The following is a 57,433-nucleotide window of genomic DNA, read 5'->3' as shown; positions in this document are numbered from 1 at the left end:
GGGGCTGACTTGGTCGTCTATTCCACGGCACTGTCCAAAGATAATGTGGAGAGGAAAGCTGCTGAAGAACGGAATATTCCGATCATTCATCGGGCTCAAATGCTTGCCAGGCTTATGAATGCGGGCAAAGGAATCGCTGTAGCGGGCGCGCATGGAAAAACAACAACATCTTCCATGATCGCTCTGGTCATGGAAACGTGCAGGCTGGATCCGACCTATATTATCGGCGGCGAGATTGTCAATGTCGGGACGAATGCGAAAGCGGGCAAAGGAGAATATGTTGTCGCCGAGGCGGATGAAAGCGATGGCTCTTTCCTGCAGTATCATCCGACTTTGGCGATCGTCACCAATATCGAAGCCGATCATCTGGAAAACTATGATAGTGATTTTGGTAAATTAAAAGCCGCTTATGTTCAATTTCTCGGACAAGTAAAGGAAGGCGGCCACGCGATTCTATGCGCGGACGACGAAAATATCAGGGAATTGCTGCCTGATCTGCGCATGCAGGGAAGCTTGTCCGGCGATGAAGGCATTATGACCTATGGAATCGATCACGACGCGGACTTTAAAGCGGAAGAGATCGTGCTGGGAGACCGTAAAGTATCGTTTAATGTAACCAAGCAAGGTCAATTGCTGGGCCGGATTGAACTGTCGGTTCCTGGACAGCACAACGTATATAATGCATTGGCAACGGTCATCACCTGCTTGAAGGCGGGTATTCCGTTTGCGGACGTCGCTGAAGCGATTCGGGAGTTTAGAGGCGCCAAGAGGCGTTTTCAAGTATTGGGTGAAACCAATGACATCCTCGTAATCGACGACTACGCCCACCATCCGACAGAGATCCAAGCGACGATCAGCGCAGCCAAGGCAACAGGAAAACGGATCATTGCCGTCTTTCAGCCCCAGCGGTACACACGTACCTTTTTTCTGCTGGAGCAGTTCAGCCGCGCTTTCGGAGAAGCGGATGAAGTGATTATTACAGACATCTATTCACCTGCAGGAGAACAGCAGATAGAAGGGGTAAGCTCGAGCAAGCTCGTTGAAATGATTAAAAGCAACAGCAATCCAAATGCAGCCTATATTCCGACAAAAGAGGAAGTGCAGGTGCATCTTGCGCGGCATGTGCGTCCAGGTGATCTGGTTATCACGATGGGAGCAGGAGATATTTGGAAAGCGGCTGATCATTTGGCCAAATGGCTGCGAAGCCAGCATTAGTCAGGTCCATCCCATCCCTTGAGTCGAATTCCGAGGCCAAGGGATTTTTATTTGAGTGTTAAGCTGCCTTGCAAATTGATTCATATCCTATCCCCGTCTTTCATAGAATCATAGTAGACGATACCGGATAAGGAGAGAGTGAAATGAATCAAAAAGCACGTATCACTTATCGTTTTGATGGAAGCTCTAGCCAACGGGCAGCCAAATCAATCGCTAATCATACAACAGATCAACCCGAGCGGCCCGAAGAGGACAAGCCGAAGGTCGTACCTTTGTTTCAAGAGGAGCTCAAGTTTGCTGAGGATATCGCGCCCTGGAACAGTCCGTTTCAAGACGACCCTTTTGCGCTGGAGAAGCTGATCAGAGAAACGGAGCAGGCGAGAGCTTCGCAAAACGTGGAGAAAGCGCAGCAACCAGACGAAGTTCACAGAATGCCAGTGATTGACTTGGGGGATGATAAACAATATTCCAGTTGGTATGATAACATTCGTACAGACGGAAAAACGCCTTATAAAGCAAGAACTGTTTTTCCTGAAGAACGGATTCACCGTTATAAAGCTGGACCTTCATGGTACAAGGTGTTTGCCTCTGTTGCCGGCGCTATAGCAACCGGAGCATTGTTCGGCTATATGGTGCTTTCTTTGTTTGCAGGACAATCTGTATGGCCCGCTGGAGAAGCCTCAGAGGAGTCTGTGCCGGCCGCTGCCGAGCAGTCGAGCCAGACCTCGACGGATACGATAACGCCGGAACAAGGCGGAGCGGCGGCGGTTGAGGCGGAGAATCCTGTTAATGGAGCTTTCGTCCAGCTGCAATTGCCTTCACAGACCTATTATATGCTGCAATTCGGCGTATTCAGCAATGAAGAAGGGATGGAAGCAGCGGTATCCGGCCTGAAACAGCAAGGATTGGCTGCAGCAGCGGAATCCGTATCGGATAATCGGGTCTTTGCGGGGATCGCTAATGACCGGAATCAAGCGCTGGCATTAAGCAATGAATTGCGTGATATGGAAGTATATATCAAGCCCATAGAAATACAAGCTCCGTTGACCGTGCTATTTAACGGTGATGCTGCAACTTTCGCTGAATTCGCCGGGCATACCGACAGCCTCATACGAATGCTGAATGATTTGACGATCCTGCAGCTTGAGCAGGAAATGCCTGCCCGATTCGGCGAAGCCGCTGAAGCCGCTTGGAAGGAAACACATCAGCTGTGGACAACGTCAGCTTCAGTCATGCAGTCCTCGACAGCCGAGCAAGGAAAAGCGGAATTCGAGCAGTTAGTCAGAGCGGTTAATACGGCTGCCGTATCATTAGGAGAATTTAATAAAAACCCGTCAAGAGCCCATTTATGGACTGCCCAGAGCGCATTAATGGAAGCCGTTCTCGCTCAAAAAGCATGGCTTGAGCAAATCGTCGCATTGTAATACAGACCTATCCAACGTATAATAAAGGTTAGGTGTCAAAAAATGGCGAGGGACGTTGGTTCATGAAGAAAAATGCATGGATATTGCTTCTGTTCATTGTGCTTGGCCTTGTCGGAGGCGCCCTGGTATCCCGGTGGCTGCAGACGGTTCCAGGACTGTCTTTTCTTACGCAAACTGCAGATCTTAACTGGTCGCCATCAGCAGATCTGCTTGTGTTCAGCTATGATTTGTCGCTCGGCATCGAGATTAGCCTGTTAAGTATTATCGGTGCAGCGATAGCGATCTGGCTCTATCGGAAAATGTAATTTTTTTCTGAAAATGTATGTGAAGGGGACGGTTAGCGGGTGGACAGCGTTTCTGTAACAGACCGATCAACAATTCGCAAAGTGGTGCTTGCTTCCGCATCACCGCGGCGGCAGGCGCTTATGCAAACTTTGGCATTGCGGTTGCCACTTGAGATTGTCGCGCCTGATGTGGATGAAAGCACGCAGCCGGAATGGACGCCTTCAGAAGTGGTAGAGCAATTAGCGCTGAAGAAGGCGCGGGCTGCAAGGGAGCTTTTACAGGCTCAGGACGACAATGCTTGCGAAGCGGCAGTTATTATCGGTGCGGATACGATCGTTGTTCTTGACGGAGAAATAATGGGCAAGCCGAAGGACTCCGAGGATGCCATCCGAACGCTGCAGCGGCTTCAGGGCCGCATGCATGAGGTATACAGCGGCATTGCCTGTATACATACGGCAGATGATCGCGAGATCGTATCTTATCGGGTTACCCGTGTTCATATGAAACCGCTCGATTCCATCCGAATCGGGCGGTATGTCGCTTCTGGGGAGCCTCTTGATAAGGCAGGCAGCTACGCCATTCAAGGATTAGGCGCGGTCTTAGTCGATGGGATCGACGGGTGTTATTTCAATGTTGTCGGCCTATCCTTATCACTGCTTTCTGAATTGCTCTTAGAATTTGGCATTGAAGTGATCTAACCGTAACGGAAGAAAGTAGGACTGGACATGGAGACAAAACGACTTGTTTTGCGTGATGTCCCCCAAGAAGAACGACCTAGAGAACGTATGATGCTGCATGGGGCAGAGGCACTTAGTCACGCTGAATTGTTAGCCATACTATTGAGGACCGGCACACAGCAGGAATCTGCGGTTCATTTGGCTGGCCGAATTCTAAGCGAATGCGGCAGCCTGAGAAATTTAGTCGATATGAGTATGGAGGAATTAACCTCCATCCGCGGCATTGGAACGGCCAAAGCATTGCAGCTTCGGGCCGGTATTGAGCTGGGACGGCGGTTGTCGCGCAGCACCCGGGAAGAGCGATTGACGATACGAAGCCCCAAGGATGCTGCAGGGCATATGATGGAGCAGCTTCGTTATTTGCAAAAGGAACAATTCGTGTGCCTGTTTCTAAACACGAAAAATCAGGTTATAGCAGAAGAGACTTTATCTGTCGGAACTTTAAACGCATCGCTGGTACATCCGCGTGAAGTGTTTCGTGCTGCGATCAAATGCAGCAGCGCTTCCTTGATTTGCGTTCATAACCATCCAAGTGGCGACCCAACCCCAAGCCCTGAAGATATCGCACTAACCAAGCGGCTTGCAGAAGCCGGAGAATTAGTCGGAATCGACGTACTGGATCATATCATTATTGGAGATTCCAAGTATATCAGTTTGAAGGAACAGGGCTTGTTGTAATATAATAAGCAAGATTGCCGCTATTGAAAGAAAGGGAGATTAGATTATGTTTGGTGGTTTCACGAAGGATTTGGGGATCGACCTGGGAACGGCGAATACCCTCGTATATGTAAGAGGCAAAGGCATAGTCGTCAGAGAGCCGTCCGTGGTTGCTCTGCGTACCGATACAAAAACGATTGAAGCAGTCGGTGAGCAAGCTAAGAAGATGATTGGTAGAACGCCAGGCAACATTCGTGCGGTCAGACCGATGAAGGATGGCGTTATCGCCGATTTTGAAACGACGGCTACCATGATTAAATATTTCATCAGACAAGCCCAGAAGCAGCGCTCGTTGTTTCCGCGTCACCCGAATGTAATGGTATGCGTTCCATCCGGCATTACCGCAGTTGAGAAGCGTGCGGTTGAGGATGCAACGAAGCAAGCAGGCGCCCGTGAAGCATTTACGATCGAAGAGCCGTTTGCTGCTGCGATCGGCGCTGATCTGCCTGTATGGGAACCGACTGGCAGCATGGTCGTGGATATCGGCGGCGGAACGACAGAAGTAGCTGTTATTTCCTTGGGCGGAATCGTTACGAGCCGCTCGATCCGGATCGCCGGCGATGAGATGGACGAGGCTATCATTCAATACATTAAACGGATGTATAATTTGATGATTGGCGAACGGACGGCAGAACAGCTGAAGATGGAGGTTGGCTCAGCACTTCCTGCCAGCAAGCCGGAGACGATGGAGATCCGGGGTAGAGACCTTGTCACGGGATTGCCGAAGACACTGTCGATTACTTCCGACGAGATTACCGAAGCACTGGCCGATACGGTGAATTCCATTATCGATGCAGTTAAGGTGACACTAGAGAAATGTCCGCCTGAGCTGTCAGCAGATATTATGGATCGGGGCATCGTGTTAACCGGCGGAGGCGCTTTGCTGCGCAGCTTGGACAAGCTGTTGTCGCGTGAAACAGGGATGCCGGTTATCGTGGCAGAGAATCCTCTTGACTGCGTTGCTATTGGAACGGGACGCGCATTGGATAATATTCATCTGTTCAAAGCAAGAGGCAGCTCGTCATCCCGTTCCAAACGATAGATTAGAGGGGGAACGGATGATGATGCGGGCGGGTGATTGCTCTGTTTAGAATGATGCGTAATAAAAGGTTATTCTCGCTTATGATCGGATTGATTCTGTTTATTGCGGTCATGGGTTTCTCACTTGGCAACCGCAGTAACTTATCTTGGCCGGAGAAGTTCATTAACGATACCGTTTCGTATGTGCAACAATGGTTTTACAAGCCCGCTGGCTATATGGCGGGCTTGTTTGAGGATATTAGAATGATGCGCCAATTGTATGAAGAGAACGAGCAGCTCCGCACGACGGTGGCCCGTTACGCGAGAGACAGGAGTACCTACAACTTTCTGCAATCGGAGAACGAGCGGCTTAAAGATGCGCTTGGATTTACGCAGGAGCAGATGGAGTTATACAACTATAAATATTTAATTGCTCAGGTCATCTCCGTGAGTCCTGATCCTTATAACAAAACGATCAAGATTAATTTGGGCTCCAAGCATGGCGTGCGCACGAATATGGCGGTTACGACGGTGGATGGCCTGGTTGGCCTTGTCAGCCGGGTATCGCCATTCTCCTCGACGGTTACGCCAATTACGGAGCTCAACGGACAAACCAAGGGCATCGCTGCTACTGTTACAGGGAAAGAGAGCGAGTCTTTCGGTATTATTGAGAGCTTTAACAGCGAAACCGGTCAGCTGTTGATGACCAAAATCGAAGAAAATGATAAGCTTGCTGTAGGTGATGAGGTGATTACGTCAGGGCTGGGAAATGTGTTTCCGCGCGGCGTTGTGATCGGCAGCGTTGTATCCCGCCAGGTAGGCGACTTTGGACTCACACACACTGCTCATATCGAACCTGCTGCCAAGATGGATAAGCTGACGGAGGTATTTGTCGTACAGGTGCCGGGTTTTGAGGAGTTGGATCAATGAACCTCCGGTGGATTATCGCCCTGATGTTTCTGCTGTTCTTAATTGAGGGGACGATTATGCCGTGGCTGATTCCAGATGAATGGACCGGCAGAATCATCCCGCAGTTTATTTTTGTTTTTGTGCTCTATGCTTCTTTTTATGCCGGAAGGCACACTGCACTTCTGCTCGGAATCGGATTCGGTCTTTTGCAGGATGTCGTATTTTACGGTCACTTGATCGGCGTTCATTCGTTTGCAATGGGGCTGTGCGGTTATGTGATCGGACTGATGTTTGAGCATAAGCGGATTCCTATGCTGACCGCGCTTTCGTTAATCGGGATGGCTTGTCTGCTGTACGATACCGTCATTTATTTTATTTATCGTGTATTCCGGATGACAAATGAGTCGTATGTATGGGCACTTATGGATCACATCATGCCGAGTCTGTTTTTACAGTTGGCTTTTTCGCTTGTATTGTATGTCCCGGTCCGGCGATGGTTTGAAGGTTCCTACAAAAAAAAGAGTGCGGATGACGAAGAATAAGGCGGCTAAGCAGGATTCAGAGCGTCCCGGAAAGAATTGTTTAGGGTGGAGGTGGGACATTCGTGACCGAAAAACAGCATATTACGATCAAAGGCGTCAAGGAAGGGCTGCTCTTCCTGCTTGACGATCAATGCGAATTTTCGGCTATACTTGATGAATTGCAGTATAAGCTGGAAAAAACCCACCAACAAGTATTGACAGGCCCGCTTATTCACATCCATGTCAAGCTTGGTTCGCGGCAGGCGAGCGAGGAAGAGAAAGAACAGATTAGAGCAGTCATCAGGCAGCGGGGCAACTTGCTTGTGCAATCGATCGATTCAGATAAACAGGAGAACGCTGACAATAAGGGAGCGTCGCCTGAGTTGAAAATGTTGACTGGCGTCATACGTTCCGGCCAAACGCTGCAGCATGACGGGAACTTGCTGCTCATGGGGGATGTTAATCCCGGAGGAACGTTGTATTGCACCGGTGACATATATGTGCTCGGAACGCTTCGCGGAGTGGCTCATGCGGGCAGCGGAGGCCGGACGGACGTCATTATCGCGGCCTCCCTGATGCGGCCCACGCAGCTGCGGATTGCGGATGTGATCAGCCGGCCGCCGGATGAATGGATCACCGGTGATGCTGCTATGGAGTTCGCTTATTTGGCGGATGGTCAGATGCAAATTGATAAAATTTCGCAATTGTTCCGTTTACGCAAAGATCCGATCGTGTTCAAAGGAGTGTAGTACATGGGAGATGCAATTGTAGTTACATCAGGAAAAGGCGGAGTCGGCAAAACAACAACTTCGGCTAATATAGGGACGGCACTTGCTTTGCTCGGCAAAAAAGTATGTATGATCGATACCGATATCGGTCTGCGTAATTTGGATGTTGTTATGGGCCTGGAAAACCGGATTATCTATGATCTGGTCGATGTCGCGGAGGGACGCTGCCGTTTGAACCAAGCGCTTGTCAAGGATAAAAGGTTCGATGAGCTGTATATGCTTCCTGCAGCGCAGACGAAGGATAAGCACGATGTTTCTCCCGAACAGGTCAAGGACATGGTACTTGAGTTGAAAAAGGATTTTGATTATATTATTATCGATTGTCCCGCAGGCATTGAACAGGGCTTCCGTAATGCGATTGCCGGCGCTGATCGCGCAATTGTCGTCACGACCCCTGAGAATGCAGCCGTTCGCGACGCTGACCGTGTGATCGGTTTGCTGGAGCAATCTCAAATATCGGCAAAGCTTATCATTAACCGCATTCGGCCGAACATGGTTAAAACCGGGGAAATGCTCGATATCGATGAAATTTGCCAAGTGCTGGCGATAGATCTGCTCGGTATCGTACCTGATGATGAGAAGGTCATTAAAGCGGCCAACTCCGGTGAGCCAACGGTTATGGACCCGTCCTCGCGCGCGGCAATTGCCTACCGCAATATCGCAAGAAGAATACTGGGAGACATGGTGCCGTTGATGTCGCTTGAGGATAAAGCGGGTGTGTTCAAGCGCTTTAGAAAGTTCCTCGGGATAGGATGAATGGAACGTGATAAATAAATTAAAAAAACTGGATTGGGGCATTTTGCTCATTCTAGTCTTGCTGATGATCATCAGTACGTTAGTTGTGCGGAGCGCTACGCTGGGTTTTGGCCCGAACTATGAAAATTACGATATCAAGACGTTGATATTTTACGGATTAGGATTTGCGGTGGCGATTACGGCCGTTTTCTTCGATTACAGAATCCTTCTAAAGGGTTGGATCTTTCTGTACGGGATAGGAATCCTCTTGCTCATAGCGGTGTTTCTGTTCGCCCCTGAAATCAACAATGCCAGAAGCTGGTTCCGGCTTCCCGGCGGGCTGCTCTTCCAACCGGCCGAGTTTATGAAGATCCTGTTGATTATTACCTTAGCGGTTCTGATGGGGCGAAGACAAGGGGAGCCGCTATCGTTCACTAGTGATATCTTGCCGATTGCGGCAATCTCTTTCCTGCCGTTTATGCTTGTCATGATACAGCCGGATTTGGGCAATGCAATAATTTATCTTGTTATCGTGCTTGGTATGCTCTGGATTGGGAATGTCAAATATCTCCACGTGATGATCGGATTGACAGCTGTCGTAGCAGGACTCATCCTGTTTATCAGCTTGTTCAATACCTTTAACGAGGATATTAGGCAGTATCTATCCGAGCAGAATAAATATCATTGGTATCAACGGATCAATACATTTATTAATCCGGAGACGGCAACAAACGATGAGAAACACCAATCCGAGAAATCAAAAATTGCAATCGGCTCGGGCGGCTTAACTGGAGACGGGTATATGCAGGGGGATTCTAAAAACCGCAGATTTATCCCCTATCCTTATTCAGATTCCATATTCGTCGTTATCGGCGAGGAATTCGGCTTTCAAGGCGCGGCTATTCTGCTTCTTTTGTATTTCTTATTGATCTACCGAATGATTATCATATCCTTTCAATGTTATGACATTCGGGGGTCATTTATCATTATCGGGATTGTATCGATGTTTGTGTTTCAAATTTTTCAGAATGTCGGAATGATGATCGGGATTATGCCGATTACCGGCATTACGCTGCCCTTCATCAGTTACGGGGGGACTTCGTTGATACTCAATATGTTGAGTATAGGCATGGTGTTCAGCATTAAGGCCCATCAGGAGAAATATGAGCTTGTTTAATTAAGTCTTCACTCTTCAATCGCTCGCTTGCCATTTGTTTATGGCGGAGATACTCCATGCTTTGACGGCATCATTGATGACGCGGACGAGATGGTTTTCGGGGATATCTTCCTGCAGTTTCCATAGGCAAAGTAAGCTGTTCATGGTATTCGATGTATAAAAGAAGCCTCTCTTTTGTTCATGTTTGGTCGTACTTACATGTTAACAAGGAAAGGTTTCTTTTTTGTTTTTAGGAAAGAAACGGTTACGCCTAAACGAAGCGGATCGAATGATTCTGGAGAAGCGTCGGCGATCGGAAGAACATTCGACTGCGCAGTGAATGCGGTAAAACCAAAGCTTTTAAGAGAAAGGGGCTATCCATCATCATCATCGATGACTTATGGAACAGCACCTTTTTTGCTTGTGCAAAACATAATCGAGCCGTTCTCTTCATAGACATTAGTGAACAAGCTCTTCAGGCGTCGAGTGGAATTTGACGGCCTTGAGAGGGATGGGGGAAACGGCGATGGAGATTAAGGATAACATACGGCAGCGCCGGCATGAGCGCATAAAAAAAATAGCCCGGCAAACCTCAGGGCCGCTCTCTTCTTCTAATCAGGTCGAGAGCCTGCAGGAGAGAGTGCCTTCAAACAATCTAAGCCAGCATCTGGACCAGGATCCCGAATGGATGTGGAAACAGCAGTCCAAGCCATGGATGGGGTGGGGAAGGGCGGATGTACCGTTTGATGAGCCGCCTCGCCGAATGTTCGATGACGGACCGGATTGGCAGAAGGTACGGAGTGAATTAAGGCTCAAGCTGTTCATAGGCTTAATGATGTTCGCTTCGGTGTGGGGAATGTTCCAATTGGACATGCCTTGGGCAAAGAGCGGTCAACTATTTGTAGCGGATGCATTAACCAATGAGATGGACTTTGAAGCGGCCGCTGCCTGGTATCAGAACAGGTTTGCCGGTTCGCCGGCATTTATACCGATTTTCGGGAGTAAAGAGCAAACGGCGGAACGGGTGAACGGGATTATTAAACTGCCGATAGTCGTTCCGGTCCAAGATGGCGTGATTGTCAGAACTTTTGCAGAGCTGTTAAGCGGAGTTGAAGTCGCGGCGCCATCCGAAGCGGAGGTTAGCGCTGTCGAGACGGGCAGAGTGCTGCTTGTGTCCTATGATGAGGCTACCGGTGAAACGGTCGTCATTCAACATGCGAATAAACGGGTGACCGTATACAGCAGACTTGAACAAGCCGATGTGGCACAGAATGATTGGGTGGAAGCCGGCCAAGTAATTGGGAAGCTGATGCCGGCCACGGATGAAAGGCCAAGCTTATTGTTCTTTGCAGTCAAGGAAAACGATCGTTACGTGGATCCGACGGGCGTGGTTCCATTTGATTAGATGGAAAGGGATTATCTGGTCGATTCATCCATTATTCGTGCTTGTTATGCTCGCATCAGTGGTTACGGGGTATTTTATCGAGCTCATCACCTTGTTTGCGATTGTTATCGTCCATGAGCTTGGGCATGTCCTCGCAGCCAGAGGGCTCGGCTGGACCGTCAGGGAGGTAAAGCTGCTGCCCTTTGGCGGAGTAGCCGAGATTGAAGAAGCCGGCTATATTCCGGCAAAGGAAGAAATGTTCATCGCAGCTGCCGGACCGCTGCAAAACGGCTGGATGGCTGCTGCTGCATTCGCCCTTGGACAATGGGGGGGCTTGTCTTCCGAGTGGTCAGAGCATTTCGTGCAGGCCAATATGATGATCGGATTGTTTAATCTGCTTCCTGTATTGCCGCTTGACGGAGGGAAATTGCTGCAGGCGCTATTAAGCTACCGGATCCCTTTCCATATAACGCTTGTATGGGGCGCACGAATCAGCCTGCTGTTCAGTGCGTCTATGGTCATTTATGCACTGGTTATAGGATGGCCAACTGGCATTCAGATGAATGTGCTTACGATCGGCATCTTTTTATTTGTGTCCAATTGGACCTATCTTCGCAATGTACCCTATATCTTTGTTCGCTTTTTGATGCGGAGGGAGCAGGCGGCAGCCAACAGAGTGTGGCAGGGGGCATTGGCACAGCCAATTGTTGTGACCGGACATAACACGGTCCACGCGATACTGCGGCTTTTTATGAAGGAGAGATATCATCTAATTTATGTCATGGGCGAGAGGGGGGCGATTGTCGCCGTCCTGCCGGAGGAGAGAGTCGTTGATGGTTTTTTGATCCATGGCAAAGCCGGAAGTGCAGTTCATGAGCTTTTCAGGTAAAATAGACTCAACAAAGCCGATCTGGGCAGGTGATTCAAAGCGATGAAGCAAATGTTACTGCATGGTGAGCCGAATCTGACGCAAACCGCTGTGCTGGAAAACGGGAAGTTAATCGAGTTTTATATGGAACGGTCCTCTGACAGGAAGTGGGTCGGTAATGTTTATAAAGGGCGTGTCGTCAATGTGCTGCCCGGCATGCAGGCCGCATTCGTGGATATCGGACAAGGGAAGAACGCATTTTTATACATCGATGACGTATTGCACCCAAATCTGGAGAAACAGCCGCAAGCAAAACCATCCATCAGCGAGGTGCTGCATCCCGGGCAGGAATTAATTGTACAGGTGATGAAAGAACCGCTTGGCGGTAAAGGGGCCCGGGTAACGACCCACTATTCTCTGCCTGGACGGTACCTCGTCTATATGCCTCATGCTGACTATGTCGGCGTGTCCAAAAGAATCGGATCGGAACAGGAGCGCATGCGCCTGAGGGTGATCGGCGAGGAAATGTGCGAAAGCGGAGAAGGGGTTATTCTAAGAACGGCGGCTGAAAAGGTCGATGCCGATGCGCTGCGGCAGGATTGCCAGAGCAGGCGGGAATTGTGGAAACAGCTGATTGCCGCTGCGGAAGAAGCGGCTGCTCCGGCTGAGCTTCATAGTGAAGCGGGGCTGCTGCAGCGAATGTTCCGCGATATGCTGACACCGGAAACCGACGAAATTTGGATTAACGATGACGGGATTTTCGAAGAGTCGCTCAGGTGGATTCGGCAAATGGCGCCGCAGCTCGAAACGCGCGTCCGTTTATTTAAGGAGAGGGCGTCTGCTGATCTATTCGCGGTGTTTGGCGTACATGAGCAGCTTAATAAAGCATTTGATCATCGAATTACGCTTGCGAGCGGCGGGGATCTCGCATGGGATCAGACGGAAGCGTTAACTGTGATCGATGTAAATACCGGAAAATTTACCGGGCATCAAGATCTGGAGGATACCGTATTCCGCACGAATATGGAGGCAGCGGAGGAAATCGCGAGATTGCTGAGGCTTCGGGATATCGGCGGCATTATCATTATCGATTTTATCGATATGGAGCTGGAGCAGCACCGGGATGAGGTGAAGCGCCGGCTGGAGCAGCTTGTGCGCGTTGATCGCACGAAATGCCATGTGCTTGGCTGGACAAGGCTCGGGTTGCTTGAAATGACGCGCAAAAAAGCGCGGGAAAGCATTGTGGGCCAATGGGTTGAGCCCTGCAGCATATGTAAGGGAAAAGGGAAGATTTTCATTGGTTTGCAAGCCCGAACGCGATAAATGTGATCTTCTCCTTGAACTACTGTCGAAAATGTGTTAAAATCTTCGAGTGTGTGTCTAGTGCTTTTTTGCTATACATGCTACAACCGCTCCAATCGGGTAGCAAGCGCGTTTGCTCTGCATTCGCCACCTTGCATTAGGCGAGTCTTAGACATGAGGAGGTGCACCAACTATGTACGCAATTATTGAAACTGGCGGCAAGCAATACAAAGTTCAAGAAGGCGATGTATTGTTCATTGAGAAGCTCGACGTAAACGAAGGCGATTCCGTAACGTTTGATCGTGTTTTGGCCGTATCGAACAGCGAAGGTCTTGTGACTGGCACTCCGGTTGTTTCCGGCGCTAGCGTATCCGCTACAGTCGAGAAGCACGGTAAAGGCCAAAAAATCATCGTTTACAAATACAAAGCGAAAAAGAACTATCGTCGTAAGCAAGGACATCGTCAACCGTACACGAAAGTGACGATCGGCAAGATCCAAGCTTAAGAGGACAGCTCATGATATCGGTTAAGATTGTGCGGCGCCAGTCAGACCGGCGAATTGTATCGTTTTCGATTGAAGGACATGCCAAATATGCCAAACCGGGCAAAGATATTGTCTGTGCGGGAGTATCTGCTGTTTCAGTCGGTACGGTTAATTCCGTTGAGGCTCTGACCGGCATAGAGCTTCCAGCAACGATGAAGAACGGTTGGCTGCAATCCGAAGTGCCGGAAGCGGGAGATCCTGCCGTCGACGCTCAAGTTCAGCTGCTGTTGGAATCAATGATTGTCATGCTGGAGAGCATTCAACAATCGTACGGCAAATTTGTCGTCATTCAAGAACAATCGGTTTAGTAAAGGAGGGGACAACCATGTTGAAACTGAATCTTCAGCTTTTTGCTTCCAAAAAAGGGGTAGGTTCCACGAAGAACGGTCGTGACAGCCAATCGAAACGACTCGGCGCTAAACGTGCAGACGGTCAAGCCGTTACTGCAGGCAGCATCCTCGTGCGTCAACGCGGAACGAAGATCCACCCAGGCAACAACGTGGGCATCGGTAAAGATGACACATTGTTTGCGAAAGTGGAAGGCGTTGTGAAGTTTGAACGCTGGGGCCGCGATCGTAAGAAAGTAAGCGTGTATCCGGTTGATGTTGCACCGGTTGCCGCAGCTGTAGAAGTTTAATATGGAATAGGTACCCCAGCCCGAATCGGGCTGGGGTTGTTTTTTTGAATAGAGCGGGCATACGGTTGTCAATTTATGACGATTAATGTAAGTACGTGGCAGATGACCTTTCACTGCTTCCATGCTATACTGTTAAAGGTTGGGAATGCTCAGGAAACGGGGATTGTAGGATGGTTCGCTTACGTACGGTAAAAGCAGCTGCTGCAGTATCGGTCATCATCCCTGCAACGGCTCTATTCATATGGGGAGGAGCATTATGGACTCCTATTCTTTTTATAGTATGGATTGCTTCGGCAGCGGCATTGTGGATAAGCCTTGAGAAGAAGGAGCAGTCTATTCGATTGGAACGTTCGATCCATGCGCTGCAGCAGACGGCGATTCACACATTAAATCATCATCGCCATGACTGGATGAATGATTTACAGGTTCTGTATGGCTACATCCGAATGAACAAACCGGATAAAATCATTCAATACGTGGAGAAAATAAGGGAACGGATGGTAATGGAAAGCCGTATTTCAAAGCTGGGTATCCCTTCACTCGTATTATTCTTCCATTCCTTACGAACGGGCTCTCAAACGCTTCAATTAGAAGTTGTCGTGAATGGGGAATTGAATCTATCCGAGCTGCCGCTTCAAGCGGATAAAGTATCGGATACATTAATCGGACTGATTAATGCTTATCGCTTTGGGATCAAGCCAAAATGGGGAGATGCGCCCAAGCTGATTGTGACCATCAATGCGGATGAACGCGCATTGTCCGTTGATTTCGAGTTTCAAGGCGAGCTGAATGCAAGTGAAGAATTATATCGCCAATTCAAAGAAAAGCTTGCGGGGTCTCCCCTGCAGCCCATCAGCATGGATCCGCTGATGACGAGGGTTAAACTGCAGGCTGAATTGCGCAGGCTGAACGGAGGAACATCATGTTTGTAGACAAGGCAAAGATATTTGTAAAAGGCGGAAATGGCGGCGATGGCATCGTTTCCTTCCGGAGAGAACTGTACGTGCCGGAAGGCGGTCCGGCCGGCGGTGACGGCGGCAAGGGCGCGGACATCATCTTTCGCGTGGATGAAGGGCTCCGCACGCTGATGGATTTTCGTTACCAGAAGCACTTCAAAGCGCCGCGCGGAGAGAAGGGCAAGCCCAAGGGCATGCACGGCGCAGGCGCGGAAAATATGGTCGTGCGGATTCCGCCGGGCACCGTTATCATCGATGATGATTCACAGGAGATCATCGCAGATATGACAAGGCATGGCCAAGAGGTAGTTGTGGCCCGCGGCGGGCGCGGCGGAAGAGGCAATATCCGGTTTGCGACACCTAATAATCCGGCGCCCTATATTTCCGAGAATGGGGAAGAGGGCGAAGAGCGCTGGATCGTCCTGGAGCTGAAGGTGATGGCAGACGTCGGTTTGGTCGGCTTTCCCAGCGTGGGCAAATCAACGTTGCTTTCGGTCGTATCGGCGGCTAAGCCGAAGATTGGCGCTTATCATTTTACGACCATTACGCCTAATCTGGGCGTTGTCGATGTGGGTGATGGCCGAAGCTTTGTGATGGCAGATTTGCCGGGACTCATCGAAGGCGCTCACGAAGGGGTAGGGCTGGGACATGAATTTTTGCGTCACGTGGAACGGACACGCGTCATTATCCATGTCGTTGATATGGCAGGCTCGGAGGGCCGGGATCCATTCGATGATTGGATAAAAATTAATGAAGAGCTCGTACAATATAACGAGAAGCTGGCTGAGCGTCCGCAGATCATCGCGGCTAACAAGATGGACATGCCGGATGCGGCTGACCAACTGGCGTTTTTCAAGGAACAGCTGGAGCAGATGGACGGGGATAAGGCGTATGAGATTATTCCGATCTCATCTTTGACGAAGCAGGGCATTCAGGAGCTGCTGTATAAAGCGGCTGATCTGCTTGATACAGTACAGGAAATGCCGCTCGTTGAGGAAGTGAAGGATGTCGAAGAACGGAAAGTATACAAATTCGAGAAAAAAGACGATGATTCCTTTACCGTTCATTTTGATGAAGGGATCTACGTTGTTGAGAGCCCGAATATCGAAAAGTTCATCAAACGGACGAACCTGAACTCGTATGATGAGGTCATGCGTTTCGCGCGCATTATGCGTAAGATGGGTGTCGATGCAGCCCTTCGCAAGGCCGGCGCAAAGGATGGCGACCTGGTCCGCATCGGCGATTACGGCTTTGAATTCTTTGAAGGCAGTGACTATATCTACGAATAACAGAAATATTTAGCTTGAAGTGCACCCCTTAGAATGGACATTGGATTAAACCCCTGGTTTAACCGATGAAATTCTAGGGGGTGCTTTTTCATGGCAGTAAAGGGACAGAAGTTTATACGTTACACGCATGAGGTTAGAGTTGAGGCAATTAGATTGCACTTAGAGGAGGGTTGGACGTATCGCAAGATCATCGAACACTTAGGGATAGCAGACAAAGATCGTATGAAGATATGGATGAGGAAATATCGGAAGTTAGGCGAGTTTGGTCTGCTGGATCGTCGTGGCCGACAAGAAAAATATGTCGATGAGAACCGTCACATCCAAAGCCTTAAACGTGAGAACGATATGCTAAAAAAGTGTTTGAAAATCTGGATGCAGGAGGTGCGTGCCAAAAGTACAGGGCCATTGAACAGGCAACAGAATCTTACGGAGTAGCCGAACTATGCAAGTTGTTTAAGGTCTCACGTAGCGGTTATTACGCTTACTTAAAGCGTAAATCAGTGGATCGTGACAAAGAGCTTAAGGCACTGATTCAAGCCTTATATGCGAAGTATGACGGCAGATATGGATATAGACAGCTTCAACTCTTTCTTCTCCAAGAACATGGCTTGTGGATCAATCATAAGAAGGTTCTGCGGCTTATGCAGGAGCTCGGGATACGCTCTAAAATCCGGCGTAAGCACCGTTGTAACTACGAATCGACTACGGGTGAGCGCGTAGGAGAAAATCTGCTGAAAAGGGATTTTCAGGCGGAGAAACCCAATCAAAAATGGGTAACAGACATCACGCAGTATCGAGTCGCGGATTCCTGGTTGTACCTATCCGCCATTAAAGATTTATTCAATAACGAAATCGTTGCTTACCAGTTGGGTCTACGTAACGACAATCAACTCGTATTAAGGACATTCGAGAAGGCATTTGAAAAGCAAAAAGACGTGACTGGGTTGATCGTTCACAGCGATCAAGGATTCCAGTACACGTCTCACGCTTACCACGACATGCTGCCACAGGCTGGCACCCAAATCAGCATGTCACGCAGAGGCAATTGTCATGACAACGCCTCAATGGAGAGCTTCTTCTCGCATCTCAAAACGGAAGGGCTCTACCTCTATGATATACGAACTATTGAAGAGGCACAAAGACGAATCGAGTCGTACATCAAATTTTATAACGAGGCTAGACCACAAAGAAAACTAAAAAAGCTGACGCCGATAGAGTACCGGCGCCAGCTTGTAGCATAGGTGTTTTTTTCAATGTCCGCTAAATGGGGTCTTGACCAGCTCCCACGGGAGCTTTTTTTGTGCGGATTTTCAATAATTTACCTTAATTGGCTGCGATGGGGTGTAATAGAGTTTGAACTTTTTTCATGATGCCTATTGCTCAATGGGCTTGATTTCGATATAATGTCCACTATAGGAAAACATTTGTCTTTCATAGGAGGACGATTGATGACAGAACGTTATTATGTCGTCCGAGAGGACATTTTGCCTGAAGCGATAGTGAAAACCATTCAGGCAAAGGACATGCTGCAGCGCGGGGAGGCGGCTACGGTTCATGAAGCCGCAGAGCGCGTCGGTTTAAGCCGCAGCGCGTTCTATAAGTACAAGGACGGCATCTATGCGCTGAATCATTTAGAGCGTGAGCGAATTGTAACGATTTCGATGGATCTGGAGCACCGCTCCGGCGTATTATCCAAAGTGCTCGGATTAGTGGCCGGCACGGAGGGCAATGTGCTGACCATTCACCAGAGTATCCCGCTGCAAGGCTTGGCTAATGTAGTTATTTCGGTGGACACGTCGCTGATGGCCCAGCCGTTGTCCGCGCTGATCGATGCGATCAGGCAGCAGGATGGTGTCCGCAAAGCTTCGGTTATAGGGCAAGGATAGAAAATGTATCGTGGAGGAAAAACAATGAAACCGGTAAAAGTAGGCTTGCTCGGTCTCGGCACTGTCGGGACGGGCGTCGTTCGTATTGTGGAAGGACATCAGGAGGATTTGCAAAGTCAGGTCGGTTCGCCGATCGTCATCGAGAAAGTACTGGTCCAGAATCGGAGCAAGGACCGTAACATTCCTATCGATGTTTCCAAATTAACCGAAGATCCGTACGAGATCATACAGGATCCCGAAATAGATGTGATCGTGGAAGTAATGGGCGGCGTAAGCCAGACGAAGGAATATATCTTAGAGGCGCTCTCGCGCGGGAAACATGTCGTGACCGCGAACAAAGATTTGATGGCGCTGCATGGCCCGGAAATTCTCAGAACAGCAAAAGAGAATCAATGCGATGTGCTCTATGAAGCAAGCGTGGCCGGAGGCATCCCGATTATCAGAACGCTGATCGAAGGCTTCTCTTCGGACCGAATCACGAAAATTATGGGTATTGTAAACGGCACGACAAACTATATACTTACAAAAATGACCCAAGAGGGCGCGTCCTACAATGAAGTGCTGAAGGAAGCGCAGCAGCTCGGTTATGCGGAAGCAGACCCAACCTCCGACGTTGAAGGTTTGGACGCCGCGCGCAAAATGACGATCCTGTCTACACTTGGCTTCCGCGCCAATGTTGCGCTGGAGGATGTCACGACAAAGGGGATTTCCGGTGTAAGCAGCGAAGACATTCAATATGCGCAGCGTCTCGGTTACGTTGTAAAGCTGCTCGGGATCGCAGAACGCCAGGATGAATACATCAGCGTGACAGTACAGCCGACCATGGTGAAAAATACGCATCCGATTGCCTCTGTGAACGGCGTATTCAATGCAGTATATGTGTACGGTGAAGCTGTCGGCGAAACGATGTTCTACGGCGCCGGAGCAGGCGAACTGCCTACAGCCACTTCCATTGTGGCGGATTTGGTAGCCGTTGTGAAGAATCTGAAGCTTGGCGTGAACGGCCAGCAGGCCTCAACGGCCTATAAAGAGAAAAAGCTGAAGAGCGATGAGCAGATCGCTTCGAAATACTTCCTGCTGCTGCACGTCGATGATCGTGCCGGCGTGCTTGCGCAAATTACACAGGTTTTTGCCGAATACGAGGTCAGCTTGGAATCGGTGCTTCAACAGCCGAATCCGTCTAATCCGGAAGCGGAAATTATCGTCATCACGCATGATGCCAATAAAGCGGCTATGAATAAAGTTTTGCAAAAGTTTGAATCACTTGATGTCATCCGCAAAGTCAAAAGCGTCTACCGTGTTGAAGGCTAAGGCAGGCTACCCGTCATAGTTAAGCAAAAAGGAGTTATTATTTGTTATGAGATATATGGGTTTGCTTCAAACTTATAAACAATACTTGCCAATCAATGAAAATACACCGATGCTCACGCTTCATGAAGGCAACACACCGCTGGTGAGAGCGGAGAATCTATCCGCAGAGCTGGATTTGGATATTTATTTCAAATACGAGGGCTTGAACCCGACCGGATCGTTCAAGGATCGCGGCATGGTTATGGCTGTTGCCAAAGCAATAGAAGAAGGCAGCAAGACGATCATGTGCGCTTCAACCGGCAACACTTCAGCCGCTGCCGCTGCTTATGCGGCGCGGGCAGGCCTGAACTGCATCGTATTAATCCCGAACAACAATATCGCGCTGGGCAAATTGGCGCAATCGATCATTTACGGAGCGAAGGTTATTGCAATTGATGGCAACTTTGACCGCGCGCTAGAAATTGTTCGTGAGATTACGGCCAAACACCCGATCACGCTGGTAAACTCCGTGAATCCATATCGTATTGAAGGGCAGAAAACAGCGGCCTTCGAGGTAAGCGATCAGCTCGGCAAAGCCCCAGATTATCTGGCAATTCCGGTAGGCAATGCAGGCAACATCACAGCTTATTGGAAGGGTTTCAAGGAATATCATGTTATGGGCAAAATTTCGTCGCTTCCGAAAATGATCGGCTTCGAAGCTGAAGGCGCGATGGCGATTGTGAAGGGTGAACCAATTCTGAATCCGGAGACGATTGCGACCGCCATCCGGATCGGCAATCCGGCAAGCTGGGATACGGCCGTCGCTGCTGCCAAGGAGTCACAAGGCCAAATCAATTATGTAAACGATGAAGAAATTCTCCATGCTTACCGCACGATTGCTTCTCGGGAAGGCGTATTTGCCGAGCCTGCCTCAGCGGCATCGATAGCCGGTGTCATGAAGCTGAAGCGCGAGGGAGTTTTCCACGGCGGAGAAACCGTCGTGTGCGTGCTGACGGGCAACGGGTTGAAGGATCCGAACAATGCCATCAACGCGGTGACAGCTGGGCCGATAGTTGTACAGGATTCGGAGGCTGCTGTTATGGAGGCGATCCGTAAGTTGGAGGGTGAAGGATAATGGATAAGCGTCGGGTCATCGTGAAGGTACCCGCGAGCACGGCAAATCTGGGACCGGGTTTTGATACGCTGGGAATGGCGTTATCCCTGTATGCATGGATTGATATGTCGGTTGCCCGCGGCGAGACACGGATCGATTTATATGGCGGCAGGATGAATGGCGTCCCGCGAGACAAATCGAATTTGATATACAAAGTGGCGCAAATGGTTTTTAAAGAAGCGGGCATTGAGGCTCCTGAACTGAATATTGCGATGTACAGTGATATTCCGCTCACGCGAGGTCTTGGAAGCAGCGCTTCGGCCATTGTTGGTGCACTTACTGCGGCTAATGCTTTGGCAGGCTCCCCGTTATCGATGGAACGGTTATTTCATATGGCGACAGCATTAGAAGGACATCCCGATAATGTCGGGGCGTCGTTGTTTGGCGGTATCGTCGTTGCCTCATGGGATGGGAATGCGGCCAACCATATTCGTTTGGATCCGCATCCGGATCTGGATGTACTTGTGGCGATTCCGGAATTTCAGCTGTCGACGGAGAAAGCGCGGCATGCGCTGCCTGAACAATTCAGCATGAAAGATGCGGTATACAATATCAGTCATAGCTCGATGCTCGTGGCGGCTCTAGCCACAGGAAATCTGGAAATGATCCGTCATGCTATGAAGGACCGGATTCATCAGCCATACCGGGCATCGCTCATTCCCGGCATGTCGCTCATTCTGGAGGAAGCGTGCGATTACGGTGCGCTCGGAGCAGCATTAAGCGGCGCCGGACCGACGCTGCTGTCGCTTGTTGAATCGGGAAGCAGCCGGAAATCGGAGCTTGAACAATTTTTAATCGCAACACTTGAGAAGGAAGGTATTCGCGCGGAGGCCATTTGGTTAAAGCCATGCCTGATCGGTCCGGAAGTGGATCTGCTTGACCGATCCATCGAAGAGATTTCGCTCATGGAGTGGATTAAAGGAGAAGTTAGGGCATGATAAACGTAGCTTTGCTGCCCGAGGGCAGTACCTCCGATGAAGCCGCACGTTACTTGTTTGCAGGCACAGACGTATCATGGAGCTATTATAAACCGATCGCGGATGTGTTTTTGTCTACAACGGGCGGCAGGACGGATTACAGCATTATTCCGATCGAGAACACGATTGAGGGCTCAGTCAGCCTGCATATGGACTGGCTTGTACATGAGGTCGATTTGCCGATTCAAGCGGAATGGGTCTACCCATCCATCCAAAATTTAATCGGTCGCTCGTCGGAATGTTTAAACGAGAACGGCGTGCTCGAGTATGACCGCATCGTAAAGGTGCTTAGCCATCCGGTAGCGATGGCGCAGTGCACAAAGTTTCTACGCGGCAATCTCGCCCACGCAGAATGGGAGCATGTTAGCAGCACCGTGGAAGCGGTACGTTTAGTGAAGGAAAATCCGGGATCAGGCTGGGCTGCGATCGGGACAGAAGCCGGGGCAACCGTGCATGGCCTGGATGTTTTGCAGCGCGGCGTGACCGATCATGACAATAATTTCACGCGATTCTTGCTCGTCGGCAACCGCCCATTCACGGAGCGGAAATCGGACATTCAGAAAACGAGCATTCTGATTGAACTGCCGGAGGATTATCCGGGTGGGCTTCACCAAGTGCTGTCGGCATTTGCTTGGCGCCGGATCAATCTGTCCAAAATTGAGTCCAGGCCGACCAAAAAGATGCTTGGCAATTACTATTTTTACTTAGATATTCTCATGTCTTTAGATTCTGTGTTACTGCCCGCGGCCATACAAGAAATTGAGGCGATTGGCTGCCAGGTTCGCATTTTGGGGTCTTATCCCAGTTTCGTGTATCAACCCTGATTCTTCCCGTTAATCGGAATAAGGCCACGGGAGCTTCCTTGGAGGTGTATGCAGCATATGGCACAGCAGTGGATCTATATGAACGGCGATTTTGTAACAAAATCGATTATGCTGAATATTCCGCTCTCCTTGGAAGAACAATCGGATCCGGACATGCTGGCCCAATCACCACGCATTTACTTTCCGAATTCCGCAAAATCGTTGAGATTGACGGAGTGAAGATCGACTAGTCCTTAAATGATAATCAGCGGGATTACAGGTAGAAATTGACCTGTAATCCCGCTTTTTGTTTTGGAGCGCCCGAATTTTTTTTGCAATTGAGGGGACACCTGCCTATTTTCTGCATAGGATGTAATGATTAGCGGCTGACAGCGACATACTGCAGTCTGCTGTACATGAGAACGTGATAGGAGGTTTACGCCAGGTGAAAATCCATATTGTCAAAAAAGGAGAGTCCCTGTACAGTATTTCCCAGAAGTACGGTGTGGCGCTTGAGGAAGTGGTGAAGCTGAATCCGGGTATTGCAAACCCGGATGAAATCGATGTGGGAATGAAAATCAAGCTCCCATCCTCGCCCGTTCAGCCGGGTGATATGGAAATTATGCATCAGCATGCTGTTCAACAAGGGGATTCTCTCTGGAAGTTATCCAAGGCTTGGGGCATTCCGCTCAGCGATATGATCAAAGCGAATCCGCAGCTGAAAAATCCGAATGTATTATTGTTAGGGGAAGTGGTCAATATTCCTAAGGCCACCGGTGATGCGGGAGGAGCGGCCATTCCGCAGACAGAGCACGAAAGCATGCACTATCAGATGATGTCCCACCCTGAAAAAGTCCCGACACATCCGATTGCGCCGTCAAAACCAAACGAACCGGAAAAGGTTCCGACAGACGTGGTTTCGCCTGTTGCACAGCCGCCTGAAGCTAAGCCGGTACCGGAGCCGGCTCCACTCCCTGCTCCAATCGCTGAGGAAAAACATGCGAAACCGGCTTTTCCGATTCATTTTGAATATCAGCATCAGCATATTGATCTGTTCCAGCATTTCGGCAAGCCGGCAACTGAGGTAATGTCGTCTTACGAGCTGCCGAAAGCGCCTGAATATCCATCACATATCCACCATATGCCTTACGGTATCGGTCCTTCCGTAATGGGAGCTCAGGAGAACTGGCCTTCTCATCCGTTAGCGAACATGAACATGCCGGCAGGCGTAGACAATATGTATCTTGCACCGACAATGAACATGCCTGCAGGCGGAGATAATATGTATCATGCGCCGACAATGAACATGCCGGCAGGCGGAGATAATATGTATCCGGCATCCACCATGAACATACATGCAGGCGCCGAAAATCAGTATCCGATAATGCCCGGTCATGCCGGAATGATGACTGGACCACAAGCAGGAGCTTATGGGTACGGACCGATCGTTTTCCCCCCTTATGCTCCCATACCGCATGATTGTAATCCCGGCTTTAACGCGCCGGTGGCCGGCTTTGGAGGATGGGGTCCCAATCCGCAACTCATGGGATATCCTGCCATGCCGATGCCGTACGCGCATGGATACGGAGGCGGTAATTATCCGTGGGATATGACTCAACCGGCCGAAGCCAAGCCCTGCGGCTGCGACTGTCACGAGAAAAGAGAGCCGGAACAACCGGCTGTGGACACGAGCGGCGAAGCCGTGGTAAAGCAAGAGGCGGTTAAAAAGAGCGCGGTGCGCAAAAAAGAAAAAAAAGCATCCATTCGCACAAAGTCGGCAGCCCGCCAGCAGCCGGTATCCCGCAAAACAGGAAGCATCCCCTGGATTAATAATTAAAACGAAGAACCGCTGCGGTACATGGAGCTGAATGCTCCGGCGCAGCGGTTCTTTTCACAGCATTCCAGCCCTGCGCATAATCGCCCAATCTTCGGAGAGACTAGGAAGAAAAACAAAAGGGGATATCCGTATCATGGAATTCAGCCTTTGGAAACAGCTCAAAAGACGGCTGCGCAGAAGAAGACCGCTGTGGACGTTAGGCAGCTTCATGATTTGTCTATTTGCCGGAATTTTCATCGCTAATCAAACGGCAGCCAGCGCAGCTGTACTGGCTGAACCGCTCAAGTCAGATCTGATTGAAACATTGGCCGAGCAAACGAAGCCGCTTCCCGTTGTTTTGCAGCGGGTATATGTGTGCGGGGAAGAAATCCGTCCGCTTGGCACAATGGATACCCGCTCGATTATCGAGCTGCTGCGTACGCACCCGGAATGGTCGGCTAATATGGACAAGAACGGTGAAGTGAAGCTGGTTGAACAGGTAAATGATCTGTCCGAAGCTTGTAAGCAGAACTCGTTCTTCAGTTTGGACAAGCTTGGCAATCTATCGTTGTTCGAAGGGCCGCCAAAGAAGGAGAAGGTCATACGCACTTTTTTTCAATTGGATGTCCACTATATGGAAAGCAGCTTGCCGAAGAAGCAGCTGGAGGCTCTTACGCGAGGGATCCGTATTACCGATATCGCGGAGTACAATAGTGTTATATCGACATTCAGCGAGTTTGCGCTGGAACCTTCCAGCGAAAAAGTAATGCTGCCCAGCTACTATCAGGAGTGAAGCGCGTCCATATCCATGACCTGTTAGGCGGTAGCGGTGCTTTCCCCAGCAGTTTTCTTAACGTACAAAACCCATCTCTTTACTAACAGGATGAGGGAGTGGCTTGATAATGCCGCTCCCTTTGTTTTTGGTCACAGAGGATTCAGCTCTTGGATAATCCACCATACACAAGTACGAATGCAGCCGATTCGAGCTGCGCTTTTTTATGTCGGCCGTTGCCGTTTTATCCTTGGATGGCAAAACGCGTGTTCTCATTCGCGAGAACATTTGGTATAATGATAGGAAGCTTCATACATAGCGCTTTTTTTGGGGTAAGGAGAGGACATCTTGCGGGTTTTGGGCATTGATCCGGGCATAGCGATCGCCGGATTTGGATTTATCGACAAAATCGGGAACAAGCTGGTTCCTGTACAATATGGTTCCATTGAGACGGAAGCCCACACTCCGGCTGAGACAAGGCTGCTGCAGGTTTACGAATCGATGGGCACGCTTCTGGACAAATACAAGCCGGACGCCATTGCGGTGGAAAAGTTGTTCTTCAACCGTAACGTGACGACGGCTTTTGCTGTTGGACAAGCGCGCGGCGTCATTATATTGGCGGCGGCGCAGCGCGGCATTCAGGTGGCGGAATATACGCCGCTTCAAGTGAAGCAAGCGGTGGTCGGATACGGGAAAGCGGAGAAAAGGCAAGTGCAGGAAATGGTAAAGATGTTTCTCAAGCTTGCCGCTGTACCGAAGCCGGACGATGTGGCAGATGCGCTTGCGATCGCGATTTGCCATGCCCATTCTGCGGTGCTTCAGAATAAAATCAACGAGGTGTCGCGCAGATGATCGATTACATAACGGGCAAAGTTAAACACTGGGAGAGCGAATATATTGTGCTGGATGTGCATGATATTGGCTATCGAGTATTCACCCCGAATCCGTATATTTTCGCCAAGAACGAGGAAGCGGTAACCGTATATACGCATCACCATGTGCGGGAGGACGCGATTCTACTGTTTGGATTCCCGTCGCGCGATGAACAAAAGCTGTTCCGCAAGCTGCTTGAAGTATCAGGAATCGGGCCAAGAGTCGCTTTGGGGATTTTGGCTGGCGGGCGACCGGAGTCGGTGATCGCGGCGATTCAACAGGAGAATATCGCATTTTTGACCAAGCTGCCGGGCATAGGCAAAAAAACGGCACAGCGAATGATTCTCGATTTGAAGGACAAGCTGGACGCCCTGCCGGCTGCGGGGACACCGGGCATTGTATTAGAAATGGACGGCGGATTGGATGCCGGCGATGATCAAGGACAGGAAGCGGCATGGAGAGAGGCGCGGGAAGCGCTCGCCGCACTGGGATACACGCAAGCCGAGCTGGATAAGGCCTGGCACGGACTGCAAAGCTCCATAAGCGCAGAGGAATCGGTTGATTCGTTAATGAAACGCGCGCTGCAATGGTTATACAAAGGCTGACAGGGAGGAGGTAAAGCCAAGTGGACGACAGAATTATTTCCGCCAACCTGATGATGGATGACCAGGCCGTGGAGTTGAGCTTGCGTCCCCGTTATTTGGCCGAATATATCGGGCAAACAAATGTAAAAGAGAATTTGAAGGTATATATCGAAGCGGCGAAAATGCGCAGCGAAGCATTGGATCATGTGCTCTTGTACGGACCGCCGGGTCTTGGCAAAACTACGCTTTCCAACATTATCGCCAATGAGCTTGGCGTTAACCTGAGGACGACATCAGGCCCAGCGATTGAACGTCCGGGCGATTTGGCTGCCATTCTGACGAATTTGCAGGAAGGCGACGTGCTGTTCATTGATGAGATTCACAGGCTTCATCGGACAGTTGAAGAAGTGCTCTATCCGGCGATGGAAGATTTTGCGCTTGATATTATGATCGGCAAAGGACCAAGCGCCCGTTCCGTGCGTTTGGATCTGCCGGCATTCACCTTGATTGGGGCGACAACACGCGCAGGGCTTCTTTCTTCACCGCTTCGCGACCGGTTCGGGGTAGTGAGCCGGTTGGAGTTTTACACCGTTCCCGAGCTTGCATTCATCGTTTCCAGGGCTGCAGACATTCTGGGCGTGGAGATGATCGGTGAAGCAGCCGAGGAGATCGCCATGCGCTCGCGGGGCACGCCGCGGATCGCCAACCGCTTATTGAAGCGGGTGCGTGATTTTGCCCAGGTAAGAGGTGATGGCGTCATTACTTACGAAATGGCAAAATCCGCGCTTGGCCTGATTCAAGTGGATCCCAAAGGCCTGGACCAAATCGATCATAAAATGCTGACTGCAATGATTACGAGCTTTCGCGGCGGTCCGGTTGGCCTGGATACGATCGCGGCAACGATCGGAGAAGAAAGCCAGACGATAGAGGACGTCTATGAACCTTATCTGATGCAGATCGGATTTTTGCAGCGGACACCGCGGGGACGAATCGTTACTCCGCTTGCATACGCTCATCTAGGGTTGCCTGTACCGCAAAATATTGCGGGGCAAGCCGATCCGTCAACTGAAGTTTGATTTTATTAAAGGAGGAACCGCGAATGCAGAGGAGGAATGCAGTGTACTCTTTGTTTCGCAGGACAATCTCCATGCGGAGGTTTTCGGCTGCGCTTGCTGTTATGCTGGTGATTGTTACCGCCGCTTCTGTGTGGCCCTCATACGGGGCCGTGCCTAAACTGGACCAAATTCGGGTCGCTATCTTTCTTAATTTGCCTGGCAAATATACGACAACCGTTCCATCCGTTACGTTCAGCAGTAAGGAGGGACTGGCTATCGGCATTCGCCAGCCGGCAGGAGTGGATGTTTGGTTTCAGGCGGACGCTGCCAAGAAATCCCGTTTTGCGCTGGACGATTACAAGATCTTGATCGGAGAAACGGCTGATTTTAACCGGGCGGTGTCAATGCTCAAGCGTGTGCAAAGCGCCTCCAATGCGGTGTGGCTCACGTCGATTAACAAATCAGGCCAAACGATGTATCAGGTCAAAGAAGGTACTTACCTTTCGGAGGCCGAAGCAAAGACGGCATCGGAGCGTTGGAGCAGAGATGCTGCTTTAATGAACTTAACGTCACAGCAGAAGCCTACCCTGTTCGGCCCATTACACCTTGAAAGCGGCCCTTACGGTTCTATTGCGGCAGCGAAGACTGCCGCTGCGGCGGCAGGCGGAGGCGGAGTGGACGCATTCGTAGTGATGAAGAAGGATTCCGCAGCCGGAGGGCTGCAATATTTCTTGCATGTTGGCGCAGCTGCCAATAAGGCCGCGTTGGATGCAATCAAAACGAAGGCTTCCAATATTGCTTCACTCGGAGCGCTTGTCGAGGCGGACCCGTCAGTCCCTTACCTGCAGCTTCATGACGACTACACGCTTACTCAGAACCTGAACGCTTCCGACGCTTTATACATGTTTGCGGGCAGCAGTACCAAAGTGTGGCTATCCACTGCAGACAGCGCCCGGATTACGCTTGCAGAGCGTTATAACCGTAGCTATCGGGGACAATTCGAGGTTAGCGGATTAAACAACCGCCTTGCGGTTATTAATGAACTCCCTTTTGAACAGTATTTATATTCGGTAGTAGGGGCGGAGATGCCGGCCTCCTGGCATTTGGACGCATTGAAGGCTCAGGCGGTAGCTGCGCGTACTTACGTAGTTAGCAAGGGGTTCGGCTTCCAAATTGCCCATGTCGTTGACGGTGTACTGAGTCAAGCCTATGGCGGTGTCGGGGCAGAGAAGCCTTCCACCATTGAAGCAGTCGATGCAACGGCCGGCGAGGTGATCCTGTACCAAGGGAAAGTTATTGAAGCGCTGTACTCGTCAAGCGCAGGCGGGGCATCTGCCGATGCCAGCGAGATCTGGGGCAATTCGATCCCTTATCTGTTAAGCGTGCCAAGTCCGGATCAGGTTTCTGAGAATGGATTGTATCAATGGTACCGTGTGGTGCTGCCGGATGGAAGAACCGGATATATCCGCGAGGATCTTGTCGTCGGCACGGGAGAGAGGACAGCGGCTGGCAGTCCGGTGATGCGGGTTAAAGGCAATGGCGTATTGGTTCGCCCGATACCGCTCATCCAAAGCGGAGTGGATCCCGTTGCCCAAATCAATGACGGAACGAGAGTCGTCGTATTGGAGAAAGCCGTGCAATCCAATCCGATGTCTTGGGTACGCGGTCCTTTTAGCGCACAAGCGCTGCTGGCTTCGATGAAGGACAGAGTCCGGACTCCGATTTCCGGCGCGATCAGAACCGTTGAGGTTAGCGGACAGGGGCCTTCGGGGCGCGTCACCGCCATCCATGTGAACGGACAGCGCCTGGACATCCGTTATCCGGACACCTTCAGATCGGCATTAGGCGAACTGCCGAGCACCCGCTTTCAAGTGGATGAAACGGGCAGAATCGCAATGCTTGGCGCAGATCGGCAAACCACCGAGCGTCCAGCTGATTCCTCCACGATATATACGGTCGGGGCTGATGGACAGACACGGCCATTGGTACAGGATAATATTTATATTGCTGACGGTTCAGGTAACGTAAGGGCTGCAACGAAGGATCCTCAATTCCGTTTTATCGGACAGGGTAATGGACACGGCGTTGGATTGTCGCAGTGGGGAGCCAAAGGCTTGGCTGACCAAGGGTATGATTACCAGGAAATTTTGAAATACTACTACAAAAATGTAACTATAGCTAAGGAATGAAACAATACTGATGAATGTGGAATGGTTTGATTTTGAATTGCCGGAGCATCTGATTGCCCAGACCCCGCTTGCTGAGCGGACTGCTTCACGACTGCTGACGCTCGACCGTCAAACCGGCCGTATCGGGCATCGCAGCTTTACCGATCTGGCCGAATATTTGAATCCGGGTGATACCCTCGTGTTAAACGATACACGCGTCCTGCCGGCAAGATTGCTCGGCTTTAAACCGGATACCGGAGCACGGATCGAGCTGCTCTTGCTTAAACAGCTGGAGGACAACCGCTGGGAGACACTGGCCAAGCCCGCCAAGCGGTTAAAAGCCGGATCGGAGCTTTGGTTTGGCGACAACGGAACAGGCGGGCCTCTGCTGCGCGCAGTAGTGGAATCGGAAGGCGAGATGGGAGCAAGAACGGTAAAGTTTCACTATACCGGTATTTTTACCGAGATCCTTGAGCAGCTTGGCGAGATGCCTCTTCCGCCTTATATAAGAACCCGGTTGGCAGACAAGGAGCGTTATCAAACGGTCTACGCGAAGCATGAAGGCTCGGCAGCAGCCCCTACAGCAGGACTTCATTTTACCTCTTCTTATTTAAAACAGCTGCAGGACAAAGGAATTAATATTGCTTATGTCACGCTGCATGTCGGATTAGGCACGTTCCGCCCGATGTCGGTAGAACGGATTGAGGATCATGTGATGCATGAAGAGTATTATGATTTGGACGAGAATAATGCACAAAAGATACGGGAAACAAAGGAAAGAGGCGGTCGGATTATTGCTGTAGGCACGACCTCCGCAAGGACACTGGAGACAGTGGCGGGACGTTTTCCCGAAGGCGGCATTCAGGCGTGCAGCGGCTGGACGGGCATCTTCATCTATCCCGGCTACACGTTTCGTTTAGTGGACGCGCTGCTTACTAATTTTCATTTGCCCAAATCGACCCTGGTTATGCTTGTAAGCGCATTGGCCGGACGCGATCCGATCATGCGCGCCTATAAGGAAGCCGTAGAACGTGAGTACAGATTTTTTAGCTTTGGCGATGCGATGTTCATTTACTAAGATTGGAAGCGTGAATAGTGGCGATCAAATACGAATTAATTAAAACCTGTAAACAATCCGGAGCCCGTCTTGGCAGAGTGCATACACCTCATGGTGTCATCGAAACGCCTGCGTTTATGCCGGTCGGGACGCAGGCAACAGTCAAAACGATGAGTCCAGAAGAATTAAAAATGATGGACGCCCATATTATTTTAAGCAATACGTATCATTTGTTCCTCCGTCCTGGACATGAGTTAATCAGACAGGCAGGCGGACTGCATAAATTTATGAATTGGGACCGTCCGATCTTGACCGACAGCGGCGGTTTTCAGGTGTTCAGCTTAAGCGAGATGCGCAAGATTACCGAAGAGGGCGTGCAGTTCCGTTCGCATTTGAATGGCGATAAGCTGTTTATTTCACCGGAAGTTGCAATGGAAATTCAGAATGCGCTCGGATCGGACATCATGATGGCATTTGATGAATGCCCGCCGCATCCGGCGGAGTATGACTACGTCAAGCAATCTTTAGAGCGTACAACCCGCTGGGCGGAGCGCTGCCTGAAAGCCCACAGCCGTCCCGATGATCAGGCATTGTTCGCCATCGTGCAGGGCGGCATGTATGAAGATTTGCGCCGCCAAAGCGCAATGGAGTTGACTTCCATGGATTTCCCGGGGTATGCTATTGGTGGACTGAGCGTCGGTGAACCAAAGGACATCATGTACCAGGTGCTTGATTATACGGTGCCTCTGCTGCCGGCTGCTAAACCGAGATATTTAATGGGGGTCGGTTCTCCGGATGCGCTGTTAGAAGGCTCAATCCGAGGGATCGACATGTTCGATTGCGTTCTCCCGACACGCATTGCCCGCAATGGGACAACGATGACAAGCCAAGGAAGGCTGGTTGTCAGAAATGCGAAGTATGCTAACGATTTCGGACCGCTTGATCCGGAATGCAGTTGTTATACGTGTACGAATTACTCACGCGCTTATATACGCCATCTGATTAAAGCGGATGAAACGTTTGGCATTCGTTTAACAACATACCACAACCTGCACTTTTTATTACAGCTCATGAGGGACGTACGACGGGCGATTGCGGAAGATCGACTGCTTGATTTCCGGGATGCCTTCTTTACGAAGTACGGACTGTTTGATAATGAGAAAGGATTTTGAAGGGGGGGATAGCCATGTATATAGCGAGTGAAGCAGCAGGCGGCGGCAGCTTAATTACGATGCTTGCGCCGTTCGTACTTATGTTTGCGGTATTTTACTTTTTGCTAATTCGTCCGCAGCAGAAGAAACAAAAAACTCGTACTCTGATGCTCAACCAACTGAAGAAAGGTGACAAAGTCACCACGATCGGTGGTTTGCATGGGACAATTCAAGAAATTTCAGACGACGTTGTCGTACTTCGTGTAAACGACTCAACGAAGCTGACTTTTGATCGCAGTGCGATCAATAATGTAACTGCTAGCGCAGCAGCAACAGAATAATGGTACAGGATAAACCGCCTCTCAAGTGATTCTTTCGCTTGAGAGGCGGTTTTTTGTGTGCAATTCCACATAATCATGAACATATTGGGACAACGTAAAGGATAACCGTCCGTCATCTCTTATGAAGCTGCAGACGTCCAGATCCATTACGCATGGGGAGTGAAATGAGCAATGCCATTGGAAAATATAAATGGAGCTGTTATGCATTACCGAGTACAAGGAGAAGGCATTCCGATTCTATTTATTCACCCGCCGTTATTAACAAGCGCCAACTTTCGGTATCAGCAGGTACAGCTTTCGAATGAGTTCCAGGTCATTACCTTCGATATCAGGGGACACGGCCAGAGCGGAAGATCTAATGTTCCGATTACATATGAGCTGATTGTCGAAGACATGAAGCAGCTGATGGATCGGCTGAAAATTAAACAGGCGTATATTTGCGGTTATTCTACAGGCGGTTCCATTGCTTTAGAAGCGATGCTGACACACCCGGAACGGTTTATGGGCGGAATTATGGTAAGCGCGATGTCTGAAGTGAGTGATTTTGTGCTTAAGAACCGGATTCGCATTGCGGTTGGCTTGTCGCGATGGAAAGCGGCAATTCGTTTGCTGATGCTGGGGATAACATGGGGCAACTCGGACGGTGTAAAGACGTTTAGAAACTTGCTTCGGGATTCCAAACGCGGCAATGTCGCTAATATTAATCAATACTACAAATATAGCCTGGGCTACAGCTGCACAAAAAACTTATCGCTCATCAAAGCGCCGGTGCTTCTGTTGTACGGGAAGAAGGATTGGAGCTTTAAGCGCTATCGGAAAAAGCTTCAGGAAGGGTTAACCCGATATGATCTCATGATCTTCGAGGATGAGAAGCATCAGCTTCCGACTAAAGCAGCCGACGAGATGAATGAAATCATCAGACGCTGGATTCGGGTGCATCAGTATAATATAAACCATAAAGGCACAGCGCCTATTGTCACGCCGAAAGCATTTATGTTTGAAGATCAATCCCAGCTTGAGACAACAAAATTTACGGAGTCTCACAGTCCTCCATTTGGACGTCTATAGCCCATGTATCGGATAGCCGGTTGCAGCGCCGATTGTTATGATGTACGATTTAGTTGCTGGGCTATCAATGGGCCTGGAGACGGAGGAGTTCCATGCTTCAAACAACACCGCTTATACAAGTCGGTTCCATCGTGCTGTCGGTCGTCGCCGGGATGACTTTAATCATCCTTCGACTGAGAGCGACGAAACAACCGACCACTTTAAAAAAGATCATTATGCCGCCAATCGGGATGGCAACCGGATTTATTATGTTTGCGTTGCCGATGATGCATATTCCCTGGATCTGGGGGCTTTCCGCGTTCGGTACGGGGATGCTTATATTTGCATTTCCGCTTATCGTTACGACCAGACTGGAAAAAAGAGATTCGGATATATTTGTCATTCGTTCAAAAGCGTTTATTTTTATCATCCTTGCTCTGTTCATCATAAGGCTCGCGCTTCATAACGTTGTGGAGCACTATATGACGATTCCGCAGACAGGCGCCATTTTCTATTTGCTCGCTTTCGGCATGATTATCCCTTGGCGGATCGCGATGTTAAGTGAATTTCTCCGGCTGCAAAAGCTGCAAACCTAGTATGTAAGGAGCAGGCCGAAAGTGTCAGGAGACAGCTTGTTTTTTATATTTCTTTAAAAAAATGAAACCAAATTGCCCGCTGATGCGTATTATAACAGAACCATTTTTAGCGCACTGTATTCATTCACCAGCAATTTTTTCAGGTATCCACATGTCACCGTACCGAATGAGACGAACATACTCGCGCGGTTGAAAACGATCCAGACGTTTCGGTGTTTCTCCAGAATAGATGTTATACTCCTTCATAATATCTGTGTAATACAGATCAACATTACGGCTGTTTCGATCAGCCAGCCAGCCCCATAACAGCAACACGATGAAAACGGCGGCGCAAGCGGCTGCTTTTTTTATGATCATTTGAGATCACTCCTTGCTTAAAGCTGTTTCTATATAGAATGGACATTACCGCTTTGTTTTTATACTGTTGCATTGGAAATGGGAGTGCATCTGTAAAAGCGAGAGGCTGAAGGGATGCGGATGAATTTGGTTAAATGGGAAAGAAGAGTTTATTATTAATATTCGCCTCGTGTATAATTGACATGATTTGTTTGAGGCGTTTTGCAAATAGTATAGATAGTATTCGAATGGGGGTATGACGGTTGTCTCTGCTTCATGCTGTAATCTTACTGCCTTTTGCTTTTGCGGTCATCGTGCCGCTGCTCCACAAGTACATAAACAAGCTGCACACCGGGTGGTTTGTCCTGCCCGTGCCAGTACTGCTGCTCACTTATTTTTTGCAGCGCATTTCTCAGGTCCAGGACGGACGGGTGATAGAGGAATCGATTCCATGGATTCCTTCGCTTAACATTCATTTTACGGCCTATCTAGACGGATTGAGTCTGTTATTCTCACTGCTTATAACCGGGATTGGCTCACTTGTCGTTCTCTATTCCATTTATTACATGTCCAAAGACAAGGAAGCAATTCACCGCTTCTATGTTTACTTGCTGATCTTCATGGGCGCGATGCTCGGGGTTGTTTTATCCGATAATCTGATCGTGCTCTATGGATTTTGGGAATTGACAAGCCTTTCGTCATTCCTTCTCATCGCATTCTGGTACCAGCGTGAGAGATCGCGTTACGGGGCTTTAAAATCGATGTTAATTACGGTCTTTGGCGGTTTTGCCATGCTTGCCGGATTTATTTTGCTCTACATCATGTCCGGCAGCTTCAGCGTGAGAGAAATTATTGCGGAACTGGGGACAGTGACAGAGCATAGCTTGTTTATCCCTGCGATGCTGCTTGTTTTGCTGGGCGCATTTACCAAATCCGCTCAATTCCCTTTCCATATCTGGCTTCCGGATGCCATGGAGGCACCTACGCCTGTCAGTGCTTATTTGCACTCGGCAACGATGGTAAAAGCCGGCATCTATCTGGTAGCAAGATTGAGCCCGATTTTCGCTGGTGACGCCACTTGGTTCTGGCTCGTATCCGGATTCGGCCTTGTGACGCTGATGTGGGGCTCTTATTCCGCAGTCAAGCAAACCGATCTGAAAGCAATCCTCGCGTTTTCCACGATCAGCCAGTTAGGCTTAATCATGTCACTGCTTGGTTTAGGCTCGGCTGCCGTTTATTTCGGTTACGGGGAGCAATCAGCGATTTACACAGGCGCCATCACTGCTGCCATCTTCCACTTAATTAATCATGCAACGTTCAAAGGGGCGTTGTTCATGGTGGCCGGTATTGTTGATCACGAGACAGGGACGCGGGATATCCGTAAGCTGGGCGGCTTGATGTCGCTGATGCCGATTACCTTTACCTTGGCCTTGATCGGAACCTTCTCTATGGCTGGGCTGCCGCCGTTTAACGGGTTTCTAAGTAAAGAAATGTTCTTTACAGCCGTACTTAAAGCTTCACAGCTGGACATCTTTAACGTACAGTCGGTTGGTGTGCTGATACCGGTCGTGGCTTGGTTAGCAAGTATATTAACGTTTGTTTACAGCATGATTATCGTGTTCAAAACCTTTACGGGGAAGTACCAGCCGGAGAAGCTGGAGAAAAAACCGCACGAGGCGCCGCTTGGCATGCTGCTGCCGCCGGCTGTGCTGGCCTCGCTTGTTATTGTATTCGGTCTGTTTCCAAACCTGCTCGCTTATTCCATTATTGAACCGGCGATGGTCTCGATTTTGCCTTCATTGGCCGATGAATTTATCGTCAAAATCAGCTTTTGGCATGGTTGGTCTACAGAATTGTTCATGACAATCGGCGTGGTTGGGATTGGCGTTTTACTGTACCTGACACTTCAAAGGTGGCAGAAGGTGTACAATGTGCTGCCAGGTAAACTAAGCTTTAATCGCCTATATGATCGTGCATTGAGCACACTTGAAAATAGCTCTTTGCGAATGACGAACAGCTATATGACAGGTTCCATCCGTCATTATATGATCTACATTTTCGCTTTTTTCATTGCTGTACTTGGCTATTTGCTGTTCAAGCTTGATGTGTTCAATTGGCGGAATGCCGAGCTTGCAGAGCTGTCTATTTACGAAGTTGTGTTAACGGCAGTATTGGTTGCCGCGACGCTCGCCGTGCCATTTGCCCAAAAAAGATTAACTGCGATTATACTGGTCGGAGCGGTTGGTTACATGATCGTGTTGTTTTTCGTTATCTTAAGCGCACCGGATCTGGCACTGACACAGATGATCGTAGAAACTGTATCCGTAACGTTGTTCCTGTTATGTTTCTACCATCTTCCCAAGCTGAGAAAAGAGATCACTTCGATTCCGTTTAAGCTGACGAATGCGATCATTTCAGTAGGAGTGGGCGTCATTGTTACGGCCATCGCGCTGGCTGTGACCAATAATCGATTGTTTGATTCGATTTCAAAGTATTATCTTGAAGAGAGTTATAATTCGGCCGGCGGGAACAATGTTGTAAACGTCATTCTCGTTGATTTCCGGGGCTTTGATACTTTGCTTGAAATCATGGTGCTCGGGATCGCTTCCCTTGGGATCTACAGCATGATTAAACTTCGGCATACCGATGAACCATTGGACAAGCGTCATGGACGGACAAAAACGGACAAAGGAGGGAAAGCGTAATGAACAACGGTGATGTCATATTGCAAACATCAACGAAAATTATCCTTTTCATTATCATTACATTTTCCGCTTATTTGTTCTTTGCCGGACATCATAATCCCGGTGGAGGCTTTATTGGCGGATTAATGTCGGCATCTGCTCTGGTGCTGCTTGCGCTCGCGTTTGATTTGAAAACGGTCCGCAAGGTTATTCCAGTGAATTATCGGGTGCTTACAGCATTGGGATTGCTGTTGGCTGTCCTGACAGGTGTTGGATCCTTTGTGTTCGATGTCCCGTTTCTTAGCCACACATTCGGATATTTTGACCTGCCGCTGCTCGGGAAGACAGAGCTAGCCACGGCTGTATTGTTTGATCTGGGCGTTTATTTGGCGGTAGTGGGTGTAACGATGACGATCATTTTATCGATAGGGGAGGATACATAGCGATGGAAATTATGATGTCAATCGCTACCGGCGTTTTGTTTATGGTCGGTACCTACCTTATTTTGTCACGCAGCTTGCTGCGCATCATACTGGGCACTTCATTGATTACGCATGGCGTTCATCTGCTTCTCTTAACGATGTCCCGTCTCAAGACGGGGGCAGCTCCGCTGCTCGGCCAAGAAGCTGCAGCGTATACAGATCCATTGCCGCAAGCATTGATCCTTACATCGATTGTCATTAACTTTGGCGTCACCTCTTTCTTCTTCGTGCTTGCCTACCGGGCATACCAAGAGCTGGGGACAGACAATATGGAAGAGTTAAGGGGAGGAGACGATGAGTAATATCATTATCATGCCGCTGCTGATCCCGCTGTTCACAGCGATTCTGCTTGTCTTTTTTCAAAAGCAAGCGGCTGTACAGCGTTGGATTGGCGGAATAAGCGTACTTGGGAATATAGCAATGTCTGCCTATATCGTGCATCAGGTTTACCTGGAGGGGATTCTAACCCTGAATTTGAGCGGATGGCTGGCACCGTACGGAATTGTTTTCGTATCGGACATGTTCGCCGCATTGCTTGTGCTAACTACAAACATAGTTGGTGCCGCTTGTCTGTTTTTCGCTTACCGCACAATCGGCAAGGAGAAGGAAAAGTATTATTTTTACCCGTTCTTTCATTTTCTGCTGGTAGGGGTCATTGGGTCTTTTCTGACGGGCGATATTTTTAATCTGTTCGTCTGTTTTGAAGTGATGCTTATTTCCTCTTACGCCCTTATCGTATTGGGGGGGACGAAGCGTCAGCTCAGAGAGTCCATAAAGTACATTTTAATTAATATTTTTTCTTCAGCGCTGTTTGTTGCTTCCGTCGCTTATTTATACGGCACGGTAGGGACGCTAAATTTGGCGCATTTATCCGAACGTGTCGCTGAAGCGGGGCAAGGCGGCATGCTGACGATTATTTCAGTATTATTTCTTATCGTGTTCGGCCTTAAGGCGGGTTTGTTGCTCTTTTTCTGGCTTCCAGGCTCATACAGTGTACCGGCTACAGCCGTAACCGCTTTGTTCGGAGGGCTGCTGACAAAGGTAGGCGTATACGCAATTGTTCGTTTATTTACTCTTGTTTTTTATCATGACCAGGGGATAACCCATGTGCTGATTGGCGGACTTGCAGCAGTTACGATGATACTAGGCGTTATCGGGGCCGTTGCCTATAAAGACGTGAATCGCATTTTGATCTACAACATCATCGCCGGAATCGGCTTCATTGTCTTTGGAGTAGCAATTGCTAACACTTCCGCACTTGAAGGCACGATCTTTTATCTTATTCACGATATGGTTGTAAAAGCTTTGCTGTTCCTGCTCGGCGGAACCTTGATTGCGGTGGCGGGGACGGAACAGCTTAGAGAGATGGGCGGCCTGATCAAACGTTACCCTCTGCTGGGCTGGCTGTTCTTCGTGGCTGCGATGGCGCTTGTCGGAGTGCCCCCTTTAAGCGGGTTTATCGGGAAGCTGCTGATTGTTCGCGGAGGCCTGGAGGATGGATGGTACTGGATATCCGGGATCGGCTTGGCATCCTCACTGCTTATGCTCTACTCGATGATGAAAATATTCATGTCTGCCTTCTGGGGAGAGGAGAAGTCGGGTGTTCAACCTAAGGTTTCCGTAAAAGGACTGCTGGCTCCTTCGGTCTGTTTGACCGTACTGGTTATTTTCCTAGGCGTAGGCGCGGAGTGGGTATATCCTTATGTCTCAATGGCAGCTGAAGTGCTGGCAGAACCACAGCAGTACATCCAAGCGGTGTTAAAGGAGTAGATGAGGGATGGCATTTCAATTTGTACTGAACCTGATCATCGCATTTGTGTGGATGTTCCTTAGCAGCGAATGGACATTCCTGCAATTTTTGGTCGGATTTATTATCGGTATGTTATTTATCTATGCGCTGCGGAGATTTTTTAACGAACGCTTTTATATGCGGCGTGTAGGGGCGTTTATTTATCTGTTATTGTTATTTCTGAAAGAGCTTGTGCATTCCAGCTTTGTAGTCATTCGGGAGATATTGCGTCCAGAGCTGAATATTCATCCGGGTATTTTCTCACTTGAAACTGACTTAAGGACGGATGGGGAAATTACGGCATTAGCGCTCCTAATCACACTGACGCCTGGAACACTGCTGCTGGAGGTTTCCCCGGATAAAAGGACGTTATATATTCACGCAATGGATATAACGGACAAGAATCTGCTGGTACAGCAAATTAAAGGCTCCTTCGAAAAGGCAATTATGGAGGTGATGCGTTAATGTTGGATGCGATTCTGCTCACTTCACTCATTATACTCGCGTTATCTTCTTTGGGATGTGCTTACCGCGTGCTGGTCGGCCCTTCGATGCCGGATCGGGTGATTGCTCTGGATACGATTGGCATGAATTTGATCGGTATCGTAGCCATTCTCTCTATGATCCAGCGTACACAAGCTTATCTGGAAGTTATATTGCTAATCGGTATTCTTGCCTTTCTGGGCACGGTGGCGTTCTCCAAATACATTCAGAAGGGAGTCGTTATTGAGAATGGGACAGATACTAATAACGATCGGTGAATGGTCCATCGCTTTCCTTGTGCTGTTCGGGGCGGTGTTAAGCGTATTAAGCACCTTCGGACTCATTCGGCTTCCTGACGTTTATTTACGATCACATGCCGCTACGAAGACGGCAACCCTTGGCATCCTGTGTGTGCTGTTCGCCGCTTTTCTGTATTTCATCCTATATGAAGGCCATGTAAGTGCGAAATTATTGCTGGGCATCGTGTTTGTATTTATTACCGCACCCGTCGCAAGCCATTTGATTGACCGGTCAGCATATTTTTCAGGTGTTCCAATGTGGGAAAAAAGCGTGCAGGACGATCTTAAAATTGCAATGAACCAAGGCAAGCATCATGAAGAGCTGCACGAGCCTGCGGAATAACAAATGCCGGAATTCATCTTTTGAGGATGGATTCCGGCGTTTTGTCCGTTTAGGTTATTTTTTTGCGTTGATGCCGATCATGCCCCCGATGGCGGCTGCTGCAGCTGTGAGGGCAAGGAGCATCAAGCTGCGGACCGATATGGCAGTATCCATAGCCAGGAAGCTGACCAGCAGCAGAGTAATGCCGTAACAGAGGCCAAGCATTCCCCCGTGATACCAGCCCTTGCGACCGGACCGTTTTCCCGCGACAAAACCTCCGGCTAGCGCGCATAACGCATGAATGAAAAACGTATACTGCGGCAGCTCGGATTCCTTTAGCCCGCTGAAATGAAGGGCAAGCGACAAGACAAGCGCACATCCGCAGAGCCAAATAAAGGCATAAACGATACCGGCAAGCAGCGGCGAAGCAATGCGAACTTTAGGCACATTTTTAATCGGACTATTCATTCCTTGCACTCCTTTCGTTTCATCCTTGTAGTGGACAACTGTTTATTGCTAACAGCATATGGCATGGACGATAAAAATAGTACAAGTGACCATTCCGATTTACTGATTGCCATTATTTCATCAGTCAGACAGCCGCATGGTTCCTTTCGGCTTCGGTGACACTATTCCTTGCAGACGTCATATGCTTCTTGGCATATGTGAAAGTCAAAGGGGGCGGTTTCCAAGATGGATATCACGATCATTCTGGTACGCACAGTGTTGATTTACTTCGTCGTGTTTCTTGTGATGCGGTTTATGGGGAAGCGGGAAATTGGAAAACTTACCGTATTTGACCTGGTCATTTCCGTTATGATTGCAGAAATCGCGGTTCTGGTTATTGAGGACCCGAATCGTCCAATACTCGAGGGAATACTGCCGATGATTGCATTATTTTTGGTCCAGGTGGGCATTGCTTTCCTTACATTGAAAAGCAGGACATTGCGGTTATGGTTTGACGGGAAGCCAAGCGTCATTATCGCTAAGGGTAAGCTTAACCGCGATACAATGCGCAAGCAGCGCTACAATTTGGATGATTTGATGCTGCAGCTGCGGGAGAATAAAGTGGCTTCGGTCTCCGATGTGGAGTTTGCGATTCTGGAAACAAGCGGCAAGCTGTCCGTCGTAGAAAAAGACAAGAGCAGCTCGAAAGACAACAAAAGCTTGAAAGATAATGATCGCGAGGAACGTGTCATTCCACCGAAATTTAGGTATGAGATTTTGCCGATCCCGCTCATTATGGACGGTAAGGTACAGGATGAAAATCTTGAGAAGCTGGAAAAAAACCGTTTTTGGTTAAAAAACCAGCTGCGCCAGCAGGGGATACGAGACTTGAAAGACGTATTTCTGTGTACGCTGGACCATAAAGGGAAAATGTTCGTGGATACGAAGCAAACTCCAAAGCCTTGACTGCCGGTAAAAGGCGGTCAAGGCTTTGCCGCGTTTTATGATTTGAACCAACGCCCAATAATCGGGATTCGAATGACATCATTTTTATCAATGATCTTCATCGCGATCATGAGCAGAAGGTACACAATCAGGCCGGCGAAAAAAGAAGCGGAGGCATTCAGCCATTCCGTGATTACAGGCAGCCTGTTCATCGTCCATTTTAAAACGGCACCCATAATTACCATAGCCGCGCCTACCTTCACAAAATCAAGCAGCCTCATGCGGAAACCGACGAAACGAAGAACGCTCATGTAATGCAGCAGGGTAACGAGTACGATATTGACATTTATTGCGATCAGCGCGCCGTAAATGCCAAACTCAGGCTTGGATGCAAGCTGCATGATGAGAATGAGCTTGATTGCTGCACCAATAAACGTGTTTTTCAACGCTGTGCCCGGTTTATCCAATGCTTGCAGCGCCGCTTGCAGCGGGGCTTGCAAATAAATGAACAACGCGACAGGAGCCATCATACGCAGCATGGGTGCAATTTCGGGATGGTGAAACAGCACGCGGCAGATCGGTTCTGCGAGCAGCCACATCGCAACGACAAAGGGAGCGCCGCTTACAAGCGCAAGCCGCATCGATTGATGAAGGCGCTTATGAATGATCGCTCTGTCCCCGCGCGCTGCGGCTTCGGATAAGGAGGGGACGAGCGATACCGATAACGAATAGGTTAACGCTGTAGGGAGAAGCACAATCGGGATAATCATGCCCTGAAGCGAGCCGTACTGTGCTGTAGCGATGCCGGTAGCGATTCCTGCAAGCGCCAGGCTTCGAGCAATGAGGATCGATTCGAACAAGTAAGAAAGTGAACCGACCATCTTGCTTAACGTAACGGGTATCGATACTCGCAGCAGGCTTCGCAAGACGGGAACGGAAGCCGGGTCTGCCGCAGTCAAGGAGTGCTTCATATCTGAGATTGTTTTCTTGCGCTTGTCTATCGCGAATTGCAGCAGAAGGACTGCCAAGCCGCAAAATTCGCCGATCACCCCTCCGAGCATGGCTCCGGCCGCGCCCCATTCCAGTCCCCACGGCAGCATGAGCTTAGCAAAGAACAAAACAAAGATAATGCGAAATAAGGTTTCGATAATTTGTGATAATGCGGTAGGTATCATATTTTGTTTGCCTTGGAAATGACCCCGATAAACGGATGACATCGCAATCAAAAGCAGCATTGGCGTCATAAAAATAAAGGAATGATAGACGCGTGAGTCGGGCAGCACATGAGTTGTAATCCATGGCGCGAGCATCAGCATCAATGCCGTGAAGATCAGTGAAAGCAGGGCAGTTACGGTTAGAGCTGTGCGAAGAATCTGCTTGACCTTCGCGATATCTCCCTGAGACTGCGCTTCAGCAGTGCTTTTGGCAACCGCCAGCGGAATACCCCCGGTAATCAAAGTCAGCATAACAATCAGAAACGGATATCCGAGCTGATATAATCCAACGCCTTCAGCACCGATAATGCGAGGAAGCGCAATGCGCGGGATAAAACCGAGAATGCGATTAATGAGACCGGCGATTAATAATATCATGGCGCCTTTAATAAAGGTTTGCTTTGTCACGATCGTTCCCCCGTCTTTCCTGCCGTTTAAAACATCATATGCGATGTTTGTCCTATTCCATGTCTGTCAATTTTGGATACAGCCTGATTGCAGGCAGGAATTTGGCGTAAGCATAGCGAAGATGTATGGGAGCAGTAAAGAAGGAGGGCACGTGCGATGACGGAAGAGGAATTGAATCAAATAATCGAATCGCTGTGCGAGAGCAAAGCTGAAGAGTTTCGGATGTTCGGGTACGAGCATGTGACCGGCAAAGAGATATGGGAATGTGTCAGTGATAAGTATCACAAGAACGGTCAGCCCGCGCTGCACCAGATGGTCAATGATATTTTGTCGTTAAAAGTGACGAAATTTATGAATTTCATGACGCTGAGCGCGTTCCGCGGAACCCATTTCTAATATGAAATGGGCTCTTTTTTTGACTCGATTTTAGGGCGTCGTTATAATAGGAATATTGACAACTTAAAGGGGAGAATATCAACTATGGGAACCAAGCAGCGTTATGCGGAGGCGGAATCTACTGCAAAGACCGGAATGATCGCTAATGCCTGTTTGGCGCTGATCAAGGGAGTAACCGGTGGATTAACGGGAAGCGCCGCATTGTTGGCTGATGCTGTCCGTTCCGCTTCGGAGGCTGCTGAGAGCTTCGCTGCTGTTTCCGGGCTGCGCAGGACCAATAGACAGGCGGATCATCGGAGCAAGCCTGCCGATCAGAGCCGTACCGGAACGGTTGTTCAAATCTTTATTTCAGTTGTCCTGCTGTTACTTGGTCTGGAAATTGCTATTTCTGCAATCCGCTCAGTTGTTACAGGGATTACAGAAGCACCACAGCCCTTTGCGGCACTCGCCGTTATGATCGTTTTTTTGGTGAAGGAATTTCTGCTGCCGCTCAAGGAGCGCGGGGTCGATCTGTATGCTTCGATCTTGGCGCTTATTGGCACTGGCGGCGCTTATTTAGGACATTTGCTGTCACTTTCATTGCTGTTCTATCTGGATCCGGCAGCAGCCGTTGTGATCGCGGTTATTGTTGTGATGAGCGGATATCGCTTGATTACGCGTTCCGTTAACCCCGGACGCAAGCTCGGGCTGCAGGAAGAAGACGCAGATGAATTGATGGAAGTGATTCAGCGGATCGAAGGTGTGATTACCGTTGAGGAATTAAGAGCTTGGGAACAGGGACATTACGTTGTTGTCGACCTTCGCATCAGCGTTAACCCGAGAATATCGGTACTGGAAGGCCATGAAATCGCCAAAAGGGTGAAAGAATTGCTGCTCAAGCGTTTCATCCATGTGACCGATGTCACGATTTCGGTGGATCCTTACGACCCGGGCTATCCTTACCGTTCCAACCATGATCCGAACCAGGAGCATATGCCGACACTGCTGCAGTAGTTCGTCAAAGAAGAAATCAAAGGGATGACAAAAGGAGGGGAAAGCGAACGTGATTCACCCTAAAACGAGGTGGATGCTGGAGGAGGAAAGCGGCCAGCAGTGTGAGCAGGCATCGGCGCTTACGGCAAGCTTGAACCTGCCGCCGCTCGTAGCCAGGCTGCTGGTAAAGCGAGGGATATCAGACAGCGCAGCGGCCCATGCCTTCTTATATGGGGGAGATGAGGAGCTTCACGATCCCTTCTTGTTCAAAGGAATGAAAGAAGCGGTTGAACGGATTCGCCTGGCTGAACAAAGGGGCGAGAAAATCCGGATCTATGGCGATTATGATGCTGATGGCGTATCCAGCACATCGTTTATGATCAGGCTGTTCACCAAGCTTGGCCTTCATTTTGATTATTATATTCCGCATCGCCACCTCGAAGGTTATGGCCTCAACGCCGCAGCGATTGATAAAGCGGCTGCGGCTGGCGTTACCTTAATTGTAACCGTTGATACAGGCATCAGTGCGGTAGAACAGATCCAATACGCGAGAAGCTTACATATCGACGTCATTGTGACAGATCATCATGAGCCTCCGGAGCTGCTGCCCGAAGCCTGTGCGATCGTTAATCCGAAGCAGGCGGACTGTCCTTATCCTTATAAAGGATTAGCAGGCGCAGGCGTTGCTTTTAAGCTTGGGCAAGCACTGCTTGGCAAGCCGCCGTTCGAGTGGGCGGACATTACCGCGCTTGGCACGATCGCTGATCTGATGCCGTTGACCGGTGAGAATCGCTACCTTGTCAAACGCGGGTTGGAGCAGATGAGACAGACGAATAATGTCGGGTTCCAATCGTTAGCGGAGGCGGCGGGCATCGAGTTAGACCGTGTAACTTCTACGAATGTCGCGTTTGGAATGGCGCCCCGCATCAATGCAAGCGGCCGGCTGGAGCATGCCGACGGTGCGGTGCTGCTGCTCACGACAGATGATCCCGATGAGGCTTATGCTTGCGCTCTGCGGCTCGACCATCTTAATAAGCAGCGTCAGCAGATTGTCGATGAAATGGTCGGACAGGCGGATGAGCTGTGGATCTCGAAAAAGTCCGCATGCAAAGAAGCGGGGGAAAAGGAGCCTTCGGTCATTGTGCTGGCCGTGGAAGGCTGGAACGTCGGTGTGATCGGCGTCGTCGCCTCTAAGATGATTGAGAAGCACTATCGTCCGACGATTATATTGGGAATCGATTCAGATTCGGGAATGTGCAAAGGATCGGCGCGATCGATTGACGGATTTGATCTGTACGCGGCTTTGACCGAATGCGCAGATTTGATGTCTCATTATGGCGGACATCAGGCGGCGGCTGGCATGAGCCTGCACCGGGACCGCTTGCCGGAGTTTGAGCATAAATTAAGCCAGTTAGCTGATCAATGGCTGACTGCGGAGGATTGGATACGCAAAACGACGATCGATGTTGTGAGCACCATTCAAGAAGCCGGATTGGAGACGATTGAAAGCCTGTCTTTGCTGGAGCCGTTCGGCGCTGGAAATCCTTCGCCGAAATTATTGTTCCGCGGGGTCGAAGTCGAAGAGAGCCGCACGATGGGCAAGGATGGAAAACATCTTAGGTTATCCTTGCTCCATCAAGCAAAGAGGCTCGAAGCGATCAGTTTCGGAAGCGGCAGCACGGCAGCGCGATTATCGCCTGGCGTAAAAGCGGATATTCTCGGAGAGCTGGCGGTCAATGAATGGAATGGAAACCGAAAGCCTCAATTGATGATTGGCGACATGCAGGTGAGTCATGTGCAGCTGTTCGATTACCGGAACGATAGCGATCCTGTACGGACGATGAACAAATGGTTGGAGCAGCAGATCGACCGCTCAAGGAATAATCGAACTGCGGTCGTAGTCGGATCCAATCCCGCTTGGGCGGAGACGGCGGCAGCAGTGTGTGTGAACGATGAAACAGGCGTGCGCACAGCGGAAGACTCCATGCAGGTCATTTGCATGGATTACGATACATTGCCTGCCGAGCTTGCATGCACGGAATTGCTGCTTCTTCAAAAGCCGCCTTCCGCAGCCAAGTTGTCTCACATACTGCAAGCGTGCAGCGGATTGGAATCAGTCGTCGCGCTGTACCGCGAAGACCGGCGTCAGCGTGCCGGTTTTCCGCAGCGCCAGCATTTTGCGGAGATTTACCAAACGGTCCGCCGTTTGCCGGCTTCGGCCCTTCATGCCGCACAACTGCCTGCCAAGCTAAGCGGCATGATCGGATGGGATAAGGAAGTCGTTTCTATGATGCTGCGTGTTTTTGAGGAGCTCGAATTTATCGCGTTTCGCGAGGGGAATGTATATGTAAACCCTGCGCCGCATAAACGTGAGTTATCCGAATCCACAGCTTACCGGAATGCGCTTGAGCAATCGGAAGCCGACCAAGTCCTTTTTGCATCCTATCAAGAGTTTGCCGATTGGATTGCTTTACAGTTGAAAACAAAAATAAGTGAACAAAAATCATTTGTGATCGTATAAAGGAGAAATGAAAGTTATGAATTTCAAAGATTATATTCGCGTTATCCCGGATTTCCCGCAGCCTGGCATTCGATTTAAAGATATAACGACGCTGTTGAAGGATGGCCAAGCTTATAAAGCGGCAATTGATGCGATGAAGGAAAAGGTTCAACATCTTGAAATTGATGTCATCACTGGACCGGAGGCACGCGGTTTTGTAGTGGGCGCGCCGCTCGCGCTGTCGCTCGGGGTCGGTTTTGTGCCCATCCGCAAAAGCGGTAAGCTGCCGGGTGAAACTGTCGAGGCCGGTTATGATCTGGAATATGGAAAAGACAGGCTTGCGCTTCATAAAGATTCCATTACACCAGGACAGAAAGTACTGATCGCCGATGACTTGCTTGCAACCGGAGGCACGATCAACACGACAATCAATTTGATCCGGCAATTAGGCGGGGAAGTGGTCGGCGCGGCATTTCTCATTGAGCTCGGTTATTTGACAGGCAGGGAAAAACTGGACGGAATCGAAGTTTTCTCGCTTATTACGTATTAAACAATCATCACAGACCCGTTAATGAGCATCCGAAGCTCATACAGCGGGTCTTTTCTTTTGCCCATCCATGGGTGGCAGTTGACGGCTGCCTGCCATAACAGGCATAATATTAGAAAACTCGGAAAATGCAAGATTCTTTCTTCGTGAGGACTCTTTTTCGGAAAGGGACGTTTCATGGGCATAGAGCAGTTACTCGAAAAGGCGGCGGCCTATCTAAAAGAACAAGATTTACAGCGCATTCGGGAAGCCTACGATTTTGCCGAGCAAGCCCATCACGGCCAAGTGCGAAAATCGGGAGAACCGTATATTCTTCATCCGGTTGCCGTTGCAGATATATTGGTGAATATGCAGATGGATGTCATATCGATCATCGCTGCATTGCTTCATGATGTCGTTGAGGACACTACCGTTGCGCTTGAGGAAGTGCGGGTTCGCTTTGGCGAAACCTGTGCCATGCTTGTTGACGGCTTAACAAAGCTGGAGAAAATTCAGTTCAGATCCAAAGAAGAGCAGCAAAATGAAAACTACCGGAAAATGTTTGTCGCGATGGCGCAGGATATTCGTGTCATCTTGATCAAACTCGCTGATCGTCTCCATAATATGAGGACCTTAAAATTTCAGTCGGAGGAGGCGCAGCGGCGCATTGCCTACGAAACGCTGGAAATTTTCTGTCCGATTGCGCACCGGCTTGGTATTTCCGCGATCAAGTGGGAAATGGAAGATATCGCGCTTCGCTATCTGAATCCGCAGCAGTATTACCGTATCGCTAATCTGATGAAGAAGAAACGTGCGGAACGGGAACAGCATATCGATGATGTCATTCATCGGATCAATGAAAAGCTGGATGAAATGGACATAAGCGGCGATATTTCCGGACGCCCTAAACATATATACAGCATCTACAAGAAAATGACCGGCAAGAATAAGCAGTTTAATGAAATTTATGATTTACTGGCGATTCGGATCATCGTTGACAATATTAAAGATTGTTACGCTACCTTAGGTATCATTCATACGTTATGGCGCCCGATGCCAGGCCGTTTCAAGGACTATATCGCAATGCCAAAAGCGAATATGTACCAGTCCCTGCATACAACGGTGATCGGACCGAACGGAGAACCGACAGAGGTTCAGATCCGCACATGGGATATGCACCGGACGAGCGAATACGGGATTGCCGCCCATTGGGCATATAAAGAAGGAACGGTCGTTCCGGAAGGCAGCTTCGGGGACAAAATGTCATGGTTCCGGGAAATTTTGGAGCTTCAGAATGAAACCAGAGATGCCGCTGAATTTATGGAATCTCTCAAGATGGACTTTTTCTCCGATCTCGTGTTTGTGTTCACGCCTAAGGGTGAAGTGTTCGAGCTGCCTGCCGGTTCCGTTCCGCTCGATTTCGCTTATCGTGTTCATACGGAGGTTGGCAATCGGACGATCGGCGCCAAAGTAAACGGTCGGATTGTCCCGCTTGATCATAAGCTGAAAACAGGAGATATTATCGAAATTTTAACATCCAAGCATTCCTATGGTCCTAGCCAGGATTGGGTGAAGATTGCGCAATCCTCTCATGCCCGCAGCAAAATCAAGCAATGGTTCAAGAAGGAGCGCCGCGAAGAAAACGTAACGAAAGGCAAGGAGCTGCTGGAGCGCGAGCTGAAGCGGTTAGGCTTGGAGCCGTCAGCATGGATGTCTGACGACAAGCTGCAGGAAGTCGCAGGGAAGTTTACGTTTAATGATATTGAGGACATGCTCTCCGCAATCGGCTTTGGCGGCATTACTGCAGCTCAAATCTGTACGAGGCTGACGGAAAAGCTGCGCAAAGAGACGGAAGAAGCCAATCAGATTGAGCTGACAAGCGAAATTAAAGAGGTCAAAGCTTCCTCCAGCGAGAAAAAAAACCGGCCTACGCACGGTGTGACCGTAAAAGGCGTCGATAACCTGCTTGTCCGGTTCGCGCGGTGCTGTAATCCTGTGCCTGGCGATAACATTATCGGATACATTACGCGTGGCCGCGGCGTTTCCGTACATCGGTCGGATTGCGCGAACATTCCGCTCGGAACCGAGGGTGAAGAAGCGGCGCGCGTTATCGAGGTGGATTGGGCGCAGTCGGTAGAGGCGAATTACAGCGTGGATATTGAAATTACCGGCCATGACCGCCGCGGTTTGCTTAATGAGGTGCTGCAGGCCGTGTCGGAAAGTAAGACCAATATCGCCGCAGTTTCCGGACGGTCCGATAAAAATAAGCTGGCGATGATCCATATGACGATTCTGATCCGCAATATTGAGCATCTTCAGGCGGTAGTAGAGAAGATTAAACGCGTGCAGGACGTCTATTCAGTTCAGCGAATTATGCAATAAGGGCAAGGAAGAACGGGGGGCTATAGGTGAAAGTGGTTGTACAGCGCAGCAAGGCTGCGTCTGTTACTATAGATGGCGATACGGTAGGCGCGATTAATCAAGGGTTGGTGCTGTTAGTCGGAATCACTCATGAGGATACGGAAAGCGATGTCCGCTGGATGGCTGACAAAGTGGCGGGGCTTCGTATTTTTGAAGATGAAGCCGGCAAAATGAATCATTCGGTTCAGGATATCGGCGGTCAGATTCTGTCGGTATCCCAATTTACGTTGTACGGCGATTGCCGGAAAGGACGGCGCCCGAACTTCATGAATGCGGCCAAGCCGGAATTGGCGGAGCGGTTGTATGATTTGTTTAACCGCAATATGCAAGAAATCGGATTGCCAGTAGAGACAGGACGGTTTGGGGCAATGATGGACGTTTCGCTTGTCAATTGGGGGCCGGTAACCCTAATACTCGACAGTCGGCAATAAGAACATAAGGATTAGAATGCAACGGCCCGGTAAACACTAGAAAGAAGAACCAACTTTCTGGTGAAAGGAGTGAACCGGCCGTTATGCGTCAATCTGGCAAAGAATTAGGCGTCATCCGGGGCGCGGGGCGTTTGCTGAATCAAGAACGCAGAGAAGCGCTCGCGCTGTCGCCCTTGGAGGACGGATTACAAAGGGGAAATGAAGATGCGCGTGCATATCCGATCGGCGGAGCCGGCTTTCGAGCGGACGCTGTCGAATATCGTCGGCCTTTTTTTTGAGCATCCGGTCATTTCATATAGTCCGGAGAGCGGTAGTGATCCGGAAGTGGATGTGGAGCTCGTCTTGAGTGCTGCAAAGGCGGATAATAAGATCACAGCCAAAGCTGTCCTGAGCCTGAAACCGCAGGAGCAGCAGTTGGAAGCGGAGCATGCCAGACAGCTTGGCAAGGATGCATCCCTGACCAGCGAGGAAGGCCGCAAGATTTTAAAGCAGGCGCTGTGCCATGCACTGCTTGACGTGCTGCAACGTTCTACAGGCATCATACAGCCGTGGGGCATACTGACAGGCATTAGGCCGACCAAGCTGATGCATGAGCGGACAAAGCGGGGAATCAGGCAGGAGCTCATTCATAAAGAGCTGCAAGAGGATTATCTGATCGCAGATGAGAAGATCGCTTTAATGCAGCGGATTGTGGAGCGGCAGCTGACCGCGATTCCTGATCTGTATCAATTGCGGGGCGAGGTCAGCATCTATATCGGCATCCCTTTTTGTCCGACCAAATGTGCATACTGCACCTTCCCGGCATACGACATAAATGGGCGCCAAGGCTCGGTGAATGGTTTCCTGGGCGGCCTGCATCATGAGATGCGGGAGGTCGGGAAATGGTTAAAGGAGCATGGGATCCGTGTTACGACGATTTATTTCGGAGGTGGTACGCCGACGAGCATTACGGCAGAAGAGATGGATGCCCTTTACAAGGAAATGTATGATTCGTTCCCGGATGTGGACCAGGTGCGAGAAATTACGGTAGAAGCCGGCCGGCCGGATACGATCACCCCGGAAAAGCTGTCTGTTTTGCTGAAGTGGGGCATTCACCGGATCAGCATAAATCCGCAATCGTATACCCAAGAAACATTGGACTTGATCGGCAGGCACCATTCAGTAGAAGAAACAGTGGATAAATTCGAGCTTGCAAGGGCAACCGGAATGGATAATATCAATATGGATTTGATCATCGGGCTGCCGGGTGAAGGCATCGCTGAATTCGAGCACACGCTGGCTGAAACGGCAAAGCTGATGCCTGAATCCTTAACTGTGCATACGCTGTCGTTCAAGCGGGCCTCCGAGATGACTCAGCATCGCGGAACAGGCAAATATAAAGTGGCCTCGCGCGATGAGATCAACCAGATGATGGAACGAGCCATTCGGTGGACGGATACATTTGGCTATGTGCCTTATTATTTGTACCGCCAGAAGAATATCCTCGGTAATTTGGAAAATGTGGGCTATGCCAAGCCAGGCATGGAAAGTCTCTATAATATATTAATTATCGAGGAAATGCAGTCAATTATCGGCCTTGGCTGTGGAGCTTCAAGCAAATGGGTCGATCCGGTTACCGGAGTCATCACCCGCCTTGCCAATCCGAAGGAACCTAAAGCTTATAACGAAACGTATCTTCAATATACCGAAGCGAAGCTTCAAACGCTGGAAAAGCTGTATGCGCCCTCAGCGGTTGGCGTTCAGAGCTAGGAAACGCTTTATTTTTTGTAATTCAATTGTAATATTGCTAACATCTCTTCTTAATATGTCCAGTCTATAATAATTGTCGACCCCCTTTTTTAAAATATATTTCACTTTGGACCTACAATTCACTTTGTAGGTTTTTTTCTGCCTGTTTATAATAAGCGCATTTAAACTTGACTTTGCTGGATAAGGCGGGTAAAATCAATTATCAGCAAAATGTTTACGAATCGATTCCATGATGGGAACAAGTAATCCGTAACACATACCCAGAGAGGGACGCCCTGGCTGCAAGCGTCCTTATGGTGGATGGATGAACAGACCTCCCGGAGAACAAACGGCGAACAGGACCGTATGATCGGCATTCCGATCGATGTAGTTGTCAGTAGCCGGTTGCGTGTAGCGGGCGTTAACCGCAAGAGCGGATCTGTTATTAGATCCGGAATGTGGGTGGTACCACGGGAGTATAATCTCTCGTCCCTGGCATGATGAATGCCGGGGATGGGAGTTTTTTTATTTTCAAAAGAGGTCGGAGGGAAGCGCATGGGTTTTCAGAAGGCACCCGGAACACAGGATATTTTGCCGCAGCAGGTGGAAGCATGGCAGATTGTAGAAGAGAAAGCGCGCGATATTTGCAGACGGTTTAACTTTCGGGAAATTCGCACGCCGATGTTTGAGGCGACAGAACTGTATCAGCGCGGCGTAGGCGAAACGACGGATATCGTCGAGAAGGAAATGTATACCTTTACGGACCGCGGCGGACGCAGCGTAACGTTAAGGCCGGAAGGAACGGCAGGAGCGGTACGGGCCTATGTCGAGAATAAAATATACGGCGAGCCGGATGTTTCCAAGCTGTATTACATCGGCCCAATGTTTCGATATGAGCGCCAGCAAGCCGGAAGATACCGGCAGTTTCACCAATTTGGCGTGGAGGCGCTCGGAGCTGTCGATCCTGCTCTCGACGCCGAAGTCATTGCCTTAGGTTATACCTTTTATACGGAGGTTGGGCTTAAAGGCGTACGTGTCGAGATCAATTCCGTCGGTACACCGGAGGTACGAAGCATTTTTCGCGAGCGGCTGTTAGCATTTCTAATGCCTAAACGGGAACTGCTTTGCAAGGATTGTCAGTCCCGGATCGAACGCAATCCGCTGCGCGTTCTGGATTGTAAGGTGGATCAAGCGCATTTTGAAGGCGCGCCATCGATCCTGGACAGCTTGGATGAAGAGTGCGCAACTCATTTTGAGAAGCTGCAGTCGCATTTGACAGGGATGGGCATTCCCTTCTCGATCAATCCGAGGCTGGTCAGAGGGTTAGACTATTATACCCATACTGCATTTGAGTACAAAGCAGAGGGAATTGGCGCCATCGATACGATCGGAGGCGGAGGCCGTTACAACGGGCTTGTTGCCGATATCGGCGGTCCGGATCAGCCTGGCGTAGGCCTTGGCATCGGACTGGAGCGCACGATCATGCTGCTCCAGCACCAAGAAGCCGGGCAGCAGTCGCGGGGACGTCTCGACGTCTATCTCGTCGGCTTGGGAGAAGCGGCAGATCAAGAAGTGACGAAGCTGCTGCACGGGCTGCGCTTGCGTGGAATTTCCGGCGAACGGGATTACCAAGGGCGGAAGATGAAAGCGCAGATGAAGTCGGCAGACCGCCTGAACGTCCGCTTTACGGCTATCCTTGGCGAGGACGAACTTGCCAAAGGCGAGATCGCTTTGAAAGATATGACGACCGGCCAGCAGCGGATGGTACCGCTTGAACAGCTTGCCGATGAATTCTTAAACCATTTGAAAGGATTGGATGTAAAATGATGTTGAAAACTCACCATTGCGGAAAACTGACGAAAGCGGATGTAGGACAGACCGTTACTTTGAACGGATGGGTACAGCGCCGGCGTGACCTTGGCGGCGTATTGTTTATTGATCTGCGCGACCGCAGCGGCATTGTGCAAATCGTGTTTAACCCGGACTTCTCCGGAGAAGCGCTGGAAGTTGCCGACCGTGCGCGCAACGAATATGTATTGGCTGTTACCGGCCAAGTGGTTGAACGTGATCCGGAAACCTTTAACGCAAACCTGGCGACTGGCGAGATCGAAGTTCGTGTAACGGAAATCGAAGTGATGAACGCTGCGAAAACCCCTCCGTTTCCGATTGAAGACGGCGTTGATGTGGATGAATCGCTGCGCTTGAAATATCGTTATCTTGACCTGCGCCGACCTGAGATGCAAAAAACGCTGCTGCTCCGCTCGAAGGCGGCAAAAATATTCCGCGATTTCCTCGACGGCGAGCAATTCGTGGAAGTGGAAACGCCGATTTTGACCAAGAGCACGCCTGAAGGCGCCCGTGACTATCTGGTGCCGAGCCGCGTTCATCCAGAAGAATTTTTCGCGCTGCCGCAATCGCCGCAAATTTTCAAGCAGCTGCTGATGGTGGGCGGTTTGGAGCGTTACTATCAAATTGCGCGCTGCTTCCGTGATGAGGATCTGCGTGCGGACCGCCAACCGGAATTTACGCAAGTGGATATCGAGACATCGTTCCTGGCGCAGGACCAGCTGCTTTCCTTGATGGAAGAGCTGATGGTGAAGCTGTTCCGTGAAACGGTCGGAGCAGAACTGCAGGCGCCTTTCCAACGGATCACTTATGCGGATGCAATGAACAAATACGGCTCTGACAAGCCGGATCTTCGATTCGGTTTGGAAATGGAAGACATCACAGATATCGTGGCGGGCAGCGAAGTGAAAGTGTTCGCTAATGTGGCGGCAAGCGGCGGCGTCGTCAAAGCGCTTAACGCGAAAGGCTGCGCGACTTGGAGCCGGAAAGAGCTGGATGACCTGCAGCCGTTCGCGGCACGTTACGGCGGCAAAGGATTGGCGTGGGTAACGGTGAAGGAAGGCGAATGGCGCGGCCCGATCGTCAAATTTTTCAAGCCGGAGGAAATTGCTGCACTAACAGAACGTTTAGCGGTAGAGGAAGGCGACCTGCTGTTGTTCTCCGCAGACAAGAAAAAGGTTGTTGCCGACGTTCTGGGCAACCTGCGCCTGAAGATCGGTAAAGACCTGGGCCTCATCGACGAGAAACAATTCAAATTTGCCTGGGTCGTTGATTTCCCGCTGTTAGGCTGGGATGAGGAAGCGAAACGTTATGTAGCCGAGCATCATCCGTTCACACGTCCGAACGAGGATGATGTGCATCTGTTCGATTCCGATCCGGGTCAGATCCGCGCTCAAGCGTATGACCTCGTACTGAACGGTTATGAAGTCGGCGGCGGATCGATGCGGATCTTCAAACGTGAAGTGCAGGAGAAAATGTTCGGAGCGCTTGGGTTCTCACCTGAGGAAGCGCATGAGAAATTCGGCTTCCTGCTCGACGCGTTCGAATACGGAACGCCACCTCACGGCGGAATTGCATTTGGATTTGACCGTTTGGTTATGCTGCTCTCGGGAAGCACGAACCTGCGTGAAACGATTGCGTTCCCTAAAACAGCAAGCGCAACGGACCTGCTAAGCGACGCTCCTTCACGTGTCGAGCTGTCTCAACTCGAACAGCTGCATATCCGCACGGTGCCCAAACCGGGCGCGAAGCCTGCAGCGGCTCCTGAAGCAGCAGGCAGCGCTGCGGAGACAGCTGCAAAGGGCCTATAAGTTAAGCGAGGAAAGGAGCGGTTCATCAATGCTGAATCAATTTTCCCGTACGGAGCTTGCCATCGGCCCTGAAGGGCTGAATCTTATGAAGGGCAGTACGGTTGCGGTGCTGGGAATCGGCGGTGTAGGTTCCATCGCCGCCGAGGCGCTGGCTCGTACCGGTGTGGGACGCATTATTCTGATCGACAAGGATGTTGTCGATATTACGAATATCAACCGGCAGATTCATGCTTTGACAACGACGGTAGGACAGCCCAAGGCTGATCTGATGCGTGACCGGATCAAGCTGATCAACCCGGAGTGCGACGCAATCTCACTGCGGATGTTTTATACGGAAGAAACGTATGAACAGCTGTTTGCTTATGACCTGGATTATGTCATCGATGCTTCGGACACGATTATATATAAAATACACCTGATCAAACAATGCCTGGAACGGAAGATTCCGATCATTTCCAGCATGGGCGCGGCGAACAAGATGGACCCGACCAGGTTTCAGGTCGCAGATATTTCCAAAACATCGATGGACCCGATAGCCAGGGTAGTCAGGCAGAAGCTGCGCAAGGACGGCATTAAGAAAGGCGTCAAGGTCGTATTCTCGACAGAGGAGCCGCAGAAGCCCCGTGAGGATGTAACACAGCGCATTGTACCGGAGAATGCCCCGGAAATCCGCAAAGCGCAGCAGCCGCCGGCAAGCAATGCGTTCGTGCCGCCTGTCGCAGGCCTAATTATGGTTAGCGTTGTTGTTAAAGATCTGCTGGAAAAAGGGAATGTTCCGGTATAAGCCGAAATGATGCATCGATCAAAAAGCTGCGGTTGGGCTTGAGGAATCCGCAGGAAAAAGGATACTGTTCCATAGTTACAATTTAAGGTGAAGAGGCCGGAGGTGATCCGGCTGTCTTCGCCTTTTTGATTAATGGCGTGCCCAGCTAAGCACGCATTCTCTAGCCGGTGAAAGTCCGGTCACAGGAGGGGCCAAGCCCCTGTGCAGCTAGGATACCTGCGTATGGCGAAATCTGTGCGTAGAAGCGTATCGACGAAAGTACCCGTCGGAGATGGGGCGAGCAATGTACCAGGCCGTAACATAAAGTGAATTCTGCCGCGTCGTCAAAAAGGCCTCGCAAGAGGGAAGAGAGGATGCCGAGTCCCGCATTTTTGGACGAAGGCCATGGAAGCTGCTCAGAACTTGGATCGGCAGTGAAGAATCCTCCGGCGTAAGGGAAACGGCATGGTATGAAAGAGGAGGCAGTGAACTGGGGAGACCCTCCCCTGCACGAAACAACTCTTCGTAAAAAGACCCTCTATAAGCCCTCAAGG

59 protein-coding genes, 1 pseudogene and 2 other annotated features (1 of these 62 cut by a window edge) are annotated in these 57,433 nt (G+C 49.9%); of the genes and pseudogenes, 57 read left to right on the top strand and 3 right to left on the bottom strand.

Annotation, left to right across the window (positions count from 1 at the left end; genetic code table 11):
• From murC to IEW11_RS20535, 38 genes and pseudogenes are all read left to right on the top strand, one after another.
• On the top strand, positions 1-1,215 hold the 3' portion of the coding sequence (gene murC / locus IEW11_RS20720; protein WP_188532988.1) for a UDP-N-acetylmuramate--L-alanine ligase. 186 nt of this gene lie to the left of the window's left edge; the window shows 1,215 of its 1,401 coding nt (coding positions 187-1,401); its start codon lies beyond the left edge, outside the window; its stop codon occupies positions 1,213-1,215.
• 143 nt (positions 1,216-1,358) lie between these two features.
• Entirely contained in the window at positions 1,359-2,639 is a 1,281-nt protein-coding gene (locus tag IEW11_RS20715) for an SPOR domain-containing protein (RefSeq protein WP_188532987.1), read from the top strand.
• Positions 2,640-2,701: 62 nt separating this feature from the next.
• Entirely contained in the window at positions 2,702-2,944 is a 243-nt protein-coding gene (locus tag IEW11_RS20710; protein ID WP_188532986.1) for a DUF4321 domain-containing protein, read from the top strand.
• A 39-nt stretch (positions 2,945-2,983) separates the two neighbouring features.
• Positions 2,984-3,622, top strand: a complete 639-nt coding sequence (locus IEW11_RS20705) for a Maf family protein (protein WP_268237427.1) — start codon at positions 2,984-2,986, stop codon at positions 3,620-3,622.
• A 27-nt stretch (positions 3,623-3,649) separates the two neighbouring features.
• Positions 3,650-4,339, top strand: coding sequence for a RadC family protein (gene radC / locus IEW11_RS20700; RefSeq protein WP_188532985.1), 690 nt, complete (start codon positions 3,650-3,652; stop codon positions 4,337-4,339).
• Positions 4,340-4,385: 46 nt separating this feature from the next.
• On the top strand, positions 4,386-5,420 hold the full coding sequence (locus tag IEW11_RS20695) for a rod shape-determining protein (RefSeq protein WP_188532984.1): 1,035 nt from the start codon (positions 4,386-4,388) through the stop codon (positions 5,418-5,420).
• Between the two features lie 50 nt (positions 5,421-5,470).
• Positions 5,471-6,328, top strand: a complete 858-nt coding sequence (gene mreC / locus IEW11_RS20690) for a rod shape-determining protein MreC (RefSeq protein WP_308422758.1) — start codon at positions 5,471-5,473, stop codon at positions 6,326-6,328.
• Entirely contained in the window at positions 6,325-6,849 is a 525-nt protein-coding gene (gene mreD / locus IEW11_RS20685) for a rod shape-determining protein MreD (protein ID WP_188532983.1), read from the top strand. Before mreC ends, mreD begins: the two co-directional genes overlap by 4 nt.
• 62 nt (positions 6,850-6,911) lie before the next feature.
• Positions 6,912-7,577 carry a septum site-determining protein MinC gene (gene minC, locus IEW11_RS20680; RefSeq protein WP_188532982.1) on the top strand — a complete coding sequence of 222 codons (666 nt, stop codon included), beginning with the start codon at positions 6,912-6,914 and terminating at the stop codon, positions 7,575-7,577.
• A gap of 3 nt (positions 7,578-7,580) precedes the next feature.
• Positions 7,581-8,372, top strand: a complete 792-nt coding sequence (gene minD / locus IEW11_RS20675; RefSeq protein WP_188532981.1) for a septum site-determining protein MinD — start codon at positions 7,581-7,583, stop codon at positions 8,370-8,372.
• A 7-nt stretch (positions 8,373-8,379) separates the two neighbouring features.
• Positions 8,380-9,528: an FtsW/RodA/SpoVE family cell cycle protein gene (locus IEW11_RS20670; protein WP_188532980.1), complete on the top strand. Its 1,149-nt coding sequence runs from the start codon at positions 8,380-8,382 to the stop codon at positions 9,526-9,528.
• A 505-nt stretch (positions 9,529-10,033) separates the two neighbouring features.
• Entirely contained in the window at positions 10,034-10,912 is an 879-nt protein-coding gene (locus IEW11_RS20665) for a M23 family metallopeptidase (RefSeq protein ID WP_188532979.1), read from the top strand.
• Positions 10,905-11,780 carry a M50 family metallopeptidase gene (locus tag IEW11_RS20660; RefSeq protein WP_188532978.1) on the top strand — a complete coding sequence of 292 codons (876 nt, stop codon included), beginning with the start codon at positions 10,905-10,907 and terminating at the stop codon, positions 11,778-11,780. The genes IEW11_RS20665 and IEW11_RS20660 overlap by 8 nt, the downstream gene beginning before the upstream one ends.
• Before the next feature lie 42 nt (positions 11,781-11,822).
• Positions 11,823-13,082: an Rne/Rng family ribonuclease gene (locus IEW11_RS20655; RefSeq protein ID WP_188532977.1), complete on the top strand. Its 1,260-nt coding sequence runs from the start codon at positions 11,823-11,825 to the stop codon at positions 13,080-13,082.
• Between the two features lie 74 nt (positions 13,083-13,156).
• Positions 13,157-13,240, top strand: a sequence feature (ribosomal protein L21 leader region).
• Positions 13,241-13,254: 14 nt separating this feature from the next.
• The gene (rplU, locus tag IEW11_RS20650) at positions 13,255-13,566 is read left to right on the top strand and encodes a 50S ribosomal protein L21 (protein ID WP_188532976.1); all 312 of its coding nucleotides are present in this window, start codon (positions 13,255-13,257) and stop codon (positions 13,564-13,566) included.
• An 11-nt stretch (positions 13,567-13,577) separates the two neighbouring features.
• On the top strand, positions 13,578-13,913 hold the full coding sequence (locus IEW11_RS20645; RefSeq protein WP_188532975.1) for a ribosomal-processing cysteine protease Prp: 336 nt from the start codon (positions 13,578-13,580) through the stop codon (positions 13,911-13,913).
• Positions 13,914-13,930: 17 nt separating this feature from the next.
• Positions 13,931-14,242, top strand: a complete 312-nt coding sequence (gene rpmA / locus IEW11_RS20640) for a 50S ribosomal protein L27 (RefSeq protein WP_188532974.1) — start codon at positions 13,931-13,933, stop codon at positions 14,240-14,242.
• A 170-nt stretch (positions 14,243-14,412) separates the two neighbouring features.
• Positions 14,413-15,174 carry a Spo0B domain-containing protein gene (locus IEW11_RS20635; RefSeq protein ID WP_188532973.1) on the top strand — a complete coding sequence of 254 codons (762 nt, stop codon included), beginning with the start codon at positions 14,413-14,415 and terminating at the stop codon, positions 15,172-15,174.
• Positions 15,165-16,487, top strand: coding sequence for a GTPase ObgE (obgE, locus tag IEW11_RS20630; protein WP_188532972.1), 1,323 nt, complete (start codon positions 15,165-15,167; stop codon positions 16,485-16,487). Before IEW11_RS20635 ends, obgE begins: the two co-directional genes overlap by 10 nt.
• A gap of 90 nt (positions 16,488-16,577) precedes the next feature.
• On the top strand, positions 16,578-16,922 hold the full coding sequence (locus IEW11_RS20625; RefSeq protein ID WP_188532971.1) for a helix-turn-helix domain-containing protein: 345 nt from the start codon (positions 16,578-16,580) through the stop codon (positions 16,920-16,922).
• Positions 16,844-17,728 carry an IS3 family transposase gene (locus IEW11_RS20620; RefSeq protein ID WP_188532970.1) on the top strand — a complete coding sequence of 295 codons (885 nt, stop codon included), beginning with the start codon at positions 16,844-16,846 and terminating at the stop codon, positions 17,726-17,728. Before IEW11_RS20625 ends, IEW11_RS20620 begins: the two co-directional genes overlap by 79 nt.
• Before the next feature lie 207 nt (positions 17,729-17,935).
• Complete coding sequence (locus IEW11_RS20615; protein WP_188532969.1) at positions 17,936-18,373, top strand: ACT domain-containing protein; 438 nt, start codon at positions 17,936-17,938, stop codon at positions 18,371-18,373.
• Positions 18,374-18,397: 24 nt separating this feature from the next.
• Positions 18,398-19,684 (top strand): homoserine dehydrogenase, encoded by a 1,287-nt coding sequence (locus tag IEW11_RS20610; protein ID WP_188532968.1) that lies wholly within the window; start codon positions 18,398-18,400, stop codon positions 19,682-19,684.
• 46 nt (positions 19,685-19,730) lie between these two features.
• Positions 19,731-20,798, top strand: a complete 1,068-nt coding sequence (gene thrC, locus IEW11_RS20605) for a threonine synthase (protein WP_188532967.1) — start codon at positions 19,731-19,733, stop codon at positions 20,796-20,798.
• Positions 20,798-21,775: a homoserine kinase gene (gene thrB / locus IEW11_RS20600; protein ID WP_188532966.1), complete on the top strand. Its 978-nt coding sequence runs from the start codon at positions 20,798-20,800 to the stop codon at positions 21,773-21,775. Before thrC ends, thrB begins: the two co-directional genes overlap by 1 nt.
• Positions 21,772-22,638 carry a prephenate dehydratase gene (gene pheA, locus IEW11_RS20595; RefSeq protein WP_188532965.1) on the top strand — a complete coding sequence of 289 codons (867 nt, stop codon included), beginning with the start codon at positions 21,772-21,774 and terminating at the stop codon, positions 22,636-22,638. Before thrB ends, pheA begins: the two co-directional genes overlap by 4 nt.
• Positions 22,639-22,769: 131 nt before the next feature.
• Positions 22,770-22,868 (top strand): annotated as a pseudogene (locus IEW11_RS25030) (branched-chain amino acid aminotransferase); the annotation flags it as partial.
• 194 nt (positions 22,869-23,062) lie between these two features.
• Positions 23,063-24,454 carry a LysM peptidoglycan-binding domain-containing protein gene (locus IEW11_RS25240; protein WP_188532963.1) on the top strand — a complete coding sequence of 464 codons (1,392 nt, stop codon included), beginning with the start codon at positions 23,063-23,065 and terminating at the stop codon, positions 24,452-24,454.
• A gap of 133 nt (positions 24,455-24,587) precedes the next feature.
• Complete coding sequence (locus IEW11_RS20580) at positions 24,588-25,226, top strand: BofC C-terminal domain-containing protein (protein ID WP_188532962.1); 639 nt, start codon at positions 24,588-24,590, stop codon at positions 25,224-25,226.
• A gap of 327 nt (positions 25,227-25,553) precedes the next feature.
• Complete coding sequence (ruvC, locus tag IEW11_RS20575) at positions 25,554-26,057, top strand: crossover junction endodeoxyribonuclease RuvC (protein WP_188532961.1); 504 nt, start codon at positions 25,554-25,556, stop codon at positions 26,055-26,057.
• Positions 26,054-26,683, top strand: coding sequence for a Holliday junction branch migration protein RuvA (ruvA, locus tag IEW11_RS20570; protein WP_188532960.1), 630 nt, complete (start codon positions 26,054-26,056; stop codon positions 26,681-26,683). The genes ruvC and ruvA overlap by 4 nt, the downstream gene beginning before the upstream one ends.
• Positions 26,684-26,703: 20 nt before the next feature.
• The gene (gene ruvB, locus IEW11_RS20565) at positions 26,704-27,738 is read left to right on the top strand and encodes a Holliday junction branch migration DNA helicase RuvB (RefSeq protein ID WP_188532959.1); all 1,035 of its coding nucleotides are present in this window, start codon (positions 26,704-26,706) and stop codon (positions 27,736-27,738) included.
• A 23-nt stretch (positions 27,739-27,761) separates the two neighbouring features.
• Positions 27,762-29,906, top strand: coding sequence for a SpoIID/LytB domain-containing protein (locus IEW11_RS20560; RefSeq protein ID WP_188532958.1), 2,145 nt, complete (start codon positions 27,762-27,764; stop codon positions 29,904-29,906).
• 10 nt (positions 29,907-29,916) lie between these two features.
• A complete protein-coding gene (queA, locus tag IEW11_RS20555) occupies positions 29,917-30,963 on the top strand; it encodes a tRNA preQ1(34) S-adenosylmethionine ribosyltransferase-isomerase QueA (RefSeq protein ID WP_188532957.1) in 1,047 nt (348 codons plus the stop codon).
• Between the two features lie 14 nt (positions 30,964-30,977).
• A complete protein-coding gene (gene tgt / locus IEW11_RS20550) occupies positions 30,978-32,114 on the top strand; it encodes a tRNA guanosine(34) transglycosylase Tgt (protein WP_188533046.1) in 1,137 nt (378 codons plus the stop codon).
• Positions 32,115-32,128: 14 nt separating this feature from the next.
• Positions 32,129-32,434, top strand: coding sequence for a preprotein translocase subunit YajC (yajC, locus tag IEW11_RS20545; protein ID WP_188532956.1), 306 nt, complete (start codon positions 32,129-32,131; stop codon positions 32,432-32,434).
• A gap of 171 nt (positions 32,435-32,605) precedes the next feature.
• Positions 32,606-33,502 (top strand): alpha/beta fold hydrolase, encoded by an 897-nt coding sequence (locus IEW11_RS20540; RefSeq protein ID WP_188532955.1) that lies wholly within the window; start codon positions 32,606-32,608, stop codon positions 33,500-33,502.
• Between the two features lie 92 nt (positions 33,503-33,594).
• On the top strand, positions 33,595-34,077 hold the full coding sequence (locus IEW11_RS20535) for a CcdC family protein (protein ID WP_188532954.1): 483 nt from the start codon (positions 33,595-33,597) through the stop codon (positions 34,075-34,077).
• A gap of 120 nt (positions 34,078-34,197) precedes the next feature.
• On the opposite strand, the gene IEW11_RS20530 is transcribed toward IEW11_RS20535, so the two are convergent.
• Positions 34,198-34,434 carry a hypothetical protein gene (locus IEW11_RS20530; protein WP_188532953.1) on the bottom strand — a complete coding sequence of 79 codons (237 nt, stop codon included), beginning with the start codon at positions 34,432-34,434 and terminating at the stop codon, positions 34,198-34,200.
• Between the two features lie 242 nt (positions 34,435-34,676).
• Between IEW11_RS20530 and IEW11_RS20525 the strand changes: the two genes are divergently transcribed.
• Genes IEW11_RS20525 through mnhG form a run of 7 tightly spaced genes read left to right on the top strand, consistent with a single transcriptional unit; the run spans position 34,677 to position 40,493 of the window.
• Positions 34,677-37,118, top strand: a complete 2,442-nt coding sequence (locus tag IEW11_RS20525) for a Na+/H+ antiporter subunit A (RefSeq protein ID WP_188532952.1) — start codon at positions 34,677-34,679, stop codon at positions 37,116-37,118.
• Entirely contained in the window at positions 37,118-37,540 is a 423-nt protein-coding gene (locus tag IEW11_RS20520; protein ID WP_188532951.1) for a Na(+)/H(+) antiporter subunit B, read from the top strand. The genes IEW11_RS20525 and IEW11_RS20520 overlap by 1 nt, the downstream gene beginning before the upstream one ends.
• Before the next feature lie 2 nt (positions 37,541-37,542).
• Positions 37,543-37,881 (top strand): Na(+)/H(+) antiporter subunit C, encoded by a 339-nt coding sequence (locus IEW11_RS20515; protein WP_188532950.1) that lies wholly within the window; start codon positions 37,543-37,545, stop codon positions 37,879-37,881.
• Positions 37,874-39,349, top strand: a complete 1,476-nt coding sequence (locus IEW11_RS20510; RefSeq protein WP_188532949.1) for a Na+/H+ antiporter subunit D — start codon at positions 37,874-37,876, stop codon at positions 39,347-39,349. The genes IEW11_RS20515 and IEW11_RS20510 overlap by 8 nt, the downstream gene beginning before the upstream one ends.
• 7 nt (positions 39,350-39,356) lie before the next feature.
• Positions 39,357-39,833, top strand: a complete 477-nt coding sequence (locus tag IEW11_RS20505; protein WP_188532948.1) for a Na+/H+ antiporter subunit E — start codon at positions 39,357-39,359, stop codon at positions 39,831-39,833.
• Positions 39,833-40,129 carry a Na(+)/H(+) antiporter subunit F1 gene (locus IEW11_RS20500; RefSeq protein ID WP_188532947.1) on the top strand — a complete coding sequence of 99 codons (297 nt, stop codon included), beginning with the start codon at positions 39,833-39,835 and terminating at the stop codon, positions 40,127-40,129. The genes IEW11_RS20505 and IEW11_RS20500 overlap by 1 nt, the downstream gene beginning before the upstream one ends.
• Positions 40,101-40,493, top strand: a complete 393-nt coding sequence (mnhG, locus tag IEW11_RS20495) for a monovalent cation/H(+) antiporter subunit G (RefSeq protein WP_188532946.1) — start codon at positions 40,101-40,103, stop codon at positions 40,491-40,493. Before IEW11_RS20500 ends, mnhG begins: the two co-directional genes overlap by 29 nt.
• A gap of 54 nt (positions 40,494-40,547) precedes the next feature.
• On the opposite strand, the gene IEW11_RS20490 is transcribed toward mnhG, so the two are convergent.
• Positions 40,548-40,940 carry a TIGR04086 family membrane protein gene (locus IEW11_RS20490; RefSeq protein WP_188532945.1) on the bottom strand — a complete coding sequence of 131 codons (393 nt, stop codon included), beginning with the start codon at positions 40,938-40,940 and terminating at the stop codon, positions 40,548-40,550.
• A 225-nt stretch (positions 40,941-41,165) separates the two neighbouring features.
• Between IEW11_RS20490 and IEW11_RS20485 the strand changes: the two genes are divergently transcribed.
• Positions 41,166-41,885 carry a YetF domain-containing protein gene (locus tag IEW11_RS20485; protein WP_188532944.1) on the top strand — a complete coding sequence of 240 codons (720 nt, stop codon included), beginning with the start codon at positions 41,166-41,168 and terminating at the stop codon, positions 41,883-41,885.
• A 35-nt stretch (positions 41,886-41,920) separates the two neighbouring features.
• Here the strand turns inward: IEW11_RS20485 and spoVB are convergent, their stop codons facing one another.
• Complete coding sequence (spoVB, locus tag IEW11_RS20480) at positions 41,921-43,486, bottom strand: stage V sporulation protein B (RefSeq protein WP_188532943.1); 1,566 nt, start codon at positions 43,484-43,486, stop codon at positions 41,921-41,923.
• A gap of 156 nt (positions 43,487-43,642) precedes the next feature.
• On the opposite strand from spoVB, the gene IEW11_RS20475 reads away from it, so the two are divergent.
• From IEW11_RS20475 to IEW11_RS20425, 11 genes are all read left to right on the top strand, one after another.
• On the top strand, positions 43,643-43,882 hold the full coding sequence (locus IEW11_RS20475) for a post-transcriptional regulator (RefSeq protein ID WP_188532942.1): 240 nt from the start codon (positions 43,643-43,645) through the stop codon (positions 43,880-43,882).
• Between the two features lie 84 nt (positions 43,883-43,966).
• Positions 43,967-44,875 carry a cation diffusion facilitator family transporter gene (locus IEW11_RS20470; protein WP_188532941.1) on the top strand — a complete coding sequence of 303 codons (909 nt, stop codon included), beginning with the start codon at positions 43,967-43,969 and terminating at the stop codon, positions 44,873-44,875.
• 49 nt (positions 44,876-44,924) lie between these two features.
• Entirely contained in the window at positions 44,925-47,375 is a 2,451-nt protein-coding gene (recJ, locus tag IEW11_RS20465; RefSeq protein WP_188532940.1) for a single-stranded-DNA-specific exonuclease RecJ, read from the top strand.
• A gap of 16 nt (positions 47,376-47,391) precedes the next feature.
• Positions 47,392-47,904, top strand: a complete 513-nt coding sequence (locus tag IEW11_RS20460; protein ID WP_188532939.1) for an adenine phosphoribosyltransferase — start codon at positions 47,392-47,394, stop codon at positions 47,902-47,904.
• Positions 47,905-48,078: 174 nt separating this feature from the next.
• Positions 48,079-50,262, top strand: a complete 2,184-nt coding sequence (locus IEW11_RS20455; RefSeq protein WP_188532938.1) for a RelA/SpoT family protein — start codon at positions 48,079-48,081, stop codon at positions 50,260-50,262.
• A gap of 26 nt (positions 50,263-50,288) precedes the next feature.
• The gene (gene dtd, locus IEW11_RS20450) at positions 50,289-50,732 is read left to right on the top strand and encodes a D-aminoacyl-tRNA deacylase (RefSeq protein ID WP_188532937.1); all 444 of its coding nucleotides are present in this window, start codon (positions 50,289-50,291) and stop codon (positions 50,730-50,732) included.
• A gap of 83 nt (positions 50,733-50,815) precedes the next feature.
• Positions 50,816-51,010: a hypothetical protein gene (locus tag IEW11_RS20445; protein ID WP_188532936.1), complete on the top strand. Its 195-nt coding sequence runs from the start codon at positions 50,816-50,818 to the stop codon at positions 51,008-51,010.
• Positions 50,937-52,481, top strand: a complete 1,545-nt coding sequence (locus IEW11_RS20440; protein ID WP_188532935.1) for a coproporphyrinogen III oxidase — start codon at positions 50,937-50,939, stop codon at positions 52,479-52,481. The genes IEW11_RS20445 and IEW11_RS20440 overlap by 74 nt, the downstream gene beginning before the upstream one ends.
• A gap of 220 nt (positions 52,482-52,701) precedes the next feature.
• Positions 52,702-52,957 (top strand) — a binding site (T-box leader).
• Positions 52,958-53,015: 58 nt separating this feature from the next.
• Positions 53,016-54,287 (top strand): histidine--tRNA ligase, encoded by a 1,272-nt coding sequence (gene hisS / locus IEW11_RS20435; RefSeq protein WP_188532934.1) that lies wholly within the window; start codon positions 53,016-53,018, stop codon positions 54,285-54,287.
• Positions 54,284-56,116, top strand: coding sequence for an aspartate--tRNA ligase (aspS, locus tag IEW11_RS20430; RefSeq protein WP_188532933.1), 1,833 nt, complete (start codon positions 54,284-54,286; stop codon positions 56,114-56,116). The genes hisS and aspS overlap by 4 nt, the downstream gene beginning before the upstream one ends.
• 28 nt (positions 56,117-56,144) lie before the next feature.
• Positions 56,145-56,900 carry a tRNA threonylcarbamoyladenosine dehydratase gene (locus IEW11_RS20425; protein WP_188532932.1) on the top strand — a complete coding sequence of 252 codons (756 nt, stop codon included), beginning with the start codon at positions 56,145-56,147 and terminating at the stop codon, positions 56,898-56,900.
• Positions 56,901-57,433 lie beyond the last annotated feature (533 nt).

Origin of the sequence: Paenibacillus abyssi (assembly GCF_014640295.1) — a bacterium.
GTDB classification, from domain to species: domain Bacteria; phylum Bacillota; class Bacilli; order Paenibacillales; family Paenibacillaceae; genus Paenibacillus_D; species Paenibacillus_D abyssi.
This window is presented reverse-complemented; position numbering and strand designations above follow the sequence as displayed.

Excerpts from the sequence above, each read along its gene's own strand:
- mreD (WP_188532983.1), top strand. The coding sequence starts at position 6,325 with ATGAACCTCCGGTGGATTATCGCCCTGATGTTTCTGCTGTTCTTAATT.
- IEW11_RS20635 (WP_188532973.1), top strand. The coding sequence starts at position 14,413 with ATGGTTCGCTTACGTACGGTAAAAGCAGCTGCTGCAGTATCGGTCATC.
- IEW11_RS20610 (WP_188532968.1), top strand. The coding sequence starts at position 18,398 with ATGAAACCGGTAAAAGTAGGCTTGCTCGGTCTCGGCACTGTCGGGACG.
- IEW11_RS20515 (WP_188532950.1), top strand. The coding sequence starts at position 37,543 with ATGGAAATTATGATGTCAATCGCTACCGGCGTTTTGTTTATGGTCGGT.
- IEW11_RS20615 (WP_188532969.1), top strand. The coding sequence starts at position 17,936 with ATGACAGAACGTTATTATGTCGTCCGAGAGGACATTTTGCCTGAAGCG.
- obgE (WP_188532972.1), top strand. The coding sequence starts at position 15,165 with ATGTTTGTAGACAAGGCAAAGATATTTGTAAAAGGCGGAAATGGCGGC.
- IEW11_RS20520 (WP_188532951.1), top strand. The coding sequence starts at position 37,118 with ATGAACAACGGTGATGTCATATTGCAAACATCAACGAAAATTATCCTT.
- ruvA (WP_188532960.1), top strand. The coding sequence starts at position 26,054 with ATGATCGATTACATAACGGGCAAAGTTAAACACTGGGAGAGCGAATAT.
- IEW11_RS20505 (WP_188532948.1), top strand. The coding sequence starts at position 39,357 with ATGGCATTTCAATTTGTACTGAACCTGATCATCGCATTTGTGTGGATG.
- IEW11_RS20460 (WP_188532939.1), top strand. The coding sequence starts at position 47,392 with ATGAATTTCAAAGATTATATTCGCGTTATCCCGGATTTCCCGCAGCCT.
- hisS (WP_188532934.1), top strand. The coding sequence starts at position 53,016 with ATGGGTTTTCAGAAGGCACCCGGAACACAGGATATTTTGCCGCAGCAG.
- IEW11_RS20500 (WP_188532947.1), top strand. The coding sequence starts at position 39,833 with ATGTTGGATGCGATTCTGCTCACTTCACTCATTATACTCGCGTTATCT.
- mnhG (WP_188532946.1), top strand. The coding sequence starts at position 40,101 with ATGGGACAGATACTAATAACGATCGGTGAATGGTCCATCGCTTTCCTT.
- queA (WP_188532957.1), top strand. The coding sequence starts at position 29,917 with ATGAATGTGGAATGGTTTGATTTTGAATTGCCGGAGCATCTGATTGCC.
- thrC (WP_188532967.1), top strand. The coding sequence starts at position 19,731 with ATGAGATATATGGGTTTGCTTCAAACTTATAAACAATACTTGCCAATC.
- thrB (WP_188532966.1), top strand. The coding sequence starts at position 20,798 with ATGGATAAGCGTCGGGTCATCGTGAAGGTACCCGCGAGCACGGCAAAT.
- IEW11_RS20475 (WP_188532942.1), top strand. The coding sequence starts at position 43,643 with ATGACGGAAGAGGAATTGAATCAAATAATCGAATCGCTGTGCGAGAGC.
- IEW11_RS20510 (WP_188532949.1), top strand. The coding sequence starts at position 37,874 with ATGAGTAATATCATTATCATGCCGCTGCTGATCCCGCTGTTCACAGCG.
- IEW11_RS20665 (WP_188532979.1), top strand. The coding sequence starts at position 10,034 with ATGGAGATTAAGGATAACATACGGCAGCGCCGGCATGAGCGCATAAAA.
- IEW11_RS20455 (WP_188532938.1), top strand. The coding sequence starts at position 48,079 with ATGGGCATAGAGCAGTTACTCGAAAAGGCGGCGGCCTATCTAAAAGAA.
- IEW11_RS20445 (WP_188532936.1), top strand. The coding sequence starts at position 50,816 with ATGCGTCAATCTGGCAAAGAATTAGGCGTCATCCGGGGCGCGGGGCGT.
- rplU (WP_188532976.1), top strand. The coding sequence starts at position 13,255 with ATGTACGCAATTATTGAAACTGGCGGCAAGCAATACAAAGTTCAAGAA.
- IEW11_RS20440 (WP_188532935.1), top strand. The coding sequence starts at position 50,937 with ATGCGCGTGCATATCCGATCGGCGGAGCCGGCTTTCGAGCGGACGCTG.
- radC (WP_188532985.1), top strand. The coding sequence starts at position 3,650 with ATGGAGACAAAACGACTTGTTTTGCGTGATGTCCCCCAAGAAGAACGA.
- IEW11_RS20470 (WP_188532941.1), top strand. The coding sequence starts at position 43,967 with ATGGGAACCAAGCAGCGTTATGCGGAGGCGGAATCTACTGCAAAGACC.
- IEW11_RS20530 (WP_188532953.1), bottom strand. The coding sequence starts at position 34,434 with ATGATCATAAAAAAAGCAGCCGCTTGCGCCGCCGTTTTCATCGTGTTG.
- IEW11_RS20645 (WP_188532975.1), top strand. The coding sequence starts at position 13,578 with ATGATATCGGTTAAGATTGTGCGGCGCCAGTCAGACCGGCGAATTGTA.
- IEW11_RS20625 (WP_188532971.1), top strand. The coding sequence starts at position 16,578 with ATGGCAGTAAAGGGACAGAAGTTTATACGTTACACGCATGAGGTTAGA.
- pheA (WP_188532965.1), top strand. The coding sequence starts at position 21,772 with ATGATAAACGTAGCTTTGCTGCCCGAGGGCAGTACCTCCGATGAAGCC.
- IEW11_RS20540 (WP_188532955.1), top strand. The coding sequence starts at position 32,606 with ATGCCATTGGAAAATATAAATGGAGCTGTTATGCATTACCGAGTACAA.
- aspS (WP_188532933.1), top strand. The coding sequence starts at position 54,284 with ATGATGTTGAAAACTCACCATTGCGGAAAACTGACGAAAGCGGATGTA.
- IEW11_RS20485 (WP_188532944.1), top strand. The coding sequence starts at position 41,166 with ATGGATATCACGATCATTCTGGTACGCACAGTGTTGATTTACTTCGTC.
- IEW11_RS20425 (WP_188532932.1), top strand. The coding sequence starts at position 56,145 with ATGCTGAATCAATTTTCCCGTACGGAGCTTGCCATCGGCCCTGAAGGG.
- IEW11_RS20580 (WP_188532962.1), top strand. The coding sequence starts at position 24,588 with ATGGAATTCAGCCTTTGGAAACAGCTCAAAAGACGGCTGCGCAGAAGA.
- IEW11_RS20490 (WP_188532945.1), bottom strand. The coding sequence starts at position 40,940 with ATGAATAGTCCGATTAAAAATGTGCCTAAAGTTCGCATTGCTTCGCCG.
- rpmA (WP_188532974.1), top strand. The coding sequence starts at position 13,931 with ATGTTGAAACTGAATCTTCAGCTTTTTGCTTCCAAAAAAGGGGTAGGT.
- yajC (WP_188532956.1), top strand. The coding sequence starts at position 32,129 with ATGTATATAGCGAGTGAAGCAGCAGGCGGCGGCAGCTTAATTACGATG.
- IEW11_RS20655 (WP_188532977.1), top strand. The coding sequence starts at position 11,823 with ATGAAGCAAATGTTACTGCATGGTGAGCCGAATCTGACGCAAACCGCT.
- IEW11_RS20715 (WP_188532987.1), top strand. The coding sequence starts at position 1,359 with ATGAATCAAAAAGCACGTATCACTTATCGTTTTGATGGAAGCTCTAGC.
- IEW11_RS20710 (WP_188532986.1), top strand. The coding sequence starts at position 2,702 with ATGAAGAAAAATGCATGGATATTGCTTCTGTTCATTGTGCTTGGCCTT.
- mreC (WP_308422758.1), top strand. The coding sequence starts at position 5,471 with ATGATGCGTAATAAAAGGTTATTCTCGCTTATGATCGGATTGATTCTG.
- IEW11_RS20695 (WP_188532984.1), top strand. The coding sequence starts at position 4,386 with ATGTTTGGTGGTTTCACGAAGGATTTGGGGATCGACCTGGGAACGGCG.
- IEW11_RS20535 (WP_188532954.1), top strand. The coding sequence starts at position 33,595 with ATGCTTCAAACAACACCGCTTATACAAGTCGGTTCCATCGTGCTGTCG.
- minD (WP_188532981.1), top strand. The coding sequence starts at position 7,581 with ATGGGAGATGCAATTGTAGTTACATCAGGAAAAGGCGGAGTCGGCAAA.
- IEW11_RS20560 (WP_188532958.1), top strand. The coding sequence starts at position 27,762 with ATGCAGAGGAGGAATGCAGTGTACTCTTTGTTTCGCAGGACAATCTCC.